General features: G+C 40.9%; 53 protein-coding genes, 2 tRNA genes and 1 pseudogene (1 of these 56 running past the window's edge). 29 read left to right on the top strand and 27 right to left on the bottom strand.

Annotated features, from left to right (window positions below; translation table 11 throughout):
- The 14 genes from BM739_RS12095 to BM739_RS12035 form a co-directional block, all read right to left on the bottom strand.
- Positions 1–931, bottom strand: the 5' portion of a protein-coding gene (locus BM739_RS12095; RefSeq protein WP_076540949.1) for a DUF1800 family protein. Its footprint begins 476 nt before the window's first position; the window shows 931 of its 1,407 coding nt (coding positions 1–931); its start codon is at positions 929–931; its stop codon lies off the left edge, out of view.
- 470 nt (positions 932–1,401) lie between these two features.
- Positions 1,402–1,566 (bottom strand): hypothetical protein, encoded by a 165-nt coding sequence (locus tag BM739_RS20255; RefSeq protein ID WP_175609522.1) that lies wholly within the window; start codon positions 1,564–1,566, stop codon positions 1,402–1,404.
- A gap of 58 nt (positions 1,567–1,624) precedes the next feature.
- Complete coding sequence (locus BM739_RS12090) at positions 1,625–1,972, bottom strand: hydrogenase maturation nickel metallochaperone HypA (protein WP_076540947.1); 348 nt, start codon at positions 1,970–1,972, stop codon at positions 1,625–1,627.
- A complete protein-coding gene (hypE, locus tag BM739_RS12085) occupies positions 1,972–2,985 on the bottom strand; it encodes a hydrogenase expression/formation protein HypE (RefSeq protein WP_076540945.1) in 1,014 nt (337 codons plus the stop codon). Before hypE ends, BM739_RS12090 begins: the two co-directional genes overlap by 1 nt.
- Positions 2,975–4,102, bottom strand: a complete 1,128-nt coding sequence (gene hypD / locus BM739_RS12080) for a hydrogenase formation protein HypD (RefSeq protein ID WP_076540943.1) — start codon at positions 4,100–4,102, stop codon at positions 2,975–2,977. The genes hypE and hypD overlap by 11 nt, the downstream gene beginning before the upstream one ends.
- Positions 4,096–4,341 (bottom strand): HypC/HybG/HupF family hydrogenase formation chaperone, encoded by a 246-nt coding sequence (locus tag BM739_RS12075; protein WP_076540941.1) that lies wholly within the window; start codon positions 4,339–4,341, stop codon positions 4,096–4,098. The genes hypD and BM739_RS12075 overlap by 7 nt, the downstream gene beginning before the upstream one ends.
- A gap of 1 nt (position 4,342) precedes the next feature.
- Positions 4,343–5,062 carry a hydrogenase nickel incorporation protein HypB gene (hypB, locus tag BM739_RS12070; RefSeq protein WP_076540939.1) on the bottom strand — a complete coding sequence of 240 codons (720 nt, stop codon included), beginning with the start codon at positions 5,060–5,062 and terminating at the stop codon, positions 4,343–4,345.
- 102 nt (positions 5,063–5,164) lie between these two features.
- Positions 5,165–7,609 carry a carbamoyltransferase HypF gene (gene hypF, locus BM739_RS12065; RefSeq protein WP_076540937.1) on the bottom strand — a complete coding sequence of 815 codons (2,445 nt, stop codon included), beginning with the start codon at positions 7,607–7,609 and terminating at the stop codon, positions 5,165–5,167.
- Positions 7,610–7,613: 4 nt separating this feature from the next.
- Complete coding sequence (locus BM739_RS12060; RefSeq protein WP_076540935.1) at positions 7,614–9,584, bottom strand: hypothetical protein; 1,971 nt, start codon at positions 9,582–9,584, stop codon at positions 7,614–7,616.
- Positions 9,577–10,131, bottom strand: a complete 555-nt coding sequence (locus BM739_RS12055; protein ID WP_076540934.1) for a HyaD/HybD family hydrogenase maturation endopeptidase — start codon at positions 10,129–10,131, stop codon at positions 9,577–9,579. The genes BM739_RS12060 and BM739_RS12055 overlap by 8 nt, the downstream gene beginning before the upstream one ends.
- A 3-nt stretch (positions 10,132–10,134) precedes the next feature.
- Positions 10,135–10,800 carry a Ni/Fe-hydrogenase, b-type cytochrome subunit gene (gene cybH, locus BM739_RS12050; RefSeq protein WP_076540932.1) on the bottom strand — a complete coding sequence of 222 codons (666 nt, stop codon included), beginning with the start codon at positions 10,798–10,800 and terminating at the stop codon, positions 10,135–10,137.
- A 29-nt stretch (positions 10,801–10,829) separates the two neighbouring features.
- Positions 10,830–12,533, bottom strand: a complete 1,704-nt coding sequence (gene hyaB / locus BM739_RS12045; protein ID WP_076540931.1) for a nickel-dependent hydrogenase large subunit — start codon at positions 12,531–12,533, stop codon at positions 10,830–10,832.
- A gap of 3 nt (positions 12,534–12,536) precedes the next feature.
- Positions 12,537–13,673 carry a nickel-dependent hydrogenase small subunit gene (hyaA, locus tag BM739_RS12040; RefSeq protein WP_076540929.1) on the bottom strand — a complete coding sequence of 379 codons (1,137 nt, stop codon included), beginning with the start codon at positions 13,671–13,673 and terminating at the stop codon, positions 12,537–12,539.
- Positions 13,674–14,026: 353 nt separating this feature from the next.
- The gene (locus BM739_RS12035) at positions 14,027–16,216 is read right to left on the bottom strand and encodes a tetratricopeptide repeat protein (RefSeq protein ID WP_217697842.1); all 2,190 of its coding nucleotides are present in this window, start codon (positions 16,214–16,216) and stop codon (positions 14,027–14,029) included.
- 402 nt (positions 16,217–16,618) lie between these two features.
- Between BM739_RS12035 and BM739_RS12030 the strand changes: the two genes are divergently transcribed.
- A complete protein-coding gene (locus BM739_RS12030) occupies positions 16,619–16,867 on the top strand; it encodes a YdcH family protein (RefSeq protein ID WP_076540926.1) in 249 nt (82 codons plus the stop codon).
- Positions 16,868–16,919: 52 nt separating this feature from the next.
- Here BM739_RS12030 and BM739_RS20250 read toward each other — a convergent pair whose 3' ends face one another.
- From BM739_RS20250 to BM739_RS12015, 4 genes are all read right to left on the bottom strand, one after another.
- Positions 16,920–17,087, bottom strand: a complete 168-nt coding sequence (locus BM739_RS20250; RefSeq protein ID WP_175609521.1) for a hypothetical protein — start codon at positions 17,085–17,087, stop codon at positions 16,920–16,922.
- A 19-nt stretch (positions 17,088–17,106) separates the two neighbouring features.
- Positions 17,107–18,222, bottom strand: a complete 1,116-nt coding sequence (locus BM739_RS12025) for an ectonucleotide pyrophosphatase/phosphodiesterase (RefSeq protein ID WP_076540924.1) — start codon at positions 18,220–18,222, stop codon at positions 17,107–17,109.
- Between the two features lie 214 nt (positions 18,223–18,436).
- Entirely contained in the window at positions 18,437–21,643 is a 3,207-nt protein-coding gene (locus tag BM739_RS12020) for an efflux RND transporter permease subunit (RefSeq protein ID WP_083698144.1), read from the bottom strand.
- A gap of 2 nt (positions 21,644–21,645) precedes the next feature.
- On the bottom strand, positions 21,646–22,845 hold the full coding sequence (locus tag BM739_RS12015) for an efflux RND transporter periplasmic adaptor subunit (protein WP_076540923.1): 1,200 nt from the start codon (positions 22,843–22,845) through the stop codon (positions 21,646–21,648).
- A gap of 434 nt (positions 22,846–23,279) precedes the next feature.
- On the opposite strand from BM739_RS12015, the gene galE reads away from it, so the two are divergent.
- The gene (gene galE, locus BM739_RS12010; RefSeq protein ID WP_076540921.1) at positions 23,280–24,308 is read left to right on the top strand and encodes a UDP-glucose 4-epimerase GalE; all 1,029 of its coding nucleotides are present in this window, start codon (positions 23,280–23,282) and stop codon (positions 24,306–24,308) included.
- A 531-nt stretch (positions 24,309–24,839) separates the two neighbouring features.
- Positions 24,840–25,556 (top strand): NUDIX domain-containing protein, encoded by a 717-nt coding sequence (locus BM739_RS12005; protein ID WP_175609520.1) that lies wholly within the window; start codon positions 24,840–24,842, stop codon positions 25,554–25,556.
- 297 nt (positions 25,557–25,853) lie between these two features.
- On the opposite strand, the gene BM739_RS12000 is transcribed toward BM739_RS12005, so the two are convergent.
- Positions 25,854–25,930, bottom strand: a tRNA-Val gene (locus tag BM739_RS12000).
- Between the two features lie 86 nt (positions 25,931–26,016).
- Here BM739_RS12000 and BM739_RS11995 point away from each other — a divergent pair.
- From BM739_RS11995 to BM739_RS11935, 14 genes are all read left to right on the top strand, one after another.
- Positions 26,017–26,967, top strand: coding sequence for a site-specific integrase (locus BM739_RS11995; protein ID WP_076540920.1), 951 nt, complete (start codon positions 26,017–26,019; stop codon positions 26,965–26,967).
- Between the two features lie 73 nt (positions 26,968–27,040).
- Positions 27,041–28,147 (top strand): hypothetical protein, encoded by a 1,107-nt coding sequence (locus tag BM739_RS11990; protein WP_076540918.1) that lies wholly within the window; start codon positions 27,041–27,043, stop codon positions 28,145–28,147.
- Between the two features lie 1,459 nt (positions 28,148–29,606).
- Positions 29,607–29,744, top strand: coding sequence for a hypothetical protein (locus BM739_RS20245; RefSeq protein WP_175609519.1), 138 nt, complete (start codon positions 29,607–29,609; stop codon positions 29,742–29,744).
- Positions 29,745–30,051: 307 nt separating this feature from the next.
- Entirely contained in the window at positions 30,052–30,708 is a 657-nt protein-coding gene (locus BM739_RS11985; protein WP_076540917.1) for a hypothetical protein, read from the top strand.
- Positions 30,709–31,004: 296 nt separating this feature from the next.
- Positions 31,005–31,280 (top strand): hypothetical protein, encoded by a 276-nt coding sequence (locus BM739_RS11980; protein ID WP_076540915.1) that lies wholly within the window; start codon positions 31,005–31,007, stop codon positions 31,278–31,280.
- Between the two features lie 813 nt (positions 31,281–32,093).
- On the top strand, positions 32,094–33,083 hold the full coding sequence (locus tag BM739_RS11975) for a hypothetical protein (RefSeq protein ID WP_076540913.1): 990 nt from the start codon (positions 32,094–32,096) through the stop codon (positions 33,081–33,083).
- A 262-nt stretch (positions 33,084–33,345) separates the two neighbouring features.
- Entirely contained in the window at positions 33,346–33,678 is a 333-nt protein-coding gene (locus BM739_RS11970) for a hypothetical protein (protein ID WP_076540911.1), read from the top strand.
- On the top strand, positions 33,678–34,415 hold the full coding sequence (locus tag BM739_RS11965) for a hypothetical protein (protein WP_076540909.1): 738 nt from the start codon (positions 33,678–33,680) through the stop codon (positions 34,413–34,415). Before BM739_RS11970 ends, BM739_RS11965 begins: the two co-directional genes overlap by 1 nt.
- Before the next feature lie 89 nt (positions 34,416–34,504).
- On the top strand, positions 34,505–35,134 hold the full coding sequence (locus tag BM739_RS11960) for a hypothetical protein (RefSeq protein ID WP_076540907.1): 630 nt from the start codon (positions 34,505–34,507) through the stop codon (positions 35,132–35,134).
- 130 nt (positions 35,135–35,264) lie between these two features.
- Positions 35,265–35,438, top strand: a complete 174-nt coding sequence (locus tag BM739_RS20240; protein ID WP_175609518.1) for a hypothetical protein — start codon at positions 35,265–35,267, stop codon at positions 35,436–35,438.
- Positions 35,438–35,830 carry a hypothetical protein gene (locus tag BM739_RS11955; protein WP_076540905.1) on the top strand — a complete coding sequence of 131 codons (393 nt, stop codon included), beginning with the start codon at positions 35,438–35,440 and terminating at the stop codon, positions 35,828–35,830. Before BM739_RS20240 ends, BM739_RS11955 begins: the two co-directional genes overlap by 1 nt.
- A gap of 50 nt (positions 35,831–35,880) precedes the next feature.
- Complete coding sequence (locus BM739_RS11950; protein WP_076540903.1) at positions 35,881–36,981, top strand: hypothetical protein; 1,101 nt, start codon at positions 35,881–35,883, stop codon at positions 36,979–36,981.
- 345 nt (positions 36,982–37,326) lie between these two features.
- Positions 37,327–37,545, top strand: a complete 219-nt coding sequence (locus BM739_RS11940; RefSeq protein ID WP_076540899.1) for a hypothetical protein — start codon at positions 37,327–37,329, stop codon at positions 37,543–37,545.
- Between the two features lie 361 nt (positions 37,546–37,906).
- Positions 37,907–38,641, top strand: coding sequence for a hypothetical protein (locus BM739_RS11935; protein WP_076540898.1), 735 nt, complete (start codon positions 37,907–37,909; stop codon positions 38,639–38,641).
- 183 nt (positions 38,642–38,824) lie between these two features.
- On the opposite strand, the gene BM739_RS11930 is transcribed toward BM739_RS11935, so the two are convergent.
- Together BM739_RS11930 and BM739_RS11925 are read right to left on the bottom strand one after the other, a co-directional pair.
- Positions 38,825–38,901, bottom strand: a tRNA-Val gene (locus tag BM739_RS11930).
- 203 nt (positions 38,902–39,104) lie between these two features.
- Positions 39,105–40,475, bottom strand: coding sequence for an MATE family efflux transporter (locus tag BM739_RS11925; protein ID WP_076540896.1), 1,371 nt, complete (start codon positions 40,473–40,475; stop codon positions 39,105–39,107).
- A 29-nt stretch (positions 40,476–40,504) separates the two neighbouring features.
- Between BM739_RS11925 and BM739_RS11920 the strand changes: the two genes are divergently transcribed.
- Positions 40,505–41,122 carry a riboflavin synthase subunit alpha gene (locus BM739_RS11920; protein ID WP_076540895.1) on the top strand — a complete coding sequence of 206 codons (618 nt, stop codon included), beginning with the start codon at positions 40,505–40,507 and terminating at the stop codon, positions 41,120–41,122.
- Positions 41,123–41,188: 66 nt separating this feature from the next.
- On the opposite strand, the gene BM739_RS11915 is transcribed toward BM739_RS11920, so the two are convergent.
- A complete protein-coding gene (locus BM739_RS11915; RefSeq protein ID WP_076540893.1) occupies positions 41,189–41,389 on the bottom strand; it encodes a CPXCG motif-containing cysteine-rich protein in 201 nt (66 codons plus the stop codon).
- A gap of 388 nt (positions 41,390–41,777) precedes the next feature.
- Here BM739_RS11915 and thrS point away from each other — a divergent pair, with 388 nt between their 5' ends.
- The 5 genes from thrS to BM739_RS11890 all read left to right on the top strand — a co-directional run bounded on the left by thrS (position 41,778) and on the right by BM739_RS11890 (position 45,585).
- A complete protein-coding gene (gene thrS, locus BM739_RS11910) occupies positions 41,778–43,706 on the top strand; it encodes a threonine--tRNA ligase (RefSeq protein WP_076540892.1) in 1,929 nt (642 codons plus the stop codon).
- A 3-nt stretch (positions 43,707–43,709) separates the two neighbouring features.
- Complete coding sequence (gene infC, locus BM739_RS11905; protein WP_076540890.1) at positions 43,710–44,252, top strand: translation initiation factor IF-3; 543 nt, start codon at positions 43,710–43,712, stop codon at positions 44,250–44,252.
- An 89-nt stretch (positions 44,253–44,341) separates the two neighbouring features.
- Positions 44,342–44,536, top strand: coding sequence for a 50S ribosomal protein L35 (gene rpmI, locus BM739_RS11900; protein ID WP_055023949.1), 195 nt, complete (start codon positions 44,342–44,344; stop codon positions 44,534–44,536).
- Positions 44,537–44,554: 18 nt separating this feature from the next.
- The gene (rplT, locus tag BM739_RS11895) at positions 44,555–44,914 is read left to right on the top strand and encodes a 50S ribosomal protein L20 (protein WP_076540889.1); all 360 of its coding nucleotides are present in this window, start codon (positions 44,555–44,557) and stop codon (positions 44,912–44,914) included.
- Between the two features lie 98 nt (positions 44,915–45,012).
- Complete coding sequence (locus BM739_RS11890) at positions 45,013–45,585, top strand: GNAT family N-acetyltransferase (RefSeq protein WP_076540887.1); 573 nt, start codon at positions 45,013–45,015, stop codon at positions 45,583–45,585.
- Between the two features lie 23 nt (positions 45,586–45,608).
- Here BM739_RS11890 and trxB read toward each other — a convergent pair whose 3' ends face one another.
- Both trxB and msrA read right to left on the bottom strand, forming a co-directional pair.
- Positions 45,609–46,562, bottom strand: a complete 954-nt coding sequence (gene trxB, locus BM739_RS11885) for a thioredoxin-disulfide reductase (RefSeq protein WP_076540886.1) — start codon at positions 46,560–46,562, stop codon at positions 45,609–45,611.
- 156 nt (positions 46,563–46,718) lie between these two features.
- Positions 46,719–47,198: a peptide-methionine (S)-S-oxide reductase MsrA gene (msrA, locus tag BM739_RS11880; protein ID WP_076540884.1), complete on the bottom strand. Its 480-nt coding sequence runs from the start codon at positions 47,196–47,198 to the stop codon at positions 46,719–46,721.
- A 174-nt stretch (positions 47,199–47,372) separates the two neighbouring features.
- Here msrA and astE point away from each other — a divergent pair, with 174 nt between their 5' ends.
- The 5 genes from astE (at position 47,373) to nadA (ending at position 53,502) form a co-directional block, all read left to right on the top strand.
- Positions 47,373–48,404, top strand: a complete 1,032-nt coding sequence (astE, locus tag BM739_RS11875; RefSeq protein ID WP_076540883.1) for a succinylglutamate desuccinylase — start codon at positions 47,373–47,375, stop codon at positions 48,402–48,404.
- 149 nt (positions 48,405–48,553) lie between these two features.
- Positions 48,554–49,732, top strand: a complete 1,179-nt coding sequence (locus BM739_RS11870; RefSeq protein ID WP_076540881.1) for a thiamine pyrophosphate-dependent dehydrogenase E1 component subunit alpha — start codon at positions 48,554–48,556, stop codon at positions 49,730–49,732.
- Between the two features lie 2 nt (positions 49,733–49,734).
- Positions 49,735–50,712, top strand: a complete 978-nt coding sequence (locus tag BM739_RS11865) for an alpha-ketoacid dehydrogenase subunit beta (protein ID WP_076540880.1) — start codon at positions 49,735–49,737, stop codon at positions 50,710–50,712.
- Positions 50,713–50,721: 9 nt separating this feature from the next.
- Positions 50,722–52,320, top strand: coding sequence for a dihydrolipoyllysine-residue acetyltransferase (locus BM739_RS11860; RefSeq protein WP_076540878.1), 1,599 nt, complete (start codon positions 50,722–50,724; stop codon positions 52,318–52,320).
- A gap of 114 nt (positions 52,321–52,434) precedes the next feature.
- Positions 52,435–53,502, top strand: a complete 1,068-nt coding sequence (nadA, locus tag BM739_RS11855; RefSeq protein ID WP_076540876.1) for a quinolinate synthase NadA — start codon at positions 52,435–52,437, stop codon at positions 53,500–53,502.
- 104 nt (positions 53,503–53,606) lie between these two features.
- Here the strand turns inward: nadA and gap are convergent, their stop codons facing one another.
- Both gap and BM739_RS11845 read right to left on the bottom strand, forming a co-directional pair.
- On the bottom strand, positions 53,607–54,617 hold the full coding sequence (gap, locus tag BM739_RS11850) for a type I glyceraldehyde-3-phosphate dehydrogenase (protein WP_076540875.1): 1,011 nt from the start codon (positions 54,615–54,617) through the stop codon (positions 53,607–53,609).
- Between the two features lie 235 nt (positions 54,618–54,852).
- The gene (locus BM739_RS11845; RefSeq protein WP_076540873.1) at positions 54,853–55,683 is read right to left on the bottom strand and encodes a DUF2989 domain-containing protein; all 831 of its coding nucleotides are present in this window, start codon (positions 55,681–55,683) and stop codon (positions 54,853–54,855) included.
- A gap of 199 nt (positions 55,684–55,882) precedes the next feature.
- Here BM739_RS11845 and BM739_RS11840 point away from each other — a divergent pair, with 199 nt between their 5' ends.
- Entirely contained in the window at positions 55,883–57,319 is a 1,437-nt protein-coding gene (locus tag BM739_RS11840; RefSeq protein ID WP_076540871.1) for a glyceraldehyde-3-phosphate dehydrogenase, read from the top strand.
- Between the two features lie 76 nt (positions 57,320–57,395).
- Here BM739_RS11840 and BM739_RS11835 read toward each other — a convergent pair.
- Positions 57,396–57,671, bottom strand: a pseudogene (locus BM739_RS11835) (IS4 family transposase); the annotation flags it as partial.

The raw sequence follows: 57,671 nt of genomic DNA, 5'->3' as shown, positions 1-57,671 counted from the left end.
AAGGATTATCACTTATAAAATATTTAGCAATTTTATAGCACAGGTGGGTTGCAGTTTGGGGCTGTTTGGCAATATCAGCCAGCATTGCTTGCCCCTGTTTTACGCCAGAGGCATTATCTTGTGCGGCAGGATATTGTTTACCGAGTAGGGTTCTGGCACCTGGCTCATGGCCATTGACTCGATAGATAAAACCTGTGGCATTATCTTTTCTGGGGTTGGCAATGCTCCAACCGCTAATTCCGTTTGCTAGCTCAATGACATCAGCTTGTGTGTAACCACCATTAACCCCAAGGGTGTGCAGTTCGAGGATTTCTCGAGCTAAATTTTCATTTAACCCTTTGCCTCGCTTGCCAAGAGGGGAATTGGCGCCGAACGACTTTTCATTATTGAGATAACGTATCATGGCAGGATGACTGGATACCGCCTGTAGCATGTCTTCAAATGATCCTAATAAATTTGGCGCTATGGCTTCACGTTCTAATGTGGCGGCAAGTGCTGTCATCACTCGTCCACTGACCGTGACACTAAAGTGATTTGAAAAAAACTGTAATAAACGCCAGCTTAATGAGTTTGGAGAATTGATTGCGCTATTAAATGCACTGGCTGTTAGCTGGTAATAGGCTTGTTTGTGCGGCGGCAGTGGCTTTGGCCCGTTAAATTTCTTTTTATTGTTGCCTTTATTTGAATTAGATTGACCTTGCATGGACATCATATTTTCAGTTTGACGGTTTTTTTTTGCTAGTTGCTCTTGTCTTAAAAATTCACTCACTTGACGAATTATTTCGTCAGAGTTGAACTCGGTTGCTTCAAACTCTGGGATCACCAATTGTTTCACTAAATAGGCTTTAGGATCGTTAGTCGCTAGGGAGAGTTCGTTTGGCCTCGCGCCAAGTCCAAATCTGTTAGTGGCAATTATTGCAGCTGCTGACATAGTACATCCTTGGATCAGTTAACTTGTGGTCTTGGTGAAATATTACCTTAAGCTAAACAAAGCCGATTTATAAGCGTGAACTAGCATTTTTAGATGGTTTTATGAACAAATTAGCCTTAAGAATGACATAAACAGCACAAAACAGACGGCTAAATATCGTTTTAAGCTTGATAGACCGTTGCACTGCTGGGGATTTATTTTTAACCACGACTGCTAAGGATTAATCGTTAAGGCGGCTTGGCTTTATTGCCAGATAAATTAGCCATGTTTGTGGGGCTGGTTGATAAGTCGAAAAAAGCTATCCATTGAGCGCAGTGGGGAGCGCTCAATGGATAGCATTAAAAGTAAGCTTGCAGTAACTGGCTAACTCATATTGACCAAGTGACTTTTGGCTTGGTAGTTAGTGACTTTTGTTTTAATAAGTGCTGTCTTAAATAAGTGCTGTTTAAAATAAGTGCTGTTTATGCAAGTTATCGCGTTTTGTTATAAATAACTAAGGCGACAATGGCTACTAATGCAATAGCAGGTGCGAGTTCATACAGATGATGAAAAAGTCCCACTGCGCCATGACCTTCGTGGGCCAATGCAAGAGTAGGGGATGCAGCCATTAGCATTGCGGTTAGTTTCGTTTTCATTGTTAGTTCCTCTCTAATTCTTTTTAATTGGTTAATAACAGTTTTTACAAATTGAGCTTTAATCGGTATTCATTTCTAGTTGCATTAACAGCATCTGCTCACCATCAATTACCTGAGTATTGGTACTTAAACATTTGGGGCAAACAATATTACGTTCGGTTAATTCTGATTGGGTATCACATTGGCGGCAGTGAATGATTAACGCTTGTATATTCATATCCAGCAAGGCGTTGTGGCAAATTCCTTCAAGTTTGAATGTTTCAAATGCCGTGGCCAATAAATGAGGCTCAACGCCACTTAAAACTCCAACTTTAATCTGTACTCTGACGATTTCATTGGCTTGATTTTGGGCCGCTAACTGCTCTATTTGCTCCAATAATGACATCACAATCGAATACTCATGCATTAGCAAATCCTTGGTAGTAGCTCACCTTGGGGGACATCTAAATAGCGGCTACTACCCCATGGTGTGGTTAATACGACCTTGCCAAGGTGTTGATCTGTCACATTGCCAATAATGCAGGCTTGATCGCAGTGGCAATACTGCTTCATGATAGTCAAAGCTTGCTCAGCTAGCGCCTGTGGCAGGGCGATGATAAAGGTGCCTTCATTGGCTAAATCAAAGGCTTCAAAACCATAAAGTTCACACAGGCCTTGGACTTGTGGCGATATTGGAATTAATTTCTCATCCACTTCAATGCCAACAGCAGATGCATTGGCCCATTCATTTAATACCGCAGATAGGCCGCCACGAGTGGCATCTCTCATGGCATGGATGTCGATATTCGCTGCAATAAGTTGCTCGACTATGGGCCAGAGAGTGGCGCAATCACTGGTGAGTTCGGACTCTAAAGATAAGCTATCACGTGCCATTAAAATGGCGGCGCCGTGCCTTCCAATGTCTCGGGATACGATAATAGCGTCACCTTGTTGCAGGTTTTTAACTGAGATGCCGGGTTTTAAAATTCGGCCCACACCTGAGGTATTAATAAATATGCCGTCAGCGCAGCCTTTAGGCACCACTTTGGTATCACCACAGACAATACGTGCACCAGATTTATGTAATTCGGTGGCCATACTTTGCACTATGGTATTCAGATCTTTAATGGCAAAGCCTTCTTCAATTATAAAGCTACAGCTTAAATATTCTGGCTGCGCTGCCATCATGGCTAAATCATTAACTGTGCCAGCCACAGCCAGTTTGCCGATATCACCACCAGCAAAAAATAAAGGCTCAACAGTAAAAGAGTCGGTAGTAAATGCACAATGGCCGGTTAAATTTAAATCTGCAGCATCTTCTTGAGACTCCAAAATTGGATTTGAAAAAGCTTTAAAGAACATATCAGTAATTAAACTGTTCATCTCTTTACCACCGCCGCCATGGCTTAACTGCACTTGTTGATATTTGTTAGCTGGCATTCGTTACTCCTGTATAACGATAATATGCATTGCAGGCACCTTCTGAGCTGACCATACAACTGCCCAATGGATTGTCTGGAGAGCAGCCTCTGCCAAAGACTTTGCAATCTTGTGGATTAGCCAGTCCGCGCAAAATATCACCGCATTGACAGGCTTTGTGGTCATCAATTTCTTCAGTGGGTAGCTGTTGTTTGAATATAATTTCGGCGTCGCGATGGGCGTACTGAGGTTTTAAGGTTAATGCTGATTTGGCAATCGGCCCTAAACCACGCCACCTAAATGATGCTCTAAGGGTTAAGTATTGGTTGATTAATGCTTGCGCTGCTTGATTACCCTCGTAACTGACCGCGCGGCTGTATTGATTATCAAGCTGGGCAATATTTTGCTGTTTTTGTTTAACAATTCTAAGGATTGATTCCATCACATCCACAGGTTCAAAACCGGCTACCACCACTGGCGTGTGGTAGTTATCTACTGCCGCTTGGTAAATTTTAGCGCCGCTAATCACGCTCACATGGGCAGGTCCTATAAAGGCATTTACTTTAGCTTGTGGGTTGGCCATCACGGCATCAATTGCTGGTGGCACTAAAACGTGGTTGATATGAAATAACAGATTATTTATTTGCTGTTTTTCAGCTTGGTCTATTAACACTGCTGTCATTGGGGTTGATGTTTCAAAGCCAATGGCAAAAAAGATAATGGTTTTATCGGGATTGTCTTTTGCGATACTAAGGGCATCCATAGGATCATATAAAGGCCGAATATCACAACCTTTAGCTCGGTAATGAGCAAGACTACCTTTGGAACCCGGCACTCTGATCATATCCCCTAAGGTCAATAATATAACGTCATCAAGCTGTGCTAATGCAGCAGCATGGTCGATGCGCTCTTTTGGCATAATACACACGGGGCAACCTGGTCCGTGAATAAAATTGATATTAGCTGGCAGCAATTGCTTTAAACCATATTTCATTATGGTGTGGGTATGACCGCCGCATACTTCCATTATGTTAATATCAGTATCTAGCTGACTAGCATGTAATTTTATCTCTTCTGCCAACGCTTTGATGGTGTCAGGATTGCGAAACTGTTGATAAAGTTCAGTGAGGTTCATAATTCACTTCCTTCATCATTAAGTTTATCAACAATCTCTTTATAGAGTTCCAAACTTAATTTGGCATCTTCTGTATCGATTTTATTCATCACAAATCCGATATGGATCAACACAAATTCGCCCACCTTTAATGGCTCTGTCATTAAATGACTACTGACCCGGCGTTTAACCCCTAAGGTATCGACGGTGACACTAGTATCATCGTGAATAGCGGTAATTTGAGAAGGCACTGATAAGCACATATTATTGCGCTCCAATTGCGCTGTTTATCCAATCAGCCACTTGGTTAAGAGATTGTGGGTCTTTGACTGAAATCGGTAATAAGGTCACATCAGGATTGAGTTTTTTAAGTTGCTGCTCGCATTCGGTTAAGGAAAAGTCAAAATGCTCAGCTAAATCCATTTTGGTTATGAGTACCAAATCTGCGCGGCGAAACATCACCGGATACTTTTCAATTTTATCGTCTCCTTCAGGCACAGATAACAGCACGATATTTTTGTGAGTGCCGACATCGTAACTGGCAGGGCAAACAAGATTGCCAACGTTTTCTACAAAGCAGACATCAATAGTTTTAAGGTCAATATGGTGCAGCGCTTGATGCACCATAAAGGCATCTAAGTGACAGGCTGAGCCGGTTTGAATTTGATAAGCACTAATGCCTTTATTGATTAAGCGGTCAGCATCACGAGAGGTTTCTAAGTCGCCTTCAATGACCGCAAATTTTGCCATTAAATGAGTGGGCAAATATTCCAGCAAAGTGGTTTTACCGCTACCAGGGCTACTCATTAGGTTAAAAGCCATGACATTATTGGCTTCAAAATGCTCACGGTTATGCTGGGCTTCATGATCGTTCTTATCTAATATTTTATGAATAACAGATAAGGTCTTAGTATCATTAAGCTGCGGGTTAGCGTGTAAGCTATGTTGATGATCTGTAATTGAACATCCGCAATCTTGGCACATATCAATATTCCTTATTCGAAACGCCTCTTGCTATATCTCAGTATCAATGGCGCTTAAAAATTATTCTTTGATTAACATCAGCAATTAATCGTTATTTAAATATTAAAGGGCTATTTGTGTTGTTTGTTGTTGTAAATAGGCAAACCATAATTGCCCTAAAGAGATGCCGGCATCGTTTATAGGGATAAGTTTACTGGGTAGTATTTGCCGTTGCTTTAACGCTTGCTGACATTGTGTTAGGAGTAATTTATTTTGAAACACGCCGCCGCTAAACACTAAAGCATATTCAGGGTACTGCTTGGCAACATCAGCGACAGCTCGGCTTAAACTGGCAGTGAATGCAAAACATAATTGTTCAGTTGTTGGCGGCTGTTTAGCCGTGATAAGCCCGATTACTTGTTTGATTAATCCGCTGCCATCCCAAACTTTAACTGCTGAAGCAGCTGCTGTTGAAGATGCTGCTGTCGAAAAGAGCGTGGTCGTAGAAGAGGCAGCAGTTGGCTCTTGAGGCAATGTCAGTAATTGCTCCTCAGTGTTGGCACTATTTTTTGCATTAGCTGCTTTAGTTGCATTAGATGCTATTGATTGCTTTAGCCAGTTATTCGCACAAGTTTCAATTAACATACCTGCTTGGGCTTCAAACTGATTCGTTTCAATAAGATTAAGCGCAACAGCAATGGCATCAAACAGCCGTCCTATTGAGCGTGATTCAATGCAAGCACTATCGTTAAGCCACATACGATGTAAATTATCTAAGGTATGAGCAGGCATCGTTTGAATTGCCTCTATGGGCAGGTTTTTTATTTGAGCAAGGCTGAAGTGCTCAAATAACAAGGCTAATAAAATCCTCACGGGATGCTTAATCGCTTGCTCGCCACCGATTAACTTAAATGACTTCAAGTGAGCGACACTGCGATAATTAATGCCATCAAGCAACATGCACTCACTGCCCCAAAGGCTGTCATCATCACCTAAACCTGTGCCATCAAAACTAAATCCTAATACTGGTTTTTGGTAGTTATTGACCGCTAGCACACTAAGGATATGCGCATGGTGATGTTGAACCTGTGAAATCGGGACCTTGTGTTGATTATTCGCCCATTGGCTAGATGCATAATCAGGGTGCTTATCAGTGATGATTTTTTCAGGGCTAAAACGATACAGTCGCTTAAATGTGTTTAAGGTGTGTTCAAATAACTGGCTAGTTTCGAGGTTATACAAGTCACCAATATGCGGGCTAATAAAGGCATTTTGTTTAAAAGCAAAGCATTGTGTATTTTTTTGCTGCGCCCCGACCCCAAGAATTGGATATTTAATGGCGTTGGGTAAAGCAATACTTAATGGCGCATAACCTCTAGCTAATCGAATAACTTGAATTTGCTCGTTAATTACTTGAACAACGCTATCATCACAAGGGTTTACAATGGCTCTGTTATGGTCAACGAGGCCATCAATCACATGGCCTAGTTGCGACATAATCTCGTTGGCATCGGTAATAATGGGTAAGCCTGAAAGATTTGCGCTGGTGGCAACAATGGGCTTGTTAAAGGCATTAAGTAACAGATGATGCATGGGAGTGTATGGCAGAAACAGTCCTAATTTATCTATGTCTGGTGCAATTAACTTACTGATAAAATTATCAATATTGGCGTGTTTAGCCATTAAGGTGATGGGTTTTTCAGCACTAGTTAAGAGTTGCCACTCTGTTTTTGTGCCAGTAACGAGTTGTTTGGCTTGCTCGATATTCGCTGCCATAACGGCAAAGGGCTTTGCTGGGCGCTGTTTACGTGATCTTAGCTTTTTAATGGCCTCATCATTGGTGGCATCACAAATAATATGAAAGCCCCCTAGACCTTTAACTGCTAAAATTTTGCCATTATTTAACGCGCTGATGATGCTTGAAAACACTTGCTGTTGATCAGTAATAACCTCAGTAATCTGCCCATGGGTAAGCTTGTCAAAACGTAACTTGGGGCCACATTTAGGGCAGCTCACTGGCTGAGCATGGTAGCGTCGGTTTAAGGGATCTTCATAGGCTTTTCGGCAGTCCGCACACATAGCAAAATTAGCCATTGAGGTAAGATGGCGATCATAGGGAAGCTGCTTAACAATGCTGTATCTTGGTCCGCAATTGGTGCAATTTGTAAAAGGGTATTGGTAATGGCGATTATTTGGATCGGCGATGTCAGCTAAGCAATCAACGCAGCTACTTTTGTCGGCTGAAATTGACACTATTGCTTGTTGATTCGACTGACTTTGGCTGATTGAAAAGTCGGCTAGTCTTGTATCTATCAGTTCTTCGACCACATTAAATTTATCAATTCTGGCTAATGGCGGCGGATTAACTCTTAATTGATGCACCACATGATTTATATCGGTATTTAGCCCTTGTAGATGAATACACACACCTTGCTCATTATTAAGCACACTGCCTAGCAAATTAGACTGAGTGGCTAATTGATAAACGAAAGGGCGAAAACCAACCCCTTGGACTATGCCGTTTATATTGAGTTTTACCTGTTGAAGATAGGCTTGATGCAGTCCCATAGGCTTACCTTAACCCGCGTCTTTTGGCGAGATACAAACCACCAATGGCAATGTTGGCGCCATCGAGATCTAATTGATGGTTTACCACCAGAGGGTAATTCTTTTGTAGCCGCATACATAGGCGCTCAGCAAGCACGTTATAGACTAAATCGTTGCCAGCTAACACCACGGCATCAATACCTTGTTGCTGCTCCAGATGATCAAGCCAGTTACTAAGATAATCAGCCAGTGAATCAAAAAAGCCAAAAGCTAAAATGGCGGGATTGGCGCCAGCTAATTTAAAACTCATTAAGCTGGCAAAGGTACGGCGCCAATTAATGCTCCTATAGTCATTTTCTGAACAAAGTGGAAAATCAATTCTAGGGGCATTATTACCATGATACTGCTGCGCCAGTGCATGAAACGCATCGGCTTTCGCGTCAATAGTGGTTAATTGATTTAAGGCCTCATCATCTAAAATCAACATGGCAGCTAGGCCAATAAAATGTTGAATATTATCACTAGCTTTAACCAGTGTGGTTAGTGCTAATTGGTTGATTTGTTGCGGGAATGCTTGGGTAAACTTAGCGAGTACTTTTGATTCTTCGTGCTGTAATTGCGCAATAATATCAGCGCCATGTTGCTCAAAAGTCGGTAAGCGCAAAAATTGGGTAATTTTTTGTTGTTTGTTTTGGGTAATAACCACACTGGGGTTGTCATGGCTAAAATAGACTGTGGCACTGGTGATGGATTGTTTGTCTGTTGCTGCTAGCGTTTGAGTCGACAGCATTCGAGTGGCGATTTGACTTAATACAGCTTCAGACAAATTCAGCAAACCGGCGTGCATAGCGCAGCTAGCCGCATCTATTCCTGTCTCTGTCATTCTAGTCGCGGTTATTCCAGTCTCTGTCATTCCAGTAAATGTGGTGTTATCAGCTGCTGAGATACGGCAATGGATCTGTTTGTTGTTCCAGCTAGCTTCATAGTGTTTGTATTGTGCATCATCATGTAATGGGCTGGCGCCATGAATGGAGAATTGGTGATTGCTGGCAACTTCTACCCAAGCATTATTGATGCGAGTTACGCTTGGCTTAGCTCTGGACTTAGTTAAAGGCTTGAGTAAGTCGTTATGAGTATCAGCGCTAACTGAATCGTTTATATCAATATAGACCCAATCAATACCAATATTGTTTAGCTGATCAGCCAGTGCCATAAGTAAACGACTGTTAGCAAAGCTCACTTGATAGTATGAGTCAGTAAGTGTTGGCTGGACTTTACACTTAACTTGATGCTTATTAGCAGCAGTAACATCCGAGAGAACTGCTGCATCAGCTGACATCAGTTTAAGTCGCGGTTTTTCTAAACTGGATAAGGCGAGGGTATGGTAATGCTGCACTGCAAAATACTGGCTTAAATGCTGGGGGTTACAGATCAAAATATGTTGTTGGCCAGCGTTTTTGGCAAAGGGTTGTAAGCTCAAGCTCAAATTTGAACTTGATTCAAAACTTATATCAGTGCTGCCACTGCTGCGTAAACTGATACTGGAGTTATTTTTTAACCGCGCTGCAATCGCAATAAGATCTTGCGGCGCCATAGATTGCTCTAAGGTGTTTATACGCTCATGGCCGTGACAATGAGGACAAACGAGATCAAGCTTTAAAAAGTTAGCATCTGCGGCATTAACCATCTGCGGCTGGCATTCACTGCAGTAACTGATGTTGAGCTCAGCATGGGCTAGCGGTTTTTTGCTGCCTTTACGGTTTTTGATGACACTGACGTCAACATAGCTTAACCAGATTGAATATAAAAATTTTGCGGCGATTTCATCGGCAAGGGCGGCTAGTTGTGGCTCTGTGGCTTCAACTTCTAAAAAATAGCGATTGTTGTTAAAACCCGCGCTGAAGTCAAAGCGGGTATCGGCTATATATTGATTACAAAGCTGCGCATAAAAGGCCACTGGGCGCAGGCAGGTAAAATTGAAACTGACTTTATGCATAGGGCTGACATCCACGTTTATAGGAATCAGGGATTAAGTCGTTAATATTAACGCTGTGTTTTTTGGTATAGCTAAAACCTGCTTTTTCAAGGTGTGCCAGTAAGGCTTTTTCCATCGTCGGCACCGCAGCTTGTATCGACTCAGTTAAGCCTAATGTCATCGGCTCGATGACTGTCGGCGTAACTCCAATCACGTGAGTATTGGGTCTATCACCGACCATGTCCATCATGATCAGGGTTTGCAGCATCTCAACCTCATGGGCACTGCCTTGCCAATCAATTTCAGGTGGCGCTTGATCAAAATTAAATGAATACACCTCTCCGGGTTTTACCCCTGGACTGTTGACGGTATCCACCACAATTAAGTTGTCATATTGACAAAGAATAGGGATAAGTCCTTGAGCAAGGGTGCCACCATCCAAAATATCGAGTTGATGGTTTGGCTGATGGAAAGCATATTTTTCATCGATATAATTAACAAAATGTACGCCGATCCCTTCATCAGCGTACAAAACGTTTCCTATACCTATTAGTAAGCTAGTAGACAAAGGCTAGTGATCCTTATGGTAGTCATAACCGGAGACGATAGAATCAACAGAGTTATGTTTAAAGCGTATGCCTGACCAAACCGCCATATAGATATGAATAACCACAAATATGATGAAAGCCCAGGTGACTATGTGATGCCAAATTCGTACCTGTGCTAACCCGCCCATTAAGGCCGTAAACCAAGCTGAAACTTCCCATATAGCGCCACCTAATCCTTGATGATAAACATTGGCATATAGCACCAAGCCAGTGATACACATAAATAAAGCCGCAAAAGAAATGGCAACGTATGTCACAAACTGCAAAGGTCCGTATACGCCTGCTTTATCTAAGTGTCCCATCCAGATATAGGATTTAATTTGTGCTATCCAGCTCTTCAGGCTCAAAACATCTCTGATTGAACGTCGTTCAATGGCGCTTTTAGCAAAAAAGAACAAGTAAAAACGTACTATGGTGATACTGGTTAGTACAAAGCCAAACACGAGATGTACAAAACGGATCCCGCCTTGAACCAAGACATCAGAAGATGCGGGTGCCACTAAAAATGGCCATGAAATGTAAAAACCAGTTACCACTAACATCAAAATAGACAGTGCTCTAAGCCAATGGAATATCCGTATGGCAGGTGAGAAGATGAGTTCTCTGCGATGGGTTGCAATTTGAGTCATAATCCTTTCCTCTTAGATCCGCAAACTTGCTAAAACCCGTTAGGATCGATACGGAATTCACCTAAATCATTACCTTTATAATCCATTACGTGTACCGCGCAGGCCATACATGGATCAAAGGAGTGAATAATTCGAATGACTTCCAGTGGTTTGGTTGGATCTTCAAGTTCAAGCCCAATCAGTGATGCTTCATAAGGACCAACTTTACCGTCAGCATCTACAGGGCCAGAATTCCACGTGGTCGGAACAATAGCTTGGTAATTTTCTATCTTACCGCCCTTAATTCTGATCCAGTGACTGAGCATTCCACGGGGCGCTTCAATCATCGCATGGCCGATGTAATCGCGATCTGAGTCTATTTCTGGTGTCACATAGGTAGATTCATCCGATTGCATATTGGTTAACATGGCATCAAAAGTTTTTAAGCCTTCTTCAGCCACAATCACGGTTTGCAACATGCGTGCAGCGGTGCGGCCTAAGGTGGTGAATAATGCTTCTATAGGCAGGCCTGTTGCGGCGAGTAAGCCATTAACACTATCAACAACAATCTTGTTGCCACGGGCATAGTTAACCAGTAAACAGGCTAACGGCCCAACCTCTACAGGCTCGCCCTGATATCGAGGGGATTTGACCCAAGAGTATTTCCCATCGCCATCGACAGTCGGTAATTTGCCATACACGGTATCGCGCTCAACAAATCCGGTGTAATTCGGAATCGTTGTGCCGTCATAGGGATGCTGGGCAGCGTTTGCGTCATACCATGAGTGGGTGACATCTTCTTTAATAGCATCGGGGTCTAAATCGCTCACCCCGGCTAAATCTCCATTCATTATCACGCCTTGCTCAAACAGATATTGACCATCAGCTAAGATAAAGTCGTTGGTGGCTAAAAAGTTTTTAACATTGACGCCGCCTAACACACTTGGCTCGCCACCAAAGGCAGCAGCTGCCATAACGATGTCGGCTTTATAAGCACGGATAATAAAGTCATGGACGATAGCGTGTTTTTGTTTCCACTCTTGTAAACGTGCAGGACTTAGCATGTCTCTAACTGAGGTAACACCGCCAACCACAAGGGATTGTGGATGCGGCGACTTGCCGCCAAAAATTGCTAGCATTTCAGCGGCGACACGTTGAACTTCTAACGCTTTAAGGTAATGGGATAGGGCAATGAGGTTTTGTTCTGGCGTGAACTTGTAGGTTTTATTGCCCCAATAGGCATTAGCAAAAGGCCCAAGCTTTCCGGTATCAACCAAGCCTTTGACTCTTTGCTGTACGGCGCGTAATTCACCTTCGCCAGTGGCGATAGGGTTTTCGGTGTATTTATTGGCTTCTTGGGTGGCTAATGCCGGATCGGCACTTAAGGCTGACACCACATCGACCCAATCTAAACCATGTAGATGATAGAAGTGCACAATGTGATCATGCATATACAAAGAGGTTTGCATTAATGAGCGTAAATACTTTGCGTTGAGCGGGATTTTAACCCCTAAGGCATTTTCAACCGCTTCAGTACCGCAGCGGTAATGTGAATAGGTACATACCCCACAAATACGTTGCACAATTAAGCCGACATCCATAGGAGTACGGCCTTTTAAAATGACTTCAATACCACGCCAAAGGGTAGAAGATGACCAGGCTTTTTGAATGACATTATTTTCGTCTACTTCAACTTCAACACGTAAATGGCCTTCGATGCGGGTTATAGGATCGATAACGACTCGTTTACTCATGGTTTATTCCTCTAGCGGCTTGGCAAAAAGACTGGTTACTGCGTGAGCACCTATGCCCACAACGGTCGCACCAAGAATGACGGTACCAATGGTATCGGCAGTGGCATCAATGCCGTGGAGTAACTGTCTGCCTAATGGCTTTTCGAAATCTGCCATATCATCCCAAAAATTAGGTTCAGCGCAGCCAATACAGCCATGACCTGCAAGTACTGGCCAACTGGTATGATGATTAAAGCGTTCAGTGGGGCAGTTGTTGTAGGTATAAGGGCCTTTACAGCCCATTTTGTATAGGCAGTAGCCATCTTTAGCACCTTGATCGCCAAAGGTTTCTACAAATTCGCCTGCGTCAAAACGACCACGACGTTCACAGTTATCATGCACTCTAGCGCCGTATGCCCATTTAGGGCGATTAAACATATCTAACGCGGGCAGTTTTCCGAACATGATGAAATACATCAAGGTGCCGACAATGTTCTTTTCGCTAGGAGGACAACCGCCTAAATTAATCACGGGTTTATCAATAACCTCTTGCACACCTTTCGCGCCAGTAGGGTTGGGCGCTGCAGCTTGTACGCCGCCAAATGCGGCGCAAGTTCCAACAGAAATTATTGCAGCAGCCCCAGCAGCTGCTTCTTTTACAATTTGCATTCCGGTATGACCTTTACAGCCGACCGTTAAATAAGTGCCATTATTAGCCGTTGGTACAGCACCCTCTACCGCTAATAAGTAATTACCTTTATATGCCTGCATAGCATGCTCAAGGTTTTCTTCCGCTTGCCAACCGGCTGCAGCCATCAATGTTTCATGATATTCCAAAGAAATATGATCAAAGATGAGGCTGTCTAAATTAGGGCTGTCGGTTCTGATCAGCGATTCTGAACAACCGGTACATTCGGCCATATGCAGCCAAATCAGTGGTACGCGATCAGCAAGCTCAGCGGCTTCGGCAACTAGATTGGTGAAAGGCAGGGGCAATGCGAGTAGTGCGGTAACCGATGCACTCCAAGTCATAAACTCACGTCGGCTAATGCCATTTTTAATTAATTTATCTTTTAGGCTAACGCTGTGACGTGGCTGTAACTGCTGCAATTGCGTTATTCGTGTTTTACATCGTTGATATAAAGCTGCATGTGTATCCATCTGATAACCTTATCCATGTTGGAGGATCAAACTGCTTTATTAAATATAGATCTGTTGGGGATAGGTATATTGATACACATCAAGCATTGTTTACTTATTGAACACATATAAAAATAGAGTGTTTCGCTATTTGAACAAATAGTGAGTAGTTGTGTGTGGGTAATTTGTGCGGAGGTGGATAATGCCTGAATAGAGGTGCCTAAGAAAGTTAACACTAATGGGCTGGCTTAGTTGATGTTAATTTGGTTTACAGCAAAAGCTAATTTTAATTTTTACTATTAATGTTGTGTAAAGCCAGTAAAGCGCGCTGACCAGCCTCTGAATCAGCGCGTATTTTATCGTAAATATGCAGCTTAACCGCCAGTCAATTGCTTGATTACCTGTGGCGGTACTAAGGTTGATAATTGCGCTAAACAAGCATGAGTACTTGGATCGCGATATTTAATTTTAAATTGACATAATGTGTATAAGCGCTGTGGATCACGACTAACATCATAGGCTTTAGTTAAAGACTTCATCATCTCAACCGGATTGACTTTTTCTTGTGCAAGGCCTAATACCATCCAGTTTTGTGGGTCATTAGGCTCTACCTCTGTTGCTTGTTTGAAATAATCAATTGCTTGAGATAACTGCTGCTGGCGATAATAGGCAAGCCCAGCGCTATAGCGTAAAGCTGCGGCTTTGGGCTGATTAATAATCCCTTGTTTTAATACGGCTATAGAGGCTTGTTCTTTACCTAATTGCCGATATAAATCTGCCAGATTTATATAGCTACTAGCCAGAGTTGGCTCAACCACGATAGCTTGTTTATAGGCTTGTTCAGCCTTATCGAATTGCCTTTTAGCTAGGTACACATTACCGCTGTTTAACCATGCAAAGCCTCTATCGGCATTATATTTTTGTATCTGGAGATATTCAGTTAATGCTGGCTCTAGTCGTTGCTGCTGGCTAGGGGTCATATTGCCCCAGTATGGCACTAAGGCGCTTGCGGCTTCTGTTCTTACGGCGTAAGCCTTATCTGTTAGAAGAGCCGCCATTAACCGCCAGCGATCGACAAATTCAAACCCTTCAGAGCCAGCAATCGCCGATAATCGTATTTGTGGATCAGTATCGTTAACTGCACTCTCAATCGCATTATAGCTTTGCTGACTAGGAAAATTATCCATTCTTGAGAACGCAGAGGCGCGAATGATTGTCGGTTGCAATGGATTTAAAGCTATTTTCGTTAAAAGCTCATCACTATTTGGGTTATTAGTCGCCGCTTGGTAGAAAGCTTTTGCATAACTTGGTTGCTGACGAATCGTTGAATGTGGAAATTGCTTAGCGACAGCGTCAGCCGCCCAAGTGGCTGATTTATCACTATGACACTGACTACAGACATTAGGCGTTCCCATTGTGATTGATAAATCAGGCCGAGGTACTTTAAAGCTATGATCAGCGCGGGGGTCAACTTCCATATAGGTGGTTTTTGGCATATGGCAGCTAACACATTGCGCCGCTTCACTCCCTTGTTGATGCTGACTGTGCTTAGCTGCACTATATTCACTGGGGATATGGCATTGAAAGCAAATTGATTCAATCGGGGTTGTTAATTTATTACTGTGGGGATTGTGACAATCACTACAGACTACGCCCGCCATATGCATTTTTGATTGCTTAAAAGAGCCTAATACAAATACTTCATCATAAATTTGGCCGTCAGGATAATAGAGGTTTGGTTCAATATTACTGAGGATATATTTGTCATAGAAATTGTCGATATGGCTATGAGCTTTGTTATTACTATCAGTTAACTGCGACCTACGGCTATGACATTGGCCGCAAGTTGCTAACTGCGCTGAAGGCTTGATTTTGCTTGGCTGGAGAATTTTTTTACCTTGCTTAAACTCCCAGGCGCCTACTTTCGGGGTTAAATCGCGCTTAAAGCCATATTGGGCTAGCAGCTGAGTTTGATCTTTTGTCCATTTGATATGCTCACTGGCAGGGCCATGACAGGCTTCACAGGCCACGTTGATCTCTGACCAACTACTGTCAAAGCTATTATCTGCGTCGTTGTAGTTTTTTTGCACATTGGTTGAGTGACAATCAGCGCACATGTAGTTCCAGTTTTGGCCTTTATTGGTCCAAAAGAACTCGTCGTAAGGATCCATTTCAGGATATAAATAAAACCAGCGCTGTCCGCCTTGCTCTTTAGTGCGGCTATCCCACGCAAAAGGGATGAGTTGTATCGCACCATTTGCAAATTCAACCATATATTGCTGTAACGGTTCATAACCAAAGGTATAGCTAATTTTATAGTCGTTAAATTTGCCATCTGGGCCCTTAATATTGACCCAGTACTCTTTTCCTTTCATGAAAAAGCGTGAGACTTCACCTTGGTAGTCAAATTGTTGATCGGTAAAGTTTGCTAGAACGATATCGGACGTTGCCTCACCCATAGACATATCATGGTGAGATCCTTGCCAGTCACTGTATTGTTGCTGGTGGCATTCAACACAAGTTTGACTGCCACTAAACTCTGCGGCGTACGCACTTGCAGTCATAAATACAGTACTTAAACTAAAAAATGCGCTTAAGCTAAGTAAGCTAATACTAAATAGTGGCTTGAATTTCATATTAAATTTGTGGCTAAGACTACTTAATAGTCATAGTAAAGATAAATTCACAAATTACCAACACTTAGGGAGTAGCAATTTGTTTTTCGAGGCTATCAAGCGTTAAGCGACAGCTGCTATTTGAGCCTTTTGGCTGGATGATGGAATCGACTCAGGATATACCACGCGATGACAAAGTATTATTTTGTGATAAACCTAAGGTTAATTTAAATGGGGTAACTTGTTTTTTATATCATTTGCTCTACATTTTAATAAGAGCATTAATACCGTTACAGCGCCGGTTGATGAAGATAAGTTTTACTCATTGAAGACACAATAAAAGAGGCTTTTATGCTAGGTGAAAATCATTCCCTCAGAAACGAATTTCCAGATCACATAGATACAATTACTTCGCTTATTGGTAGTAATGAACATTTTGCAGAAATAATGAAAAAGTACGATGCGCTAGATAAACAAATTAGGGATCTTGAGATGCGCGACTCGCCCATCTCAGACGAATCCATCCATGAATTAAAGCAGCAGCGAGTGGTAATGAAAGATGCCCTTTATCATCAAATTACGTTGGCAGAACTGGGCTAGACATATTTGTTAAAAGAAAACGGGCAATATCGATTAGATATTGCCCGTTTTTTTATTGTTTTAATAAAGGTGATAACACTTCAAGCTTGCCATCAATGGGCTCACTAATAGTTAAATTAAGTATGTGTGCAATTAAAGGGTAAACATGAATATTTTTAGCTAGCTCAATTTCTGCTTGATGGTTAAAAGCTGGGCCGTTGGCATAAAAAATGGCATTCATATCCGTCACTGTTTCAGCATCATACCCGTGCTTGCCTAATTACTCCGGGCTTAGCAGTCGTGCTAGTGATGTAATGGTCATTTGTGACTAAGATGGCATCACCAATAGATGGATTAGCATCAAAGTGAAGATTATTAGGAACCGAACCTTTCAAGTAAAAGGCTAAGCCTTCGGTATCGTTCACAAGCTTTTCTAATGCAAGTAAATCCTGTTGTTTGTCTTTACCGTTGGCACGAACCATAGAATAGGCTGCGTCGTTAATAAATGTGAAGCGAGATTTTAATGCTTCATTATCACCAAATAATTTATCGGTATAGATCCGCTGGAATTCATCTACTTTTGCCATGCCATGATCAGACGTGATGATGACATTAACATCAAATGGCAATGTTTCTATTTGGGCCAATAAACTGCCAATTAATGAATCTATGTATTGCACCGCGTCATAGGTTTGTTGTGCTAAAGGACCATGGTGATGGCCAGCACTGTCAACATCTGAAAAGTATAAGGTCACAAAATTACGTCGTTGCTGTTTTGGCAACTCAAACCAGTCAATAACTTGTTTGATTCTATCTTCATTGGGAATTCGACCATCGTATGTATACCAGTAAGTGGGTCTGTGACCTGCAATTTCGGCCTCTGATCCAGGCCAGAAATAGGTCGCTGACTTCATATCTTGTTGGGCTGCTAATGACCAAAGCGGCACCCCTTGATAAAAGCGTCCATCTGTAACTGCGTCACGATCACTTAATGCGTAATGACGGTCTAATGTAGGGTTGTAAAACCGATTGGCAACTATGCCATGATTGCTAGGATATAAACCTGTGACCAGTGTTAAATGATTAGGAAAGGTAACAGTGGGAAATGAAGGCATCAACTGATTTACTGTTGCAGATTTTTCAGCAAACTCAGTAATGTATTTAGGTTTGTGCACCTCATTGTAATCATGGCGATAACCATCGATTGAAATCATTAATACATAGGGCTCACTATTATGGTTAATGGCTGTTTTAGCGGTTTGAGTTAGATCAGCTGCGATGCTTGTCGTGGCAAAAAAGCTAACTGTTAAACTGAAGGCTTGGATGACTCGTTTATATTGAGATTTTATTGTAGGGACGGGTAACCATGCATGCATTGCATTTTCCTTTGTTATTGTTTTATGCCTTGTGTGTTATAGATAAGTCTTACGAATTTTATGATACCTAAGACAAGTATTCTAGGAGGCATTAATGACAAAAGTATTAATAAGTAATTTATTGAATATAAAGCAATAAAAAAGCGAAACATCTTGTTTCGCTTTTTAAATTTACTCAGTAAATGCTGTGTTTTATAACTATTAAGCAACTAAGTTAGTTACTAGCCTTAACAGTTTGAGCCGCGAGTTCGGCGTTAGCTTCTTCAGTCGTTAACGGAAAATAATGACGCCATGAACCACGTAGGAATAGGCGAGTATCTTCAATTGCAATATAAAGACAAGGAATTAAACATAAGGTCACTACTGTTGCGAACAACACCCCAAACGCCAGTGATACGGCCATAGGTATCACCATTTGTGCCTGCATACTGGTCTCAGTCATGATTGGCACTAGCCCAATAAAGGTGGTTAAAGAGGTCAACATAATCGCTCTAAAACGTCTGCAACCCGCGTTGATTACCGCGTCATTGAGTTTAACGCCTTGTTTGCGGGAATTATTGACATAATCCACCATCACTAAGGAGTCATTGACCACCACACCTGCAGCGGCAATAATCCCGAAAACAGAAAGGGCACTTAAATCAATACCTAAAATGATATGGCCAAGCATTGAGCCAATGACACCAAATGGGATCACCGACATGATCATAAATGGTTGCACGTATGACTTAAGCGGTATCGCTAATAAGCTGTAAATCACCAACATAGAGATAATAAAGTCACGCATTTGGGTATCAGCACTATCAAGTTGCTCTTGAATACTGCCAGAAACCTCGCTTTGTACCCGAGGGTACTTTGCCAATAATTGCGGTATGAAGTTGTCACGAATATCTTTGGCGAGTTTAAATGGCTCAGCTTGTTCAGCATCAACCGAGGCCCATACATTAATGGTTCGGTTACCATTTTCACGGCGAATACTACTCACGCCTTGAACTACGTTGATGTTAGCAACTTCAGACAGAGGTAATTCCGCACCTTGAGGCGTTTTTATCAACACATCCTGAACGAGGGCGATAGAGTTACGTTGCTCTTCTGGGTAACGTAGCATTACCTTGATTTCTTCGCCGTTGCGAATAATCCGCTGGGCTTCAAGCCCGTAAAAACTATTACCCACTTGTGAAGCAATATTGGCAAGGGTTAAGCCTAAACTGTGGGCTAAAGGTTTTAGGTCAAATTGCACTTCTTTGGCTGAAGATTGGCGACTGTCATTAATGTCACTCACCCCTTTTAAAGTACCTAACTTTTCTTTTAAATCTTTCGATGCTGCAATTAACTGCGCTTCATCGTTACCTTCTAATCGGAAACTGATATCACCATCATCCATGCCGCCACCAAACAAACTATCTTGGATGGTAAAAGATTTAACTCCGGGGATATTTGGCATCGCTTGACGCCATAATTCGGCAACTTCGAAGGTATTGATGGGTCGTAATTCGGGGTCGACCAGCTTGGTTCTCACTTCGGCTTCAGTGCGACCTTGAAGCTGGACTTGTAACTCGGCAATCATGCCTTGACCATATTGAGATTCAAGATCTTTCTCAACTGTGCGCAGGGCAGACTCAATGGCATGGGCGGCATTAAGGGTTGCGGTTTCAGCGGCATCGACATTCATTTCCAAGGTGATACGAGGAAAATCATGGGGGATTTTAGGTTGCCCAATAAAGCGTACTAAGCCGCTAATATAGAGGGCGGCGCAAATAACAATTAACATCACAAAGGTCGCAATAACCGAATAACGGTATTTAACTGCAGCAGTTAGACTCGGGCGGTAAACATTAGCAATAAAATTAGTTAGGTTTCTTTCAATTTTACCTTGAATAAAGTTAACGATATTTCTTAACCAATCTAACGGATTTTTAGACCCCGATTGCACAACCTTAGGTTTTTTCATATGGGCTAAATGTGACGGTAAAATTAACTTAGATTCCACTAATGAAAAGATTAAGCACAAAATAACCACAAAACCAATGGCTTGGCCAAAGGCTGATGAAGGGCCGTCATCTAAGGTGATCGGTAAAAAAGCGGCAATGGTGGTCAATACCCCAAAGGTTGCCGGCATGGCGACCCGTTTAACCCCGCGAATAACGCTGTCGATATTTTGACCATTTTCTTCACATTCAGAATGGGCGCTTTCACCCATTACAATGGCATCATCGACCACAATACCCAATACCAGTATGAAGGCGAATAAGCTAATAACATTGATGGTGACATCAATAAAACCCATTGGCATAAATAACAGTGTACCTAAGAAACATACGGGTAAACCCATCATCACCCAAAACGCTAACCGCACTCGCAGAAATAACGCTAGCATGATAAAGACTAATAGAGCCCCTGTTTTCATGCTATCGAGCATTAAGTCTAAACGACCTTCAAGGTAGTAGGTCATATCAACCCAAGGTTCTAAGGTTACACCGTCAGGTAAAATAGCTTGTTTGTCAGCAACGTATTTTTTTAAGGTATCGGCAACATCGGTGATACTTTGGTTTTTAGCAGCGCCGACAAAAAAAGTGACTGCATTTTGGCCATTGAATTTAGAATATTGAATGCCTTCTTCAAAGCCGTCTTTAACTGTCGCCACGTCTCCCAGTAATAGGTTAGTGCCGTCATCCAAGGTTAATAAGGGTAAATCTTCAAATTCATATCCGACATATGCTTGGTTTTCTACTCGTAAGTTAATGTAGCCATTTTCAGCTTTAATTTGCCCAGCTGACATATTACGGGAATAACCGCGCACAGCTTCAGCGACATCGTTAAAACTAAGACCAAACTCTCTGAGTCTGTCTTTGCTGACTTCGACGCTGATTTCGTAATTAAGCCCACCATAGAATTCTGAAATATTAACATTAGGTAGCTGCATGATTTCTTGATGGATTTTTTCGCCTAAGTCTTTGAGTTGGCGCTGAGATAAATCGCCATATAAGCTTAAATACATCACTTCTTGGCGTATTTTTATGCGCTCAACTTTTGGGAACTCCATGCCTGCTGGGAATGTTGATACTGAGTCAATTTCTGATTTAACTTCATCCAATACAATTTGCGGATCGTAGGAGTCTTCAATTCTGAAATAACCAGAGGCTTGGTTACGATTAGAATAGGTAATAACCCGCTGCAAGCCCTGAACAGTCTCTAAAGCTTGCTCTATTTTAACCGTAATGCCTTCTTCAACTTCTTGGGGCGCAGCGCCCGGATAAACGGCGCTGAACTCAATCCAGTTAATTTCAACCGCAGGGAAGAATTGTTTACGTATGGTGTTTGCTGTCAGTAAGCCGCCAAGTAATATGATGATCATTAATAAGTTTGCCGCCACACTGTTACGGGCAAACCAAGCAATCAAGCCTTTATGGGTATCTTCCATGATTATTCCTTATCTTTACTGGCGATTGCAGTTTTAATAATGTCATCAGCTTCAGTAGCATCTTGCTGGAGAACCTTATCTTCAGGTAACTTTACTGACATGCCTTCAATAGGGTAATCAAGTGCCGATGTAATGATATTCATCCCATCTTCTAAACCACTTGAAATAATCACGTTGCTGCCGTCTTGACGAATGATGTTTACCGGCAAGTAGCGCAGTTTCATGTCTGCATCCATGACCGCAACTAAGCCGTTAACAATTAGGTGACGGGGAATAATTGCAACACTACCAGCTTGTGTACCATCAATATGCGCTGTGACATAAGTGCCAAAACGTAATTCTTTATGGTTACCTTTAAGTGCATAAGGGTCGTTAATTTCAGCCACTAGGTAGGTCATACGACTCTTACTATCAATCACTCCTTCGCTGCGGACAATCGTGCCTTGCCATTGCTGTTTTTCTCCAGCGAAGTTACCCACCAAAGTTACTTCAGCATTAGCGCCTTTTCTGTCGAGATATTGCATTTCTTTATCGGCTAGTGGCAAACGTATTTCTGCAATTTCAGTGTTATACAGCATGCCTATTGATGCGCCATTGCCAACATAAGTGCCTAAGCCAATATTACGACCGGCGATTAACGAATCATAAGGTGCTTTAATCACTGAACGTTCTAAATTACGTTGGGCACGATGTAAGCCGGCTTCAGCACTTTTCAACTTAGCGATTTCTTTGGCTAATTGAGGTTTACGCAAACTTAAATCGCTAGGTTTACTATCGGTAATTTCAGCCCATTCACGTTCGGCTACTGCTGCTGTGGCTTTTTCTAGCACTAAATTTGATTTAGCAGATGCCAGTTCAGCTTGTGCATCAAGTAAGGCTGACTCGTAATCACTTGGGTCTATTTTGGCGAGTATCTGGCCTTTTTTAACGAAGCCACCTTTTACAAAAGTGTCTGCAAGGTAGGTGATTTCACCATTCACTTGGGCCACTAATTCAGTTTGATATTTCGGATTAACAACGCCATAAGAGCTAACCGTAAATGTCATTGGCTTATATTCAATGCTTTGTACTGATACAAGCGGGGTATTGTCTAAGGCTGGCTTTTCTTCGGGAGGTTGCTTCATGGCAACTAACGCTGCTGTTATGGCAATGCCAGAACCTATAATCAAGAAAGGAAAAACTTTTTGCATTGTGGTCGCCACGGGACATCCTTTTAAAAGAGATAACACAAACCTTTAGTGTTTGTGTGCAAATGAGTTATCGACATTATATGGAGATGTTAATAAAACTGTTAACTGCAAGTGGTAACAATGTGTAATTTAATGTTTCAAATGTGTCTAACCTGACTGTTTACTTAGTACGAATAACAACAATTGAGCATCTGACAATGCCTTTTTTATCAGTGATTCATCAGGTTAATCACGATTGTCACAAAAGTATTGGCAAGGTTGTAAATGTGTACACGGGGTTTAAATGTGAGGCTGGGGAGGAAAAGATTAAGTGATAAAACGACATTTATTAACGTATTGTGCTGATTTACGCTCATGAAGCTAATTTTTAATAGTAATTTTCAGCGCTAAGGTTCAAAATTACTGATTATAAATGCTCATTTTTATCTTTCACACAAGGAACAGTAATGAACGTATTAGTTACCGGTGGTGCTGGCTATATTGGCTCACATACAGTGTTATCACTGCTAGAAAACAATTGTAATGTCGTTGTTTTTGATAACTTGTTTAATTCAAATATTGAGTCAATTAAGCGAGTAGAAGCATTAACCGGGAAATCGGTAACTTTTGTAGAAGGTAATATTCGTGACAAACACGCTTTAAGCGCAGTGTTTGAGCAATTTGATATTCAAACCGTGATCCATTTTGCAGCCCTTAAAGCAGTCGGTGAGTCAGCGCAAATTCCACTTGAGTATTATCAAAATAATGTTCACGGCTCTGTGTGCTTATTAGAAGCCATGGCCGAACATAATGTTCATAACTTTATTTTTAGCTCATCTGCCACCGTTTATGGCGAAGAAAATGACGTGCCATATGTCGAAACCATGAAGCTAGGTACGCCTTCAAGCCCTTATGGGGCCACTAAAGTGATGGTTGAACGGGTAATGGCAGATTTTGCGGCATCGAATAGCCATTTTAGAGGGGTATCTTTGCGATACTTTAATCCAATTGGAGCCCATGAAAGTGGTCAAATTGGTGAGTCGCCAAAAGGTATTCCAAATAACTTACTGCCTTATGTTGCGCAAGTTATGGTGGGCAAACGTGACAAGCTGAGTATTTTTGGCGCTGATTACCCAACAAAAGATGGCACCTGTGAACGTGACTATTTACATGTAATGGACTTGGCTGAAGGTCATGTAGCTGCGATGAACTGGTTAGACAACAATGCCAGCTTTAGTGGCGTTGAGGCGTTTAACTTAGGTACAGGAAATGGCGTTTCGGTATTTGATATCGTTAAGGCATTTGAAAAGGCGGTTGATAAACCTATCCCTTATGAAGTCAGTCCAAGACGTGCTGGTGATTTAGCGGCTTTTTGGGCTAACGCGCAAAAAGCTAATCATCAATTAAATTGGCAAGCAAAGCGCAGTTTAGAGCAAATGATGGTGGATACTTGGCGCTGGCAGTCTGCTAACCCTAATGGTTATGATAAAGAGTAACCTTTGCATTTGTTTTTGAAATAGAATTTATGAGCTCTATTTAGGTGGTTTACATATTCAACAGGCAGGCGTTAAGTCTGTTCTAAAGAGTATTTCAAACAAATGTGTCACCCTTAAAAAGACTCACTATTATGTCACTCATTTAGAGTGACATTTTTATTTCTGTTACCAGTCAATAAGCTAACGGCAATTAGATTGCAAACAACTCAGCAGAAAGTTAATCGAGCCTAAAGTACAGTGGAGCATAAATTGGAACTGTATCAGCCGTTTACAGTTACGACTTTGGTTACCAGTCAATAAGCTAACGGCAATTAGATTGCAAACAACTCAGCAGAAAGTTAATCGGGCCTAAACTACAGTGGAGCATAAATTGAAACTGTATCAGCCGTTTACAATTACGACTTTGGTGAGTAAAGTGATTAGAATTTTTGTTGTGTTTAATGATTAGGCTATAGTGTTTAAAGACAATGTTATTGCCTTATTTTGTTATCAGTACAACACAAGCTTTGATCAATTAATTGGAAATATTCTGTGAATTTTATAAACGAAGTTATTAATGAAGAAACTATTCCAGCTGATTGTATTAGTAACTTAACCGTTGATAATCTTATTTTTACCCTCCATGAAGGTAAGCTAAAAGTATTGCTGGTTAAATACAATCAAGGGCTTGCGACTAACAAGTGGGGACTTGTGGGCCATTGGGTTCGTAGTGATGAAAACCTTGAAACTGCCGCATCGCGTGTTGTAAAAAATACTGCCGGGGTAGAAAACTTATACCTAGATCAGCTAGGTGCGTTTGGTGACGTTGACCGTTATCCAGCCAGACGTATTATTACCATTGCGTTTTATTCGCTAGTTCGTTTTGATGACACTAACTTAACTCATGGTGTTAATGCCATTGAGTGTGAATGGTTTGATGTAAGACAAGTACCAAAGCTGATGTTTGACCATGAAAATATTCTAGCAAGTTGTTTAAATCATTTAAAATACAAAGTACGGCATGAACCCATTGGTTTCAGCTTGTTACCTGAGAAATTTACCTTATTACAGCTGCAAGAGTTGTATGAAGCGATACTGGGTGTCACCTTAGATAAACCCAATTTTCGTCGTAAAATATTAAAGATGGATTTATTAATAGATTGCAAAGAAAAACAACGTAATGTAGCTCATCGCGCTGCTGCATTATACCGCTTTGACGTCGATGTCTATGACAAACTAACTCAATTTGGCTATACCTTTGAATACTAAAACATTCGTTTTTAGGCTCAAGTAAAGACAGCATTCGGTGTTGGTCACTTCTCTGTTCAGAAATGAAAGCTGTTAAGAATTTTACCGGAACAAAGAGGGTACAAGTTTATTTATAGGGTTTTAATTAGAGGTTTTGTATCAATGAAACTAGCCATTATATACCTTCGCTTGATTTCATTATTTGAATTCAGAAGATAAAATTAGAGGATGATGACACAAAGATATTTAATTGAAGCACAAACTAAAAATGCTTAGGAAGATTATTTTGAATATTTAATAGGACTTTAGAAATAAAATTGGTACAACCGAGTGGATTCGAACCACCGACCCCTACCATGTCAAGGTAGTGCTCTAACCAACTGAGCTACGGTTGTATCTTATTGATATTACTGAATAAAACCAGCTATCACCTATTGATATATACACCTAACTGCTGTGTACGAGAAAGGAGTATAGATACATGGCATCAATAAAGCAACGCCCTAATGGTAGATTTCAAGCCCAAGTACGTCTAAGTGGTCACAAACCAACCAGTAAAGTGTTCAACACTGAACATGAGGCTATTACATGGGCAGAATCATTAGAATCACAACTAACCAAACTAACAGCGCCAGACGCCACAGTTAAATCTATCGGTACAATTCTGCTAGACAACCTAAAGCCTGAAACCAAAGACAAGTATCAATACCGACTAAATCCATTGATTAGCTTCTTTGGTAATAGACCTATTGATACCTTAACCAGCTTAGACTTTAACGCTTATATTAAACATCGTGGTGTATCTGGTGGTACTGTGCGCGGTGAACTTCAATACTTATCTCGCATTATCAAGTATGCCCGTCAACATGGGATCGTACTTAATACCTGTGATCCCTTTAAGGATTACACCTTACCAGCAGCATCTAAGCCACGTACTCGGGTACTTAATGAATCCGAGTATAATCGTATCCTTATTGATATTAGTCCTAACCTGATGCCTATGGTGGCCTTAGCTTGGCACACCAGTATGCGACGTTCGGAAGTATTAGCATTGACTGTTGATTGCATCGACTTTGATAAACGTACCTTACACCTTGCTCATACAAAGAATGGTGAGAGTAGGGACGTTCCATTAAATAGAAAGGCTATCCAAGTATTACAGTCTGTTGTGACTAACCATGATCATCGATGCAAGTATCTATTCGATATAAAACCCCAATCACTGTCTCGGGGCTTCAAACGATCCTGTGACAGGCTCGGTATTGATAACGTATGTTTCCATTCATTACGTCATTCTGCTGCTACTAGGTATGCCAATGCAGGACTAACACCACTACAGCTAAAGGCAGTTACTGGTCATAAGGATATGCGTTCATTAGCAAGGTATACGCATATCAAGGCAAGTGACGTAGTACATATGCTTGATTGTTAATTGGAATCAACACTTTAAGTTGTAAGTCTAATTCGTTATAGTCTCAACATAAACTATAGGGACTTAGACTTTCATGAAAGACTTTTTTGATCACTTCTTTAGTAAATTCACACCCATTCTTAGTAATGCGACTTATAGAATCAATAACCCATTCGGCGGTGCATTCGCTGTATCTTGGATTATCTGTAACTGGTCTACTATCTATTATTTCTTCTTTGGCTCAGGTGATGCACTTACTAAAATTAAACATATGAAAGGCTTCTATTTAGTCGATGATAATGTAATCAGTCATTGGCACTTGTTTACAATTCCTTTTATAGCAGCTTGTTTATTCGTTGTACTTGCCCCTGTATTGTCTAACTTAGCAACTGGTATCTGGTTATTCTCAGAACGTCAATCAACAGCATTTAGAATGAAACACATTGATAAACAACTTCCCATATCTGATGCTGAACGTGATCAAATGTATCGATCTTTTGAAAGTGTTAAGCAGGGCTTTAAGGATCAACTTGAGGCGTTAATTGCTGAGAATAATGGCCTACGTCAAGTTGCATCCCTAAGCACTGATGAAATAAAAAAAGAAATTGTTGACGGGGATACACATTCGGGGAGGGAAGGTTTAGGTACTCAGGATGGCTTCCGTGATTTGGAATACGAAGCTCTTGTAAGTTCTCGTAAAAAGCGAGAGGCTGAGCAAGAAAAACATGAAGTACCCGACGTGTTAAATAGTATTCTTACAATTAAGCAACAACTGAATTCTAGTGCTGATGATGCTACAAATTTTAAAATAGTAGCTTCATCAGCCGAAGCTTTGACGCTGTATGCTGGTTCTCCAGAACTCGGGAAATTTTTTAATATCAAAAGTAGTGAAAAACCGTTCATGAGGTGGTTATATACTTATTTTAGATCCGCATTAATCGCGCAAGGTACGGGCGAAATTTCAGCCAACGGAGAGTTAGAGGCGGTTATTCAAAATCTTCTGACTTATGGTTATGTGTCTAAATCACTTTTACATATAAATATAAAAAATCAAAAAATTAGAAAATCCTTCAGTAGTCTTTTTGATTCTATGATTTCGGAAGGGCATTTAGTAGTAAGTTCTGAGGATGCTTCCCATTTCAAACTTTCTAATAAAACGTTTATAACTCTCATAATTAACCTATTAAAAAATGATTTATAGGTGCTTGGGCTATTCAATCTGAACTAATTGTTTGCTAATAACGCTATGAGCAATACGGGATGCTTTTTCGTAGTAAATATTGGTAGTAATAAATAATTAACCAAAATATTAAAAATAACTTACTAATGCGAGGGGATACCCTACCCTAGGGAACCTGCTTACCCATAGTCCCCCGTAGGGGTATCGACTATATACAGTCACAGGAATAAACATCGTTGTGACAACACACATCGGTTCCCCAAACAGCAACAGCACGAGCAAACACTAAGGCTACCTAACGTAGCTGTGTTTCCTCTCGTATGCTCAAGTCAAAGTCTAATCAACAGCACAATCAACAGCATTCACACCCAAGCAAGTAACGAACGACCAAAGGGCGGTCGTCCTCAACACTGGTTAGCATGTGTTGACTTCCTTTCTTATGTGTTCATCCAATCAACAGCACAATCAAAGTCAAGGTCAAAGGCTGGACGTCAACATCAACATCCTCAAAGCACCACGGTGATGCTGTGGTACTTCTTCATCTGTTGTGTTTCAGTACCATCGGCCAGACCCCGAAACCATCCTATAGGCAGACTGAGTGACCTAAAGGTCACACGCTGCATAACGATAAAGGGCACAAGCCTGTAGCGTCACACTAATACTCACACGATAGACTTCATGTAGACCATAACCGCTTCATCCTAACCATTCACACAGACGCATCTTAAATGCTAAGAACGATGCTCCTCCTGTGATCATTCATTGTTGTATTCCATAGCTGACTGCATTGTAGGGCTATTCTCGCTGTGCTCGCCTTCGGTAACATAAAGTAGGATTGTACGCTATGCAAAGGGCGCACAGTTCACTACGCCTGATAAGCGGCTACGTTCGTACAATCTAACTTTATCGTTAAATAGCTGGGGTAGTGTGCTGATTGTAGCCCTAGTGAATTGCTGGTTTATCTCGTATTACAACCTATAACTGCTTCAACTTAATCCCCAATATCGTCAGTCTTAGTGGTTTGTGTTGCGATCCATCCCTAGACATCAATGGACGGTACATCGAATCCACATAAACACAAATAGCCGCTGCGCTAGGCTCACTTCACTCCGCTCATAACGTTCATCTATTTGATGTTTCTTTAGTCTCCACTGTTTACCTATTGCTGTTCTCGGAAATGAAACGCTTGACGTCAACCACCTAGAACTCGACTCAACATTACCGATTTGAGTTTAAAGCTGAGGTTATGGAGAGCGGTTGAATATCCCGAATAGAATCCATTAAGCAATTCACCTAGAGCCTAGAGCTTTGGGTGGAGGAAATGACCTGAGGTTTGTTTGTATCGGTTAGTGCGAATGATAGTACCGCTTATTGGATATAACTGAATAGACAGGTCTTAGTTGATTTAACTAATGTCCTTGAAAGTAGGGCATTGCATTAAGTTAATTACCCTAGTCATTTAACCCTCAAGGACACATCCATGAAACCTAAGCAATCATACCCACAAGCAAACTTCGTAGCTCACACGACCATTGATGCAGCCTTACGCTGTTGTCATAAGGATACAACTGAATTACTTAAACGATTTGTACTATTGATGGCATTGAGGAATCGATAATGGAATCACTACTTATCGGCATCGTCTTAGCTCTATCAATAACCCTATGCTTATCAGTAGGAGCACTGTACTCACTAATCCAATATCTGACTAAACGATAATGTTTGATCTGATATATATCCTATTGAACTTAATACCATTTCTCGACCAACCTATCAACAGAGACGGTATCAGCAAGGCCTCTAAACAGTCGTATGACGAGAGTTCTCAGTAAGCTGATACCAAGGCTTGCCTAAGTAACTTCAACGTCTTAAATGTCAATAACCTAATCCCGATACACCTTAATATATAAGCACAAGGACACCTCATGCCTGTACGAATACAAGAACCCGATAGAATACTAACATCTGCTGAACTAGCAACACACATCAAATCATTACCATCCTCTGCTCAATCAATTCTAGCTACTGAAACAGTAACCAACCTTAGTCCGAGAAACAATAATCGTACTGGTCATCAATGGGGAGCTTTAACGTGTATAGGGGCGAGTAGTAAGTTTAACGGTAGTCGTGCCAGAATGTATTATTTCAGTGATGGTGAACATATAGCCTGCCTCATTCCTCGTAATGTAGCAAACGGAAGTACGACTTCATTAAAAGCTTTAGACAACCGAACACCACCCCAATCTGATGTTGTTGGTGTGGCGTTTAATATCAGGGATCAAGTGTGGCAGGCGAGTATCCGCCACCCTCAAGCAGGTCACTTCCACCTACGTACAATACAAGGCAACACATGCTTCAAGTCCCAGACAGACGCAGAACAAGCCCGTACCAACTTCGACATACAAGTCCAATCGTTAGTGGATAATGGCACCAGCGAGCGTAGAGCTACTCTGGAATGCATCATTGAGACTGAACTTAACTATTACGATGAATACCTGAATGGTAAGTGGTTTAGTAAATTCAGTATCAACACCAAGCACCACCGCTTATTGAACATCGAAACACCAATCAAAGAAGCCTAATGGATGCAGTAGGAAGGCGTCAAAACGAACCTGTGAGACGTCTTACTATCTAACCAATACCATTACGTACCTAACAGGATATAACCACACATGTGTTACCAGACAAAGCCACACATCACTAAACTCAGTCTAGAACTGTATGAACAAATGTATAGCGACTACATCAAACACGCACCATACGAACAGCAATCTAAAGCTGACTTTAATCAATACCTGACGCAACTATATGGGTCGTGGGAAATCAAATCCTAATCTACCTACCTCTCTTTTACTTACCTAATATTAGGAACTTTACCATGACCAAATTATCTGTAGTTATCGATACCAAACACCAGCTTTCCTTTGATCCGAGTTATGGAGCTATATATTCAAACTCTAAAACCAAACCATCACACCCTGATTTACGTGGGCAGGCGAGACTCCCTGACGGACAGCTTGTTGAGGTCAGTGCATGGAGACGTACCACTAAGAATGGTAAGCCATACCTGAGCCTATCAATCTTGAACGTAATTGATGTTGCGGAACCTGATGACGACTTTGTTGCTACACTAACTGGTTTACTACCTGAGTAATCATGCTGAGGCTTACTGTACACGCTTCTAAGCTACTTTAAGCCTTATCTGATACCATCATAAGCGTAACCCTTGTTATACGGACTGTGAGGACTTGGTGGGGTAGGAGGGCTATATAGAGTTATCCACAGGCTAACATTTAGACATTGACTATAGTAGGGATAAAACCCTGAACAACAAATTAGCATGATCAATGTGGGTAATAATAGTTATCAACAGGTAAGCCGTGAACCGTCTATATAAGGAGGATATAACTCTTGAATATAGCTCCGAACAACTCTAATCATGTTTGGATGTAAGTATGGATGTAAGTATGGAGGTAAGTAATCATGTAAGTACGTAAGCATGGACTCCCTCGCAATATCCCTAGTGAGTAATATAAATTGATGATTATTTGCTCTGTATATGACCTATATACTACCTGATATGACCTCCTAATAGTTATCCACAGGCTAGGATTGAACCTCGTGCCATAGTAGGGATAAAACAAAATACCACCAACGCCTATCTTACTGATCTAAATACCTGATCTTAATACCTGATCAAAAACAAGCGGATCAAAACAAGCGGATCAAACCAGTTCTACTAATTAGCATCTACTTGGATTCATGTCCTTGTGCCCTTGTGGGTGCTAATTAATATGACTTACTAAATATCAATACAGAAAATCTATCTGTTTTGATCCACATACCTTTCATGGGTTGAGGTGGTCTCTGGTAGCTCCAGAGGCCTATACCTTCATTATCCATGACAACTGCAAGCCAGTATAAACAAACCCATGAAATGAGCGTTCTGCTCGAAGGAAACAACTTTATGTTACATACTCAAGACACAGATCTATCTATTGATCCGTCTACTAATCCGTCTACTAATCCGTCTATCGATTTAAACAACATCATTACCCGTACTGATATGCTTACTGAGGCTCAGGAATCAACCCCTAGAGGACGTAAGTATCGACCGACTACATCAACCCATCATCATGATATATGGACTACCAAGACCGCTGAGGCTATCTCTAAACTTGATGATAATGATGAACTATGTGCTAGACAAAACACATTACCATATCAGGACTTTACGTATGATCCTGCTCAACCAACTAATCGTAAATACAAACGTGGTGTAATGACTACTAAACGATTGGCTAGGGCACTAAAGAACTTCAACCATACTAAACAAAATGCTAACTCTAATGAACGTAACTTTGTTGATGAAGTATCTGCAATCGCTGCTTACTATCCTAATGACTCTGTTCTTGATTCACTTATTGAAGCTGAACAATCTGGTACTTCTGAGCTTATTGTCTCAATGATGCCTAAGTCTACAGTTACATCTCCAAGACCTCAAAGACGTGATGCTACTTCAATCATCAATCATAATCATGATGTGTTGAACCGTGCTATTCAAATGTCTAAATTATCTGAGGATACACTTGCTGAAACATTAGACTGTGTTGTCTATAGTTACTTGCGTTCGTTTGATCGTACTGAGGGCACACAACGTCTACCTTTCTCACCATCAACTATGAAGAACCTTGCTCAACAACCTGTGCTTAATACACGTACTGTTATGCAGGTTGGTGGTATTGGTGAACGTGCAGCTCGTAAGTATCTACAAATACTACCTGACTTCTTATCTCTACTTGAAACTCAGTTCTTACCTAAAGTACAACCACACCATATAGAGCTACATGATTGGTCTGATGAAGTATTCACTGGAACTACTCCAATCTTTATCTACCAAGACCTGAATAACATCTCTGGTTGTGTCATGTACAAACGTCTTATATACCCATATTAAAAATGGTGTTTATCGACTGTAATAAAAACCTCTCTTCTACCTATAGGTAGGGCCGGATAATTGTTACGGAATTTAACATCTTACATGCCTTAATCTAATCCAGACACTTCTGATTATGCCCTCATCGGTAGGTCTAGTCGTGTCTGTAATTAAACAATACTGGTGTACCTACTAATTCCCGAGGGATATAGCAGCAACACCAACAATTACCACCCAAACGCTTTATCTGAACAACGAAACATCCCACCAAAAGGAACTATCTATGAATATCTTAAAATACCTTAACCGTAAGCCCAACCCAACTTTAACCCTCGACAAACTGTTGAGTTCTAAAGCCATTCAACTTGACAGTTATCTTGATCGTGAGTTCGGAGACTCCCAAATAGGAACCCGTGTGATCTTCTGTGGGAAATGGGTATCACAAGCCCAACTAGCGAAAGCTTTAAGCACCGATAAACAGACCGTATATAAATCCATCAAGACCCTAGCGGATCAACATCTTGAATATCAAATGTACCCAAGCGCATGGGACAACTTCCGCAAGGCTGATTGCGATTTAACAAGTAAGTTTAAACGTATGATAGGAGGTCTTTAATGTCTAGACGAACCAAAGCACAAATAGCTGAGGATAATGCAGCCAAGGAAGCAGCAAAGGCCGAACGAGCCGCTAGGTTCCACAAGGAAAGTGAGGGCTACCGTACATTCATTAGTTCACCTATCGGTCGAAAGCTATTGGCTGATGGACTTACTCGTGCACAGCTTAATGGTAAGTATGCCCAATCAAAGCGTGTGTATGTTACAGGTGAGGCGCATCATCGTACTAAACACAGCGATGCGAAAGTTAGGTTAATACGTGCATACATCGTGGCATCTAAACATGCCCCGTCAGGTCATAAAGTGGACTGGAACTTTATTGCACAAAAACTCGACATTCCGATTAATGTGTTTAACAGCTATCGTAATCCATTAATCCGTAAAGCATGTATCCCGTCTGCTGCTCAAATTGCTCAGGCAAGCAAAGCCATAGCTGACTTTGATCACTACATTAAACAACGTACTGAACCTGCTGCTAAGGAGGCAAAGCGTGTGGCTTATGAGCAAAGGAAAACTCAAGCAATCAATGATCTGTATAACATCAATCCTACAGCTAACACGATTCACTACGAGCCGCCTACGCATGATGCACAACTATCTGAAACACTAAACCAAATCTTTGCTGACTTAGGCATTGAGGTTTACCGACTTGAGGACTTACGTGGCATAGCAGTCAAGCATCGTCAGTACGTCCCAGCATTCCAACGAGCTACTAAGTTCAGTTTGTTATCGCACTAATCTCTACAGCCCTCAGTACCACCTAATAGCAATACCTAATCGCAATACCCAATCGAAACATCAATCCGCAATACCCAAAGGACAATATTATGAACACAACTAACTCAAGAACTAAATCATTATTCATCGAATCAAACACAGCTAACTTAACTGCTGATCAATTACTTAACCAAGTACATGCATTCCCACGTAAGCAAGGCCGTAAGGTACTAGGAATCCAGCAATTCTTAGGTGATCCACTATTCAACTCAGCTAAGGAACACTGTGAGAAATTTGGTATTCATGGTTCCACTAAACAAAACATCAATACTATTACTGCTGGTGGTTCTATCGTATCGCTTACTCAAGTAGCACATGGTATCGCTGCAAAGACTATCGCATGTGATCAACCATCTGTATCACAAACACAAGCAATCGCTGCATACCTACGTGATGTAGCTGACAAGCTTGAATCTGCAATCCCTGATATTGAAGCCACTCTTAAACATAACAACATTGTTGAGGCTGATAATGCAGAACGTGAAGAACTGACTCGTCTGTACCAAGACCAAGCAGCACATGAAGCAACTCTGTCTACTGCTGACTATGTAGCTGCATCTGCTACTGCTTCAAAGCTAGAGTCTGATGCACGTATCGCTGAACTTGAGAAACAGAATGAATCATTAGCCAAGCAACAGAAAGGTTTAATGGCGAAACTTAATGCCTTTATCAAAGGCTAATCAAAAGGCTAAATCAAAGGGCTTAATCAAAGTCTAATAATGAGTACCTGTTATTTACGGGTACTTCTTCTAATCGAAACATCTAACGTAATACCCAATCGAAACATCCAATCCTAATAGGAACACAATCATGAAACCCAACTATCTTAAAATCGTTTTAACCATTACCCAAAAGCAATCTATCTTAGGCATCACTGATGCTGAAATTACTGCATACGCAAAGCTACATAGTATCAATACCAGCATAGCAATTCACCGCCTGTACGATACAGCCCAACTAGAAATCAACAAGGAAACAAAATAATGTCTAACTATTCAAACAAACTTAAAGAACTGATGGCTACAGGCCTAGATTACAACACAGCCTCAGCCCAAGCCCAGCAAGCTGTAGGCACACCACGCATGGTTAACAACCCAAAGGACGCCTATGGCCGTTCTCTGAATACTCGTGTCAGTCATGCACCTAATCAAGGCGCTCCTGTAATCGTAGACAAGTCGGGCACATCATCGAGTCAGCTTGGTAGTACCCCAACTTACTCAGGTGGCTTTCAGTCTAACAAAATCACAGCACATGAACGTAGCCAAGTTCAAGGTCATGCAACTATGGATCGTGCTAGTAAGAATCGCATCCAGCACAAAGCCAAAACACAGGCTGAGTTCCAACAGAACTTACCTAATGGTGTTCTAAAACTGTAACTAACTAGCGTCTATCTCGGTAGACGCATCATACCCAAAAGGAGCCACTTATGGACAACATTATTGAAGCTCGTGAATGGCTTTTAACTAACTCAGCAACAACAGTAACCGACCTTGAACCATTTGATGATGAAGCAATCATTGATATGGCTATCAAGTTTAAACGTCACACTAAATCATCTGCATCACGTAAGGCTATGATCACTGAAGAAACCAAAGAATCTGATGCACGTATCTTAGCTACCTTTCATGAAATGCTTAATGATGAAGTACCACTTAGTTGGCTACCTAATCGTGCTAACAACATACGCACTGCACCCGTCTTTATTGGTACTGCTAATGAGACCACTTCCTTTGCTACACGTAACCCAAAGGAATGGGCGCATTGTCTGAGCTTACTGGATGATCTACACAGTGATATAAAGCTTATGCTAACCATTGACCCTAATGTCTCTGGTACTGATCACATACACGTTCCTAGAGATCCCTACGTAGTCTCTGAATGGGTTAAACCCTCTAGGGAAACTAACCGATTCATTAATTCAATGACTCCTAAGTTATCTGATAAAGCGGCTGCTCGTATAGCTAATGATCGTGCTGCTGACTTACGTGAGGCAAGGGCAGCATACCAAGCAAGGCGTGAGGCTAACCGTATAGCCTATGAGGAACGTAAAGCTGCGGAGAAAGCCAAGGCTGAGGCTGATGCATTACAAGCCCGTGAGGATCGTCTGGTGGATCGTAAGGCTAAGGATAGAATCCTCTCCAAAGCAAAGTATGCCCGCAAGGTTGAACTGTCTATCGCTAATGGTAAGGCTATCGTTAAACGTGACCCATCTAAACCTAGTGCTACCCAGTTAAAACGTGAGGAAGCCCGACTAGCTAAGGAAGTAACGGTATGGAATCACAAGGACTTTGGTGATGTTATCGCATGGCCTGTAATGCCTTTCCGTACTAAGTACAACCTGTCTCAAGCAAACTTCTCACAGTTGAATACAGGTAAAGTAAAACAAACTAAAGGTTGGACTATCAAACTTAGAACAACCGTTGGTGAACTTGAATCTGGTAATCGCATTCCTAAAGGTCTTGGTGTTAAATCGAGCACGCTAGCCGAGGATGTAATCGAGAACAAGCTTGTACCAAAGGATGCCTAACATGGAATATCTACCTAGCAATAAACCAACTGTCCAACGAACTAACCCACACGATGCTCATAACGCTAACCTAATATCCGCTATGGAACGTATACACACGATACCTATGTGGATATGGAATAGTGAGAATATCATCTCATGTGATCGTATACCTGCCACGCACAGACCTTATGTTCGAAGTAAGGCTGAGGCAATACGTGAGCTTCAAGCACAGTTCAAATAGAATTTAGTCAAGCTACGACTTTGACTTAGCAACTAACCGCAACAACTAATCGAAACAACTAATCGAAACAACTAAACGGAGTCTAATGGCTCCCTGTGGTTAAACCACATCAAGGAAATAATATGACTGTTAACGTACAAGCAGGAACATCCCAAACATTCGATATCCCATGTACAGTATTAGTAGCTGAGAACTCTGCTGCAACTCTTAGTATTGATACAGGGGATTCTATCAAATGCCCAACTAATATCGCACTAGCAATCACTGAGGGCACTACGATTGTAGTATCTGCTGTTCGTGGACATGCTGGAGTGATAGGTACAGTACACGTACCAAGCTAGTTATCTAGGTTTATTATCAAAGCCATCTAACCAGTGGCTTTTATTAATGAACTTCTACAACCTCTAACACCCGATACACCCTTACCAACAATGGAGGTCACATGACTTTATACCAAATCCTATTAGCAATCCTGTTAGCCACATTCTGCTAATCTATCTATTTTCGTTTAACCAATAGCTACGCTGCATTACTTCTGTAGTCTGAAACACATAGCCCGCAGCTTTATAAGCGCAACCAGCATAAACATCATCATTTCACCCAGGTCAAGCAAGAGCACCTTGACTTGGCTTCATTCTGATTGCTTGGTCTTGCACTCCATAAAGCCGCCTCATAAACTTAATCAATATTTAGGAACAACCAATGAGTAAACTTAAACTACGAGGTGCCGCACGCTACCTCAATAACACTTACACCTCAACACACCACGGTGATGCTACTGTCACCAAATACGTTTCATCGGCTGAGGTACATATCACTTTCAAGAATACAGACGCTAACCACGTTGTACGAGCCAATGTGCTGGAACGGGGTTCATTCGGGGATCCTACTTTGCATTATATAAAGGAATTAAATGGTTCTACCCCAACTGTCTGCCAAGTAGGCGTACGGGATGATGGGCTGACTGATGTTGCAAACAGCCACTGGTATAAAACATGGAGTCGTATGTTAGGGCGAGGGCACGATCCCAAGGTTAAAGCCGCTAATCCAGAATATAAGGACGTTACAGTTCATCCTATTTGGTACAGTGCTAAAGCATTTAAAGCATGGTATGACGAACAGGAATTACTGCTAGGTGATCTGACAGGCCTACATTTGGATAAAGACGGGATTGTGCCGGACAACAAAACATATCATCCTGACTTGTGTAAATTCATATCACCACAAGCCAATAACGTGTATGCGAAAACCACTGGTACATTGACCACATTCAAGCATGAGCTTCATGGCACACGCACAGTTAGTAACTTTACTCTACTAGCTGATGAGTTTGGTATATCACGAAAGGGATTCTCTGGCGTAGCTCTAAGGACTCAAAAGTCATATCAAGGGTGGATACTTGTATCTAAGACCGATCAATATGGGAATGATGTTTAATGGAGGAATTTAAGAGACATTAATGAACTGTGTATGTACTGTGTATTTGATTGTGTATACACACAGGGTAAGGTATAATTAAGAACTTAATCAACGAGTTACGCAGTTGTTATGTATATGTCAAGGTAGTGCTCTAACCAACTGAGCTACGGTTGTATTGTGTTTAGCAATCTCAAAAAGAGATGGTACAACTGAGTGGATTCGAACCACCGACCCCCACCATGTCAAGGTGGTGCTCTAACCAGCTGAGCTACAGTTGTATCGTTCAACGTTGATAAAAGACTTCATCGTTGGGACGAGCGATATATTACGGGATACGCGTTTTGATGCAAGCAAAAAAATCAAAAATATGAACGAGTGGCGATTTGCTGTGCAAATTGAGTCATATAGCAGCGTAGACGTGCTTTTTTTAAACATTCTCAGCATGCTCATCTCGTTCAAATTTTATAACGACTAGTTAAAATTAACTTCTATCTTCCAATACGGCTTTGAAATTAGCATTCTTTTGAATATAAATGAGTCGTAATGCAAATAACACTGCAGCACTGGTTAAGCCCGCAATTAAGCCAACCCAAAAGCCATGTGCGCCCATAGCAGGTACAATGATATCGGTACGCGCAAGTATGTAGCCAAGTGTCATACCAATGGCCCAGTAAGACACTAAAGTAATATAAAAGGCACTTTTAGTATCTTTATAACCACGTAGAGCGCCAGCAGCCACAACTTGAATAGAGTCTGATAGCTGATATAAGGCAGCAAGGAACATTAAGCTTCCAGCCAATGCCACCACTTCAGGGTTATTGTTATAAAGTAATGCTATCTCAGTTTTAAATATCACAGTAAAAACCGCTGTAAACATGGCTAATGAGAAAGCAATGATTAGGCCGATTTTTGTCACCAGTTTTGATACTTCTAATTTATCTTGGCCTAGGTAATAACCCACTCTTATCGAAACGGCAATACCGATTGATAATGGCAACATAAAGACGATGGATGAGAAGTTGAGGGCAATTTGATGTCCAGCAACCACGTTCGCACCTAGAGGGGCGAGCAATAAAGCGATAACCGCAAATAGACTGACTTCAAAAAATAGTGCCATAGCAATAGGGGTGCCATGCTTCATCATTTCCCATATGGTTTTCCAATTGGGTTTATTTAATGTTGAAAATGGCGCTATCTCAGCAAACTTCTTGTGAACTTGCATGTATATCATCATGGCAATTAACATTGCCCAAAACACTAAGGCAGTTGCAATACCACAACCAGCGCCGCCCATGGGTGGCACGCCAAAATGGCCATAAATAAAGATGTAGTTAGCAGGGATATTAACTGCTAACCCCACAAAGCCGATTATCATTGTTGGTAATGTATAAGAGATACCTTCAGAGCAGCCTCGCAGTATTTGGTACAATATAAATGCAGGTACACCCCACATAAAACCATGTAAATAGCCTGCACTTAACTCGGCTAATTCAGGTTCTAAAGCCATCATGGTAAAAATAGTTTTAGCAAATGAGAGGAACAACAACACACCAACACTGCCAATTATGGCAATATAGAATGCTTGCGACATCAAGGGTTGGATTGCTTTTGGATTATTAGCGCCGTGATGATGGGCAAACACTGGGGTAAATGCCAACAGTAGCCCTTGCACAAACAATAAAGCAGGTAACCATAAGCTGGTACCAATCGCGACTGCAGCCATATCGACAGCGCTGACTCTACCGGCCATGACGGTATCGATAAATCCCATCATTGTTTGGGTAACTTGAGCAATTAATACTGGCATTGCCAGTTGGATTAATTTTTTGGCCTGAAAGCCTGTGTTATTCATTTAAAAACCTTCAACTAAAGAGCACAAATATGTTTACTGGTATCGTACAAGCGACGTGTGATGTTATTACAATTAAAGCACAGAGTGGTTTAAAAACATTTGAAGTTAATATTCCAGAAGAGCTGCAGCATGGTTTAGAAACTGGTGCGAGTGTGGCAAATAACGGTGTTTGTTTAACGGTCACAAAGCTGGTGAATAATAGAGTTTATTTTGATGTAATGGAAGAGACCTTGCAGCTAACAAACTTAAATTTTATTGAACCGGGTGACAAAGTTAATATAGAACGTTCTTTGACCTTCGAAAAAGAGATAGGTGGCCATATTTTGTCAGGTCATGTTCATACCATGGCAACAATTACCCACATAAGTCATACCGATGAGCATTACAATTTAACATTAACAGTACCGGCTAAATGGATGGATTATATCTTCTATAAAGGTTTTATAGGCGTAAATGGATGCAGTTTAACGGTAGGTGAGATTGACCAAGACCAGTTCAAGTTACATTTGATCCCAGAAACGCTCAAATTAACTAATTTGAGTGACTGTGAAGTGGGTGACAAAATCAATATCGAAATCGATAGTCAAACTCAAGTTATAGTCGATACAGTAGAAAGAATTTTAGCTAAAAAATCATTGCAAAAATAAACTACAAAGGCTTAGATTGATGACACATTCTAAGCCTATTAAAGCAGGTTTTTACATGTTTGACTGTTAATAGAATTGTTCATCATCAGAATCAATAAATAATTGAATGGTTCTATTTGAATCGTTTACGTGTAATCGCATATGGATTGGATTACAGCACACTCGACAATCATCATAATACTCTTGATCTCCACAACTAGTATCAATATGAACGTGTTGATTATGGCCGCAATGTGGACAACTTATTACTCGGCTGACTAAATTCATAACTTCCCCCAGTATTTAACATTAAAGCAATAGTAAAACTAAAAGAGGCTTTAACCGCTTAGCAGTAAGCCGGATTGAGCTTGGGTATAAGTATAGTAAACATTAGTAAAACTGGCGTAATGCCAAAGTTGTCAGTTGAGATAACACCTATCATTGACTATTAAAAGTTAATCGAGTCCGCCAAGAAGTGTAAAAAGCTGTTGTGATGGTGTTTTATTCAATTTTGCGACTGAGTTAGCTTGCTTGCAAAAGGCCTTTTCACATACAATGCGTATTCATGCCACTTATGACTCAGACTCCTGTAATGTCTGACGTTCGGTGGCATTTCTTTTATATATTAATTACCAAGTGGCCCTACGTGTGGGTCACCACTGGATAAGGAAATGAAATGCCTATTATTACTTTGCCTGATGGCAGCAAACGTGAGTTTGCCGATTCTGTTTCTACTTTAGATGTCGCTGCCGACATCGGTCCTGGTTTAGCTAAAGCGTGTATTGCTGGTCGTGTGAACGGTGAACTCGTTGATGCTTGTGATTTAATTACCACAGATTCAGAACTTTCAATCATTACGGCTAAAAATGAAGAGGGTGTTGAAATCCTTCGCCATTCTTGTGCGCATTTATTAGGTCATGCTATTAAGCAAATGTGGCCTGAAACTAAAATGGCAATCGGTCCAGTTATTGATAATGGCTTTTACTACGATATCGATTTAGATCACAAGCTTACTCAAGAAGATATCGATGCGTTAGAAAAACGCATGCAAGCATTAGCTAAAACAAATTATAGCGTTGTTAAGAAAGTAGTTTCTTGGCAAGAAGCCCGTGATACGTTCGAAGCACGTGGTGAAGAATACAAAATGGCAATCTTAGATGAGAATATCAGCAAAGATGCAACGCCAGCGCTTTACCATCACGAAGAATATATTGATATGTGTCGTGGACCTCATGTACCTAACATGAAGTTCTGTCAAAACTTTAAGTTAATGAGTGTCGCTGGTGCATATTGGCGCGGTAACTCAGACAATAAAATGCTTCAGCGTGTTTACGGTACTGCTTGGGCAGACAAAAAAGCACTTAAAGTACATTTAAACCGTCTTGAAGAAGCGGCAAAACGTGATCATCGTAAAATTGGTAAACAGTTAGACCTTTATCATATGCAAGAAGAAGCGCCAGGAATGGTGTTTTGGCACAATGATGGTTGGAGCTTATATTTAGAGCTTGAGAAGTTTATTCGTCAAAAACTAGGTCAATACACTTACCAAGAAGTTAAAGGTCCATTAATGATGGATCGTAACTTGTGGGAACGCTCTGGCCATTGGGACAAATACGCTGATGCGATGTTCACAACGAACAGTGAAAACCGTGAATATGCGATTAAGCCGATGAACTGTCCGGGTCACGTACAGATCTTTAACCAAGGGTTGAAGTCTTACCGTGATTTGCCATTAAAAATGGCTGAGTTTGGTTGTTGTCACCGTAACGAACCATCAGGTTCTTTACATGGCCTAATGCGCGTTCGTGGCTTTACTCAAGATGACGCACACGTATTCTGTACCGATGACCAAGTTCAAGAGCAAGTCAGTGAATGTATTCAAATGGTGTATGACACATACGGCACGTTTGGATTTGAAAATATCGTCGTTAAATTATCAACACGTCCTGAAAAACGTATTGGTGATGACGATATGTGGGATCGTGCTGAAGAAGCATTAAAGAAAGCACTTAAGGCAAATGATATCGAATTTGATATTTTACCTGGTGAAGGTGCGTTCTATGGCCCAAAAATCGAATTTACTTTGCATGATTGCTTAGATCGTGCGTGGCAATGTGGTACAGTGCAACTTGATTATGCGTTACCTTCTCGTTTAGGTGCTACCTATGTTGCTGAAGATAACACTCGTCAAACACCGGTTATGATTCACAGAGCTATTTTAGGCTCACTTGAGCGCTTCCTCGGTATTCTAATTGAAGAGTATGCAGGTAAATTCCCGACATGGCTTGCACCAGTGCAAGTAATTGTTATGAACATTACTGATAAACAGTCTGATTATGTAGATGAAATTGTTAAAACTTTCAAAGAAAGTGGCATTCGAGCATCTAAAGACTTGAGGAATGAGAAAATAGGCTTTAAAATACGTGAACATACGTTAAAGCGTGTACCTTATTTATTGGTCGTTGGTGATCAAGAGATAGAAAATAAGGAAGTTGCGGTACGAACACGTGACGGTATCGATTTAGGCAAGATTAAAATCAATGATTTTATTGCCAAGATACAAAAACAAATTTCGAGCCGTAGTCTAATTTTGTTGGAGGAATAGGTCATAAAGATCAAGAGAGCAGCAGGGCGACAGCCAGCCCCTAATCGTATTAACGAAGAAATCACTGGCGTACCAGAAGTTCGTCTATCGGATATCGAAGGCGAATCTGTTGGAATCGTAAGTATTTCACAGGCTCAAGAATTAGCTGATGAAGCAGGTGTAGACCTGGTTGAAATCAGTCCTAACGCTGAGCCACCGGTCTGTCGCATCATGGACTACGGTAAGTTCCTTTTTGATAAAGCGAAAGCTCAAAAAGAACAAAAGAAGAAGCAGAAACAGGTCCAGCTGAAGGAAATTAAATTCCGTCCTGGCACTGATGAAAACGACTATCAGGTAAAACTACGCAACCTGATTCGTTTTCTAGAAGATGGGGACAAAGCGAAAATTACGCTGCGTTTCCGTGGTCGCGAAATGGCACACCAAAGCTTAGGTATGGATCTTTTGAACCGTATCAAAGCAGATTTGGAAACATATGCTGTTGTTGAATCTTTCCCTAAAATGGAAGGTCGACAAGCAGTTATGGTCCTAGCACCTAAAAAGAAATAGTAGGGCAACCAATTAAAAAGTAGCAAAATCCTTTTTGAGGGTTATGCTCGCCTTACGTTTTATTAATGTCCCAATGCGGAGTTTTAGCAATGCCTAAAATGAAAACAGATAAGGGTGTCCAAAAACGCTTCAGAAAAACCGCTAATGGTTTCAAGCGCAAACAGGCACACTTACGTCATATTTTGACAAAGAAGAGCACTAAGCGTAAACGTCACTTACGTGCTAAATGTTTAGTAGCTAAGTCTGATGTGCCAGCAATTGCACGTCAACTACCATACGCTTAATTAAAGGAGATATGAACAATGCCTAGAGTTAAGCGTGGTGTAACCGCTCGTGCTCGTCACAAGAAAGTACTTAAATTAGCCAAAGGTTATTACGGAGCTCGCTCTCGTACTTTCCGTGTTGCTGTTCAAGCAGTAACTAAAGCTGGTCAATATGCTTACCGTGACCGTCGTCAAAAGAAACGTCAATTCCGTCAACTTTGGATTGCACGTATCAATGCGGCATCTCGTCAAAATGGTCTTTCTTATAGCCGTTTCATTAACGGTCTTAAAAAAGCTTCGATCGAAATCGATCGTAAGATTTTGGCTGACATCGCTGTATTCGACAAAGTTGTTTTCACAATTTTAGTTGAAAAAGCAAAAGAAGCTTTAGCTAAGTAATTAGTTATTATTCTTTAAAAAAGGAACCTTAGGGTTCCTTTTTTTATACCTGAAATTTACAATGCCCTGATTGAAAGCTTGATTTTAGGGATCGTGTTATGGATAACCACTTATCAACGCAGCGATTAACCATTGAGTTAATGACTTTAGATGATGCAGATTTACTTTTCGACTTAGATCAAGATCCTCAAGTAATGAAATACATCAACGGTGGCAAAACAACCTCAAAGGCAGACATTCAAGACATCTATATACCGCGACTTGCTCGCTATTTAACGCCAGCAAAAGGCTGGGGCTTATGGAAAGTATTTAACAAATGTGAGCCTTCAAATGGTAAGCAAGACTTTCTTGGTTGGATTTTAATACGACCAATGGGATTTTTTAGTGAAGCTCCCAACTATAACAACCTTGAGATTGGCTGGCGATTTAAAAAGTCTTCATGGGGTAAAGGAATTGCAACCGAAAGCGCTCAAGCTGTCATGCAACATCTACTGGCTACTGAACAAAACATAAAGCATTTTTCAGCAATAGCAGATGAACAAAACCTAGCATCAATTAATATAATGAAAAAGTTGGGTATGGACTATATTGAGAAACGCTTGCATCCAGATGTCGAAGGCGATGTAGAAGTGGTGTTGTATTCATTGAAAACAAAAAAGCCAACTAAATAGTTGGCTTTCATCAAAACTCAATATTACTTTTGTGCGTCTAAGTAACGCTCTGCATCTAATGCTGCCATACAACCAGAGCCTGCTGAAGTAATAGCTTGACGATAATGCTGATCCATTACGTCACCGCAAGCATAAATGCCTTCAACACTTGTTTGAGTGGCGTTACCTTGAAGACCACTGTTTACGGTAATGTACCCGTAGTTCATATCAAGTTGACCATCAAAAATATCGGTGTTTGGGCTATGACCAATCGCAATGAATACGCCAGCAACCTCTAAATCTGAAATTGATTCATCTTTAGTACTCTTCATTTTAAGACCGGTAACACCCATGTTGTCACCGACGACTTCATCAAGAGTTTGATCTAAGTGTAGGATGATATTGCCATTAGCAACTTTGTCCATTAGGCGGTTGATCAGGATTTTTTCTGAGCGGAAAGAATCACGACGGTGAATTAAATGCACCTCAGAAGCAATATTACTTAAATAAAGTGCTTCTTCAACAGCAGTGTTACCACCACCAACAACAGCCACTTTTTGATTACGATAAAAGAAACCATCACATGTGGCACAAGCTGAAACGCCACGGCCCATAAATGCTTCTTCAGATGGAAGGCCTAAATATTTGGCTGATGCACCAGTTGCAATGATTAATGCGTCACAAGTAAACTCACCATTGTCACCTTTTAATCGGTAAGGGCGCTGGCTAAAATCAACTTCATTAATATGATCAAAGATAATTTCAGTATCAAACTTTTCTGCATGTTCTTGCATTCTTGCCATTAATGCTGGACCGGTTAAGTCATTAGCATCGCCTGGCCAGTTTTCAACTTCAGTAGTCGTCGTTAATTGACCACCTTGTTGCATACCAGTGATCATGACAGGTTTTAAATTTGCACGAGCTGCATAAACCGCAGCGGTGTAACCAGCAGGGCCAGAACCTAAAATTAACAGGTTAATATGACGAGCTTGACTCATTTTTGTATTTCTCCGTTACATGCCTTAAGCAATTTGCATGGATTGTAGGGAATTTACAGGGTGGGGTAAAGTAGCGATTGCTCTAAGATATAGATTGAGGCAATCGATACTGTACTCAAAAGGCACCAAGGACTTATCGCATTAGCCTATTATAAACTAGTAACTAATATGGCAACTTGGTAAGTCATTCTTTTCTAGATAGTTTTGGTGATACTCTTCTGCCGGATGAAAGGTTTGAACCGGTACAATTTCAGTTACAATTTGTCGTAAGCCCCATTTGCCACTTTGAATAAGCGACAACTTAGATTGCTCGGCGAGTAATTTTTGTTCTTTGCTATGGAAAAAAATGGTACTTCGATATTGGCTACCGATATCACCACCTTGCATATTTAATGTGGTTGGATTGTGGTTTTGCCAAAAAACAGTTAGTAATTCTTCATAGCTAACGACATTGTCATCAAACTCTACTTTGACTACCTCTGCGTGGCCAGTTGTTCCTGCTTTAACTTGTTCGTAGGTTTGGAATTTATCATTTCCGCCCATATAACCGCATTGTGCTGCAACGACACCATTTATTTGCTTAAAAAAATATTCAACGCCCCAAAAACAGCCTGCACCAAAAGTTGCTATAGTCATACGATACCCGTAAAGAAGTCTAGATGGCTAAAAGTATATTTAATCTTATAGATAATGCAAGCAAAGATTTACACTCTGTTAAATGTTACTTAACGTTAGCTTCCCCTAGATGTGATAGAATCCGACTACCGTTTGAAACCATTCAATATTTAAAGCCGCATTCAAGGAGTCAGCGTGTTTCAACAATTAATGGATGACAAAGATTTTTTAGCATTTACGTTAACTAACATTAATAACAAGGTGCCAGCACAGCGCTTTGAATTGTCAAATAAAACAACAGTAACGATTTTAGATAACGGGATCATTTGTTTTGAGCCAGCTCAAGGCTCGACTAAAGACATTGTTTTATCTTGTGCCATACATGGTAACGAAACAGCACCTATTGAAATCTGTAACGAACTCATAAGTAATTTATTAAAAGAAAAAATCGTTACAAAACATAGAGTTTTGTTTATAGTTGGTAATCCAGATTCCATACTCACCCAAACACGCTTTGTAGAAGAAAATATGAATCGTTTGTTCAGTGGGGCACATTCTTCCGGTTTAGGTTTATCAAATAAAGAAAGAATAAGAGCAAAAAAACTAGAGGAATATGTAGCGGATTTCTATCGACAAAATAATAGCTCACAACGAATACATTACGATTTACATACCGCTATAAAACCGTCTAAACATGAAAAATTTGCGATTTATCCTTACAGGCCAGGGCGCAGTTTTAGTGCTGAGCAAATGATGTTTTTAGCCGCTTGCGATGTTGATACGATTTTATTCCATCACGAACCCACAACCACATTTAGCTATTATTCATCTGAGCAATTTAATGCCGATGCTTTTACTGTTGAATTGGGTAAAGTGATGCCATTTGGCGAAAATGATATGGTGAAATTTGCCAATACTAAGAATATGTTACGACTACTACTGACTGAGCAACAACTCAGTTTGCCAGCATTTGATAAAGACAAACTTAACTTATATAAAGTGTCCCGTTCGATCTATAAGCATGTCGATGATTTTAAATTTACCTTTGATAAATCTACAGTAAACTTTACAGGTTTTGAACAAAACCATGTATTAGCAACGGAAGCTGGCGCAGAAATCAAGGTTATACATCCTTATGAAGCTATCGTTTTTCCTAATGAAAATGTACCTGTGGGTCAACGTACAGTATTATGTCTAGTGCCAGCACCCAATGAAGATATTCAATAAGTTGTAAAGCTAGATATACATTTTATATGACATGATATTCACTAACAGGAATGAACAATAGTTGATAGTAAGTTTACGTTAACGTAATGTTCGTTCGCATATAATAATTAGGCTTTAAATTTTAAGGCTACAAATAACAAGAGCACAATATGAGCAACGCAACACTGAATAATGAAACAGTGCATCGTGTCAGCTTCTTAGACAAAGCTTCATTGCACATTCCGATTTTAAAAATTCTACAAGCAGACGGCACAACTTACGAAAACGCCGTTATGCCTGTTATCGATAAAGCCTTAGCTGAGCGGATCTATGATACTTGTGTATTTACCCGAGTATTAGATGAACGTATGTTAAGTGCCCAAAGACAAGGCCGAATCAGCTTTTATATGACCTGTACGGGTGAAGAAGCTTCTATCATCGGCAGTACCGCAGCCCTTGATGACGGTGATGTCATTTTAGCGCAATACCGTGAACATGCGTCTTTACGCTATCGTGGCTTTACCACTGAGCAATTTATGAACCAAATGTTCAGTAATGAAAAAGATTTGGGTAAAGGCAGACAAATGCCAATTCATTACGGTAGTAAAGAACTCAATTACCAAACTATTTCATCGCCTCTTGCAACCCAAATACCTCAAGCGACAGGTGTCGCCCACGCCTTTAAATTACAAGGCAAACGCAATGTTGCCATTTGCTATTTTGGTGAAGGTGCAGCATCTGAAGGGGATTTCCACGCCGGTCTAAATATGGCTGCGGTATTAAAATCGCCAACTATCTTTTTCTGTCGTAACAATGGTTACGCGATTTCAACGCCAACTGAAGAGCAATTTGCAGGTAATGGCATTGCCAGTCGTGGTGTTGGTTATGGTATGCATACAATACGTGTTGATGGTAATGACATGTTAGCGGTACTTGCTGCAACTCAGCAGGCGCGTGCTTATGCACTGGAGCATAATGCTCCAGTATTGATAGAAGCCATGACGTACCGTTTAGGGGCGCACTCGTCTTCAGATGATCCTTCAGGTTATCGCTCTAAAGAAGAAGAAGCGAAATGGGAGCAACACGATCCGGTTAAACGTTTCAAACTTTGGATGATTAACAAAGATTGGCTAAATGAAAAAGACGATATTGGTTTTTATGAGAAATATCGTGAAGAAGTGCTTAATGCGGTTAAAGTGGCTGAAAAAGTACCGTTGCCTCATATTGATCTGCTCATCACTGATGTATTAGACAAGCCGACACCAGTTTTAGAAAAGCAATTAGCTGAACTAAAGCAACACATCAAAAAATATCCTAAGTCGTATCCTAAAAGTGCAGGGAGAGTTTAATCGTGGCTGAAATGAACATGTTACACGCCATTAATGATGCGTTATCAATTGCGATGACCGCTGACGAAAGAATGGTTGTGTTTGGTGAAGATGTTGGCCACTTTGGTGGAGTTTTCCGTGCGACATCAGGATTACAGGAAAAGTTTGGCCGTGATCGTTGCTTTAATACACCATTAACCGAGCAAGGTATTGCAGGCTTTGCGAATGGTTTAGCCTCAAATGGCATGACTGCTGTGGCAGAGATCCAATTCGCTGATTATATCTTTCCAGCCTTTGACCAAATCGTTAATGAGTCAGCAAAATTCAGATACCGCAGTGGTAATCAGTTTGATGTTGGCGGACTGACTTTTAGAACCCCTTATGGTGGTGGTATTGCAGGTGGTCATTATCACTCGCAATCTCCAGAAGCGTACTTTACTCAAACGCCTGGTTTGAAAGTTGTTATTCCACGTAACCCAGAGCAAGCAAAAGGGCTGTTACTTGCCTCTATACGTGATCCTAATCCAATTATTTTCTTTGAGCCTAAACGTCTTTATCGTGCTTCAGTTGGCGAAGTGCCCGCTGGCGATTATGAGATCGAGCTAGGTAAAGCAGAAGTGGTTAAATCAGGTACTGATATCACTTTACTAGGTTGGGGCGCACAAATGGAAATCCTTGAAAAAGCAGCGCTGATGGCTGAAAAAGAAGGTATTTCATCTGAAATTATCGACTTGCGCACTTTGGCACCTTGGGATATTGACACCGTTGCCGCTTCAGTTAAGAAAACGGGACGGCTATTAATAAATCACGAAGCGCCATTAACAGGTGGATTTGCAGGTGAAATTGCCGCAACAATTCAGCAGGAATGTTTCTTAAGCCTTGAATCACCCATTAGTCGAGTATGTGGCTTAGATACACCATACCCGCTTATTCTTGAAAAAGAATACATGCCAGATGAGCTTAAAACATTTGAAGCCATTAAAGCATCAGTTAATTTCTAGGAGCAAGATATGATAAAAGATTTTATTTTGCCGGATATTGGTGAAGGTGTTGTTGAATGTGAGCTTGTCGATTGGATGGTTAAAGAAGGCGACTTAGTCGTTGAAGATCAACCCATCGCAGATGTCATGACCGATAAAGCTTTAGTGCAAATTCCTGCACCACATGGTGGCGTTATTACTAAGCTGTATTATGCCAAAGGCGATATTGCTAAAGTACATGCACCACTTTATGCGGTCGATATGGATGCAACTGCTGCCGAACCTTCTGTCAGTTCGACAGAGCCGGCAGCAAAAAATGACGTAAGCCATACACCGAGCAATGACTCGATTCAACATGCGCCGCAAGCCCCTGTAACGGGTAAAGCGATTGAAGAGTTTTTATTGCCAGATATTGGTGAAGGTATTGTAGAGTGTGAACTGGTTGAGTGGTTAGTCGAAGAAGGCGATAGCGTGGTTGAAGATCAACCGATTGCTGATGTGATGACAGACAAAGCTTTGGTTCAAATTCCAGCAATAAAAAATGGCACTATTGTTAAACTTCATTATCGAAAAGGCCAGCTTGCAAAAGTACATGAACCTTTATTTGCCATCGAAGTTGAATCTACCTCAGTAGCAAATACCGTTGTAACTGATGTACCAGCAACCCAAGCGGCTGTAAATGTTTCATCTGAGCCTGTTGTACAAGGCAAAGCATTAGCCAGTCCTGCAGTGCGACGTTTAGCCCGTAGCTTAGATATCAATATTGCCGATGTGAAAGGATCTGGTAAAAGTGGTCGTGTCTATAAAGAAGATATTGAAAGCCACTTAACTGCAGCGAAGCCAAAATCTACCACAGTTTCTACTGCTGTGGCCAATAACCAAGCCGCAGCAGTTATTACGTCAGCGACAATAGAATCCAGCGCAACTGATAAAGTCGAAGCTATCAAAGGTGTTAAAGCGGTTATGGCGAAAATGATGGTCGAGTCTGTTTCGACCATACCGCATTTTACCTATTGTGAAGAGTTTGACTTAACAGATTTAGTTGCCTTGCGCGCCGAAATGAAGCAACGCTACTCTACAGATGAAGTTAAGCTAACAATGATGCCATTTTTCATGAAAGCAATGTCGTTAGCCATTAACGAATTCCCTGTGCTGAATAGTCAGGTCAATTCTGAATGTACTGAGCTGACGTATAAAGCTTCCCATAACATTGGTATGGCCGTTGATTCAAAAGTCGGTTTGTTAGTACCTAATGTTAAAGACGTGCAAAACAAATCTATCCTAGAAGTTGCTGCTGAAATTACTCGTTTAACCACTGCTGCTCGCAGTGGCCGTGTTTCACCTGCAGATCTTAAAGGTGGCACGATTTCTATTTCTAATATTGGTGCACTCGGTGGCACAGTGGCAACGCCAATCATCAATAAACCTGAAGTAGCCATTGTCGCGTTGGGTAAACTACAAACCCTGCCGCGCTTTAATGAAAACGGTGAAGTTGAAGCACGTAAAATAATGCAAGTTAGCTGGTCTGGTGATCATCGCGTAATTGATGGTGGCACCATTGCCCGTTTTTGTAATTTATGGAAGCTATATCTGGAACAACCTCAAGAGATGTTATTAGCAATGCGCTGATTCCATCAGTTTCAAAATAGGTTAGCCAGATACACTAAAGGACGCGAAAGCGTCCTTTAATTTTATGGGCCGATTTTGTATAATACTCAAACGTTGTAACTTCTCGGACTCAAAATGATCACTTCGGCACCGAATATCGCTTCAATCGAATATCCTTTTCCCGCAAAACCCGCTGTATTAACTGAAGCCGAAAAGGCTGATTATAAACAAAAAATAAAACAGCTTTTAAAAGAACAAAATGCGGTTCTTGTTGCACATTATTATACTGATCCTGAAATTCAAGCCTTAGCAGAAGAGACAGGTGGATGCGTATCTGATTCTCTAGAAATGGCACGCTTTGGTCGTGATCATCCTGCTAAAACGTTAATTGTTGCTGGCGTTAAATTTATGGGCGAAACGGCTAAAATTCTTAGCCCTGAAAAAACCATTCTAATGCCCACTTTAGATGCTACCTGTTCACTTGATATTGGTTGTCCAATTGAGCAGTTTTCGGCATTTTGCGATGCTCATCCAGATCATACCGTTGTGGTCTACGCTAACACCTCTGCCGCTGTTAAAGCGCGTGCAGATTGGGTTGTTACATCAAGTATCGCCCTTGAAATTGTTGAACACTTAGATAGTGAAGGCAAGAAAATCATCTGGGGCCCAGACAGACATTTAGGCAGTTATATCGCTAAAGAAACGGGCGCCGATATGCTGATGTGGCAGGGTGATTGTATTGTTCATGACGAATTTAAAGCAAAAGCCTTACGTGAATTAAAAATACAATATCCAGATGCTGCCGTACTCGTCCATCCAGAATCACCAGCAAATGTAGTGGCACTAGCAGATGCAGTGGGTTCAACTAGTCAGTTAATTAAAGCTGCACAAATGATGGATAATCAGCAATTCATTGTAGCAACTGATCGTGGCATTTTTTATAAAATGCAACAAGCAGCGCCAGGTAAGACACTTATTGAAGCGCCAACAGGCGGTAATGGCGCCACTTGTAAAAGCTGTGCCCATTGTCCTTGGATGGCTATGAATGGTCTTCAAGCGATTGAAGCATCGCTAAGTAGTGTAGATAAAACAACCCATGAAGTGTTTGTTGATGACGCTTTACGTGATGATGCGTTAGTGCCACTTAATAGAATGCTAAATTTTGCTCAGACCCTTAATATGAAAGTAAAAGGCAACGCCTAATTTAGTATGTAAGATTTAGCTTAGTATTACTAAGCTAAATGACCGACAATAAAAAGCCCTGCAATTGCAGGGCTTTTTCATGTTAGTCAAATGACTGCTATGAATTACTTAGCATTCATAAGTGCAACGGTATTATCTAGCATGCGGTTACTGAAACCCCATTCGTTATCATACCAAGACATAACTTTTACCAAACGGCCATTAACGCGTGTTTGTGTCGCATCAAAGTTTGATGAAAACGCATTATGGTTAAAGTCGATTGATACTAATGGCTCTTCATTAACTGCCAGTACTTCACTCAATGGCGCAATTTGTGCTGCCTTAGTGATGATGGCATTAATTTCATCAACGCTAGTGTCGCGACCAGCAACAAAGGTTAAATCAACTAAAGATACGTTTACAGTCGGTACACGAACGGCTAAACCGTCAAACTTACCTTGAAGCTCAGGTACAACAAGTCCTACAGCTGCCGCAGCACCAGTTTGCGTAGGGATCATAGACATTGCAGCAGCACGAGCACGGCGTAAATCAGTATGGTATACATCTGATAAACGTTGATCGTTAGTGTAAGCATGAATAGTTGTCATTAAACCTGATTCAATACCAATCTCGTCATTTAACGGCTTAGCAAAAGGCGCTAAACAGTTAGTTGTACAAGAAGCATTTGAAATAACAGTCATGTCAGCAGTTAGTACGTCATTGTTTACGCCATAAACAACTGTCGCGTCGACATTTTTACCTGGTGCTGAAATAATAACTTTCTTCGCGCCCGCTGTTAAATGTGGCTGTACCGCTTCTTTAGAAGTGAAAATACCAGTACATTCATAAACAACATCAACATTCAATTCTGCCCAAGGCAATTTTGAAGGGTCACGTTCTTGGAAAGTAAGGATTTTATCGCCATTAACATAAATTGCTTCATCATCATGATCAACTTTAGCGTTAAAACGACCGTGAACTGAATCATACTTGGTAAGGTGAGCATTAATTGAAGCATCACCTAAATCGTTGAGTGCAACGATTTCAATTGGGTAATCCTTTTCGCTTTCATAAAGCGCACGTAAAACATTTCTACCGATACGGCCATAGCCGTTAATTGCTACACGGATAGTCATTGCATATCCCTCAAGTGATTATAAAATCTGTTTCGTAAATCATATGGTAGTAAAATTACCAAATTAACGATTTTCGTCAAGTAAAAAAGCCGAAAAATGGCAATTTAAGCGTCAAATGTCTGTATTTTATTTACAGAATTCAATATATCACACACTTTTTGTGTTTTTTTGTAAGTCATCAACAAAAATGTGAAAAATATAATGTGTTCATTGTAGTTAATAATGCGCTAGTTTTTTAATCAATTCGCGTTTTAAATTGGCTGATATCGAATTGTCCTAAGGAAAGTTGGTTAACTAACTTTTGCGCATCGAGGTCTAATTTGGCTGCCAAGGCTTTATTATTGCTAATTAAAGCTAACAGTCTCTGCTCAGAAGCCACATAATCACTCATCAACAAATTGGCTTTGGTAAACAAGTATTCATTTTGTGGATTTTGTTCACGTCGATAAATGCTAGCTAAACCTAAAAGCCAGTCTGAATCCAAAGTTTCTGCGTTTGAGTTAGCTAAAAGCGATAAATACAGTGCTTTTGATTGGCTAATATTTGTCTTTAGATAATAACTGGCAATGTGGGACAACATGAAAACTTCTGTAACCTGACCTGATTGCTCAGCCGCTATGACAGCATCTCGTGAATCACCATCATTAAAAGTGGTCCAGCGGTAGTAAGCCAAATAAAGGTCAGGGTTATCTTGAGTGGATTGTCTTAATTGGCCTAAGTTTTGGGTACTGATAGCATAAGCACGTTCTCGATCTTCTGTTCGGTGTGTATTAATAACATGTTTAACCCCGGCAGCAAGTTCGATGCATTTACTATAAGACTCAAGCTTAATGAGTTGCTCATAGAGTAACTTTCCTGAAGGCGTTTCTATCTGCTTTAATTGATAACGACTGCGAATTAAGTCGCCTTTTTCTACTAAACACCAACTATCTTGGTGTAAATCGGCACAAAGTTCAGGATTTTTTTTACAAATGGCGTCACTATTTCGACCAACATCACAACCGAAAAGGCCGAATAATGCAGCGAATAGAGAAAATGATGTAATTATTACTAAACTTTTGTTCAAAACTGGCTCCGGATGGTGATTTTTCTAATAAAATTACAGGTTTAGTAAAAATTTCTTACTGGTGAAATGCGCCAAATTTCATTACAATGACGGCGACTAATAAGGGATAACCATACAATAATCTGATTATTGGTCTTTTCTTTTTGTTACTCAATTCTTTCTGCAACAAAGCTGAAATATGAGATAAAGGATCTTTTTAATGAGCGCTGATAAACACCTACAAAGTTGGCAAGAACGTTTCGAAATGGCTGAGGCTATGCAGCCTTTACTTGGGAAATTATACCGTAATCAAGGCGTTGAAGTCTTAATTTTTGGTAAACCACTTTTAAACGCATCAACAATAGAAATTATTAAAGCGCATCGCTTAGTTCGTCGTCACATTGGCGATAAGTTACGCTTACGCGAAAGTTTCCCATTTGTAGAAGCGTTAAGTAAATTGTCAGTTAAGCATTGTAAAGTCGATATTGGCAAGCTTGCCATTAATTACTGGCGTGAACACTCTGATGCATCACAAATTCAATCTTATATGACTCACGCTTTAGAAGCGGGCATAAATTTTGGTGATGATGTTGCCGCTAAAGATGTTGTGCTATACGGTTTTGGTCGAATAGGACGGTTATTAGCACGGCTGATGATTGAAAAAACCGGCCAAAGCAACAAATTATGTCTTCGTGCTATCGTACTTCGTGGTGGCAAGAAAGGCGATTTAGAAAAACGTGCTAGCTTATTACGTCGTGATTCAGTGCATGGTTCTTTCAATGGCTCTGTTGAAGTTGATGAAGAGAACAACGCATTAATCGCCAATGGTACTTACATTCAAATAATCTATGCTAATTCACCTGATGAAGTTGATTATACCCAGTACGGTATTAATGATGCACTGGTTGTTGATAATACCGGTATTTGGAAAGATGAAGCAGGCCTTGGTTTGCACCTTAAGAGTAAAGGTGCCAGTAAGGTTCTGTTAACGGCTCCAGCTAAAGGCGCTATTAAAAATGTTGTTTATGGTGTCAATGAAAATGACATTTTACCAGAAGACATCATTGTTTCTGCTGCTAGTTGTACGACTAATGCTATTACACCGGTTCTAAAAGCAGTTAATGATAAGTACGGTATTGAAAATGGCCATGTAGAAACCATTCACTCTTATACGAACGATCAAAACTTGATTGATAACTATCACAGTGCTGATCGCCGTGGCCGCAGCGCGCCATTAAACATGGTTATTACTGAAACAGGTGCTGCTAAAGCTGTCTCTAAAGCATTACCAGTGCTTGAAGGTAAGCTAACAGGTAATGCGATACGTGTTCCGACACCTAATGTGTCAATGGCTATCATTAGTGTTAATTTAAACGGTGAAACAAACCGTGACGAATTAAATGAATATCTTAAAGATGTGGCATTAACTTCAGAGCTGCGTAATCAAATCGATTTTACTGAATCTACTGAGATTGTTTCTAGTGACCTAGTGGGCTCGCGTTATGCTGGCGTTGTTGACTCTCAAGCAACAATTGCAGAAGGTAAACGTGCAATTTTGTATGTTTGGTATGACAATGAATTTGGTTATAGCTGTCAGGTAGTGGGCGTGATGCAAAAAATGCTGGGAATTACGACTTTGTCTTTACCGAGCGCATAAACAGAACCCTATTAATGCCTAAGCGCAATTAATTTATTAAAAGCACTTCTTTGAAGTAATGCCGTTCGGATAAGCATTACTGTTTAAACCTAAGTGGATAGCGGCTAGGTATATAAAGCACTGAACGTGGATACGTTCGGTGCTTTCTTTTATCAGGCAAGATAAAGTGTTTTATATCGGCACGCATTTGCTTCAATTTAGCGGGCAACTTTCCATCAGGTGATAGAGCCTGCCACCTCAATTGGGTATCTATCAGACTTATTGCTGCCGTAAAACTAATTCGAGTGGGTGCAACCTCTGCCTCTTTTGCTATCGCCACCATCTCTAAACGGACGAGATTATAAGCGGTAAG

Origin of the sequence: Shewanella sp. UCD-KL21 (assembly GCF_001957135.1) — a bacterium.
In the GTDB taxonomy this organism is placed as follows: Bacteria; Pseudomonadota; Gammaproteobacteria; order Enterobacterales; family Shewanellaceae; genus Shewanella.
This window is presented reverse-complemented; position numbering and strand designations above follow the sequence as displayed.

Excerpts from the sequence above, each read along its gene's own strand:
- BM739_RS20255 (WP_175609522.1), bottom strand. The coding sequence starts at position 1,566 with ATGAAAACGAAACTAACCGCAATGCTAATGGCTGCATCCCCTACTCTT.
- BM739_RS12090 (WP_076540947.1), bottom strand. The coding sequence starts at position 1,972 with ATGCATGAGTATTCGATTGTGATGTCATTATTGGAGCAAATAGAGCAG.
- hypE (WP_076540945.1), bottom strand. The coding sequence starts at position 2,985 with ATGCCAGCTAACAAATATCAACAAGTGCAGTTAAGCCATGGCGGCGGT.
- BM739_RS12075 (WP_076540941.1), bottom strand. The coding sequence starts at position 4,341 with ATGTGCTTATCAGTGCCTTCTCAAATTACCGCTATTCACGATGATACT.
- hypB (WP_076540939.1), bottom strand. The coding sequence starts at position 5,062 with ATGTGCCAAGATTGCGGATGTTCAATTACAGATCATCAACATAGCTTA.
- hypF (WP_076540937.1), bottom strand. The coding sequence starts at position 7,609 with ATGGGACTGCATCAAGCCTATCTTCAACAGGTAAAACTCAATATAAAC.
- BM739_RS12060 (WP_076540935.1), bottom strand. The coding sequence starts at position 9,584 with ATGCATAAAGTCAGTTTCAATTTTACCTGCCTGCGCCCAGTGGCCTTT.
- cybH (WP_076540932.1), bottom strand. The coding sequence starts at position 10,800 with ATGACTCAAATTGCAACCCATCGCAGAGAACTCATCTTCTCACCTGCC.
- hyaB (WP_076540931.1), bottom strand. The coding sequence starts at position 12,533 with ATGAGTAAACGAGTCGTTATCGATCCTATAACCCGCATCGAAGGCCAT.
- hyaA (WP_076540929.1), bottom strand. The coding sequence starts at position 13,673 with ATGGATACACATGCAGCTTTATATCAACGATGTAAAACACGAATAACG.
- BM739_RS12035 (WP_217697842.1), bottom strand. The coding sequence starts at position 16,216 with ATGACTGCAAGTGCGTACGCCGCAGAGTTTAGTGGCAGTCAAACTTGT.
- BM739_RS12030 (WP_076540926.1), top strand. The coding sequence starts at position 16,619 with ATGCTAGGTGAAAATCATTCCCTCAGAAACGAATTTCCAGATCACATA.
- BM739_RS20250 (WP_175609521.1), bottom strand. The coding sequence starts at position 17,087 with ATGAATGCCATTTTTTATGCCAACGGCCCAGCTTTTAACCATCAAGCA.
- BM739_RS12025 (WP_076540924.1), bottom strand. The coding sequence starts at position 18,222 with ATGCATGCATGGTTACCCGTCCCTACAATAAAATCTCAATATAAACGA.
- BM739_RS12020 (WP_083698144.1), bottom strand. The coding sequence starts at position 21,643 with ATGGAAGATACCCATAAAGGCTTGATTGCTTGGTTTGCCCGTAACAGT.
- galE (WP_076540921.1), top strand. The coding sequence starts at position 23,280 with ATGAACGTATTAGTTACCGGTGGTGCTGGCTATATTGGCTCACATACA.
- BM739_RS11995 (WP_076540920.1), top strand. The coding sequence starts at position 26,017 with ATGGCATCAATAAAGCAACGCCCTAATGGTAGATTTCAAGCCCAAGTA.
- BM739_RS11990 (WP_076540918.1), top strand. The coding sequence starts at position 27,041 with ATGAAAGACTTTTTTGATCACTTCTTTAGTAAATTCACACCCATTCTT.
- BM739_RS20245 (WP_175609519.1), top strand. The coding sequence starts at position 29,607 with ATGAAACCTAAGCAATCATACCCACAAGCAAACTTCGTAGCTCACACG.
- BM739_RS11985 (WP_076540917.1), top strand. The coding sequence starts at position 30,052 with ATGCCTGTACGAATACAAGAACCCGATAGAATACTAACATCTGCTGAA.
- BM739_RS11980 (WP_076540915.1), top strand. The coding sequence starts at position 31,005 with ATGACCAAATTATCTGTAGTTATCGATACCAAACACCAGCTTTCCTTT.
- BM739_RS11975 (WP_076540913.1), top strand. The coding sequence starts at position 32,094 with ATGTTACATACTCAAGACACAGATCTATCTATTGATCCGTCTACTAAT.
- BM739_RS11970 (WP_076540911.1), top strand. The coding sequence starts at position 33,346 with ATGAATATCTTAAAATACCTTAACCGTAAGCCCAACCCAACTTTAACC.
- BM739_RS11965 (WP_076540909.1), top strand. The coding sequence starts at position 33,678 with ATGTCTAGACGAACCAAAGCACAAATAGCTGAGGATAATGCAGCCAAG.
- BM739_RS11960 (WP_076540907.1), top strand. The coding sequence starts at position 34,505 with ATGAACACAACTAACTCAAGAACTAAATCATTATTCATCGAATCAAAC.
- BM739_RS20240 (WP_175609518.1), top strand. The coding sequence starts at position 35,265 with ATGAAACCCAACTATCTTAAAATCGTTTTAACCATTACCCAAAAGCAA.
- BM739_RS11955 (WP_076540905.1), top strand. The coding sequence starts at position 35,438 with ATGTCTAACTATTCAAACAAACTTAAAGAACTGATGGCTACAGGCCTA.
- BM739_RS11950 (WP_076540903.1), top strand. The coding sequence starts at position 35,881 with ATGGACAACATTATTGAAGCTCGTGAATGGCTTTTAACTAACTCAGCA.
- BM739_RS11940 (WP_076540899.1), top strand. The coding sequence starts at position 37,327 with ATGACTGTTAACGTACAAGCAGGAACATCCCAAACATTCGATATCCCA.
- BM739_RS11935 (WP_076540898.1), top strand. The coding sequence starts at position 37,907 with ATGAGTAAACTTAAACTACGAGGTGCCGCACGCTACCTCAATAACACT.
- BM739_RS11925 (WP_076540896.1), bottom strand. The coding sequence starts at position 40,475 with ATGAATAACACAGGCTTTCAGGCCAAAAAATTAATCCAACTGGCAATG.
- BM739_RS11920 (WP_076540895.1), top strand. The coding sequence starts at position 40,505 with ATGTTTACTGGTATCGTACAAGCGACGTGTGATGTTATTACAATTAAA.
- BM739_RS11915 (WP_076540893.1), bottom strand. The coding sequence starts at position 41,389 with ATGAATTTAGTCAGCCGAGTAATAAGTTGTCCACATTGCGGCCATAAT.
- thrS (WP_076540892.1), top strand. The coding sequence starts at position 41,778 with ATGCCTATTATTACTTTGCCTGATGGCAGCAAACGTGAGTTTGCCGAT.
- rpmI (WP_055023949.1), top strand. The coding sequence starts at position 44,342 with ATGCCTAAAATGAAAACAGATAAGGGTGTCCAAAAACGCTTCAGAAAA.
- rplT (WP_076540889.1), top strand. The coding sequence starts at position 44,555 with ATGCCTAGAGTTAAGCGTGGTGTAACCGCTCGTGCTCGTCACAAGAAA.
- BM739_RS11890 (WP_076540887.1), top strand. The coding sequence starts at position 45,013 with ATGGATAACCACTTATCAACGCAGCGATTAACCATTGAGTTAATGACT.
- trxB (WP_076540886.1), bottom strand. The coding sequence starts at position 46,562 with ATGAGTCAAGCTCGTCATATTAACCTGTTAATTTTAGGTTCTGGCCCT.
- msrA (WP_076540884.1), bottom strand. The coding sequence starts at position 47,198 with ATGACTATAGCAACTTTTGGTGCAGGCTGTTTTTGGGGCGTTGAATAT.
- BM739_RS11870 (WP_076540881.1), top strand. The coding sequence starts at position 48,554 with ATGAGCAACGCAACACTGAATAATGAAACAGTGCATCGTGTCAGCTTC.
- BM739_RS11860 (WP_076540878.1), top strand. The coding sequence starts at position 50,722 with ATGATAAAAGATTTTATTTTGCCGGATATTGGTGAAGGTGTTGTTGAA.
- nadA (WP_076540876.1), top strand. The coding sequence starts at position 52,435 with ATGATCACTTCGGCACCGAATATCGCTTCAATCGAATATCCTTTTCCC.
- gap (WP_076540875.1), bottom strand. The coding sequence starts at position 54,617 with ATGACTATCCGTGTAGCAATTAACGGCTATGGCCGTATCGGTAGAAAT.
- BM739_RS11840 (WP_076540871.1), top strand. The coding sequence starts at position 55,883 with ATGAGCGCTGATAAACACCTACAAAGTTGGCAAGAACGTTTCGAAATG.